This is a genomic window from Paenibacillus sp. ALE2 (assembly GCF_054113385.1).
This window is the reverse complement of record NZ_CM134213.1, coordinates 115,343-173,013: the sequence shown is the minus strand read 5'-3', so window position 1 is coordinate 173,013 and position 57,671 is coordinate 115,343. Positions and strand designations below refer to the sequence as shown.

The 57,671-nt window shown below is 47.7% G+C and carries 51 protein-coding genes, 1 pseudogene and 1 riboswitch (2 of these 53 running past the window's edge); of the genes and pseudogenes, 47 read left to right on the top strand and 5 right to left on the bottom strand.

Going from position 1 to position 57,671, the window contains the following annotated elements:
* From gltB to ACXHJ1_RS00750, 20 genes are all read left to right on the top strand, one after another.
* Positions 1 to 109, top strand: the end of a protein-coding gene (gltB, locus tag ACXHJ1_RS00845) for a glutamate synthase large subunit (RefSeq protein WP_044785745.1). 4,490 nt of this gene lie to the left of the window's left edge; the window shows 109 of its 4,599 coding nt (coding positions 4,491–4,599); the start codon falls outside the window, past its left edge; the stop codon is at positions 107 to 109.
* A 322-nt stretch (positions 110 to 431) separates the two neighbouring features.
* Positions 432 to 2,069 carry a sensor histidine kinase gene (locus tag ACXHJ1_RS00840; RefSeq protein WP_013369810.1) on the top strand — a complete coding sequence of 546 codons (1,638 nt, stop codon included), beginning with the start codon at positions 432 to 434 and terminating at the stop codon, positions 2,067 to 2,069.
* Between the two features lie 116 nt (positions 2,070 to 2,185).
* On the top strand, positions 2,186 to 2,830 hold the full coding sequence (locus tag ACXHJ1_RS00835) for a response regulator (protein WP_107734037.1): 645 nt from the start codon (positions 2,186 to 2,188) through the stop codon (positions 2,828 to 2,830).
* Between the two features lie 277 nt (positions 2,831 to 3,107).
* Positions 3,108 to 3,851, top strand: a complete 744-nt coding sequence (locus ACXHJ1_RS00830) for a YveK family protein (protein ID WP_013369812.1) — start codon at positions 3,108 to 3,110, stop codon at positions 3,849 to 3,851.
* Positions 3,835 to 4,473 carry a CpsD/CapB family tyrosine-protein kinase gene (locus ACXHJ1_RS00825; protein ID WP_016821260.1) on the top strand — a complete coding sequence of 213 codons (639 nt, stop codon included), beginning with the start codon at positions 3,835 to 3,837 and terminating at the stop codon, positions 4,471 to 4,473. The genes ACXHJ1_RS00830 and ACXHJ1_RS00825 overlap by 17 nt, the downstream gene beginning before the upstream one ends.
* A gap of 42 nt (positions 4,474 to 4,515) precedes the next feature.
* A complete protein-coding gene (gene galU / locus ACXHJ1_RS00820) occupies positions 4,516 to 5,406 on the top strand; it encodes a UTP--glucose-1-phosphate uridylyltransferase GalU (protein ID WP_025364257.1) in 891 nt (296 codons plus the stop codon).
* Between the two features lie 16 nt (positions 5,407 to 5,422).
* Complete coding sequence (locus ACXHJ1_RS00815; RefSeq protein ID WP_013369815.1) at positions 5,423 to 6,121, top strand: sugar transferase; 699 nt, start codon at positions 5,423 to 5,425, stop codon at positions 6,119 to 6,121.
* Entirely contained in the window at positions 6,121 to 7,056 is a 936-nt protein-coding gene (locus ACXHJ1_RS00810) for a glycosyltransferase (protein WP_019686405.1), read from the top strand. The genes ACXHJ1_RS00815 and ACXHJ1_RS00810 overlap by 1 nt, the downstream gene beginning before the upstream one ends.
* A 10-nt stretch (positions 7,057 to 7,066) precedes the next feature.
* Entirely contained in the window at positions 7,067 to 8,404 is a 1,338-nt protein-coding gene (locus tag ACXHJ1_RS00805) for an O-antigen ligase family protein (protein WP_457905414.1), read from the top strand.
* A gap of 4 nt (positions 8,405 to 8,408) precedes the next feature.
* Positions 8,409 to 9,179, top strand: a complete 771-nt coding sequence (locus ACXHJ1_RS00800) for a WecB/TagA/CpsF family glycosyltransferase (protein ID WP_014599532.1) — start codon at positions 8,409 to 8,411, stop codon at positions 9,177 to 9,179.
* A gap of 5 nt (positions 9,180 to 9,184) precedes the next feature.
* The gene (locus ACXHJ1_RS00795) at positions 9,185 to 10,627 is read left to right on the top strand and encodes an O-antigen ligase family protein (protein ID WP_025364259.1); all 1,443 of its coding nucleotides are present in this window, start codon (positions 9,185 to 9,187) and stop codon (positions 10,625 to 10,627) included.
* Between the two features lie 5 nt (positions 10,628 to 10,632).
* Positions 10,633 to 12,012, top strand: coding sequence for a lipopolysaccharide biosynthesis protein (locus ACXHJ1_RS00790; protein ID WP_016821254.1), 1,380 nt, complete (start codon positions 10,633 to 10,635; stop codon positions 12,010 to 12,012).
* Positions 12,013 to 12,034: 22 nt separating this feature from the next.
* Positions 12,035 to 12,874 (top strand): glycosyltransferase family 2 protein, encoded by an 840-nt coding sequence (locus ACXHJ1_RS00785; RefSeq protein WP_016821253.1) that lies wholly within the window; start codon positions 12,035 to 12,037, stop codon positions 12,872 to 12,874.
* A complete protein-coding gene (locus ACXHJ1_RS00780) occupies positions 12,861 to 14,048 on the top strand; it encodes a glycosyltransferase family 4 protein (RefSeq protein WP_044785747.1) in 1,188 nt (395 codons plus the stop codon). The genes ACXHJ1_RS00785 and ACXHJ1_RS00780 overlap by 14 nt, the downstream gene beginning before the upstream one ends.
* Positions 14,045 to 15,193 carry a glycosyltransferase family 4 protein gene (locus tag ACXHJ1_RS00775; protein WP_016821251.1) on the top strand — a complete coding sequence of 383 codons (1,149 nt, stop codon included), beginning with the start codon at positions 14,045 to 14,047 and terminating at the stop codon, positions 15,191 to 15,193. The genes ACXHJ1_RS00780 and ACXHJ1_RS00775 overlap by 4 nt, the downstream gene beginning before the upstream one ends.
* 28 nt (positions 15,194 to 15,221) lie before the next feature.
* Positions 15,222 to 16,322: a glycosyltransferase gene (locus ACXHJ1_RS00770; protein WP_025364260.1), complete on the top strand. Its 1,101-nt coding sequence runs from the start codon at positions 15,222 to 15,224 to the stop codon at positions 16,320 to 16,322.
* A 5-nt stretch (positions 16,323 to 16,327) separates the two neighbouring features.
* The gene (locus ACXHJ1_RS00765; RefSeq protein ID WP_016821249.1) at positions 16,328 to 17,656 is read left to right on the top strand and encodes a UDP-glucose dehydrogenase family protein; all 1,329 of its coding nucleotides are present in this window, start codon (positions 16,328 to 16,330) and stop codon (positions 17,654 to 17,656) included.
* Positions 17,657 to 18,357: 701 nt separating this feature from the next.
* On the top strand, positions 18,358 to 19,734 hold the full coding sequence (locus ACXHJ1_RS00760) for a sugar phosphate nucleotidyltransferase (protein ID WP_016821248.1): 1,377 nt from the start codon (positions 18,358 to 18,360) through the stop codon (positions 19,732 to 19,734).
* 155 nt (positions 19,735 to 19,889) lie between these two features.
* Positions 19,890 to 19,971, top strand: a riboswitch (cyclic di-GMP riboswitch).
* A 13-nt stretch (positions 19,972 to 19,984) separates the two neighbouring features.
* Positions 19,985 to 21,586: a glycosyl hydrolase gene (locus ACXHJ1_RS00755; RefSeq protein ID WP_457905413.1), complete on the top strand. Its 1,602-nt coding sequence runs from the start codon at positions 19,985 to 19,987 to the stop codon at positions 21,584 to 21,586.
* A 48-nt stretch (positions 21,587 to 21,634) separates the two neighbouring features.
* The gene (locus tag ACXHJ1_RS00750; RefSeq protein ID WP_457905412.1) at positions 21,635 to 23,929 is read left to right on the top strand and encodes a hypothetical protein; all 2,295 of its coding nucleotides are present in this window, start codon (positions 21,635 to 21,637) and stop codon (positions 23,927 to 23,929) included.
* A 547-nt stretch (positions 23,930 to 24,476) separates the two neighbouring features.
* Here ACXHJ1_RS00750 and ACXHJ1_RS00745 read toward each other — a convergent pair.
* Complete coding sequence (locus ACXHJ1_RS00745) at positions 24,477 to 24,845, bottom strand: helix-turn-helix domain-containing protein (RefSeq protein WP_016821244.1); 369 nt, start codon at positions 24,843 to 24,845, stop codon at positions 24,477 to 24,479.
* A gap of 328 nt (positions 24,846 to 25,173) precedes the next feature.
* Here ACXHJ1_RS00745 and ACXHJ1_RS00740 point away from each other — a divergent pair, with 328 nt between their 5' ends.
* From ACXHJ1_RS00740 to ACXHJ1_RS00665, 16 genes and pseudogenes are all read left to right on the top strand, one after another.
* The gene (locus tag ACXHJ1_RS00740) at positions 25,174 to 25,923 is read left to right on the top strand and encodes a YveK family protein (RefSeq protein ID WP_016821243.1); all 750 of its coding nucleotides are present in this window, start codon (positions 25,174 to 25,176) and stop codon (positions 25,921 to 25,923) included.
* Positions 25,904 to 26,581, top strand: coding sequence for a CpsD/CapB family tyrosine-protein kinase (locus tag ACXHJ1_RS00735; RefSeq protein WP_016821242.1), 678 nt, complete (start codon positions 25,904 to 25,906; stop codon positions 26,579 to 26,581). The genes ACXHJ1_RS00740 and ACXHJ1_RS00735 overlap by 20 nt, the downstream gene beginning before the upstream one ends.
* A gap of 84 nt (positions 26,582 to 26,665) precedes the next feature.
* A pseudogene (locus ACXHJ1_RS00730) lies at positions 26,666 to 27,362 on the top strand (sugar transferase).
* A gap of 34 nt (positions 27,363 to 27,396) precedes the next feature.
* Positions 27,397 to 28,335 (top strand): GDP-L-fucose synthase family protein, encoded by a 939-nt coding sequence (locus tag ACXHJ1_RS00725; protein WP_457905411.1) that lies wholly within the window; start codon positions 27,397 to 27,399, stop codon positions 28,333 to 28,335.
* Positions 28,336 to 28,355: 20 nt separating this feature from the next.
* On the top strand, positions 28,356 to 29,345 hold the full coding sequence (gene gmd / locus ACXHJ1_RS00720) for a GDP-mannose 4,6-dehydratase (RefSeq protein ID WP_025364263.1): 990 nt from the start codon (positions 28,356 to 28,358) through the stop codon (positions 29,343 to 29,345).
* Between the two features lie 122 nt (positions 29,346 to 29,467).
* On the top strand, positions 29,468 to 30,811 hold the full coding sequence (locus tag ACXHJ1_RS00715) for a flippase (protein WP_457905410.1): 1,344 nt from the start codon (positions 29,468 to 29,470) through the stop codon (positions 30,809 to 30,811).
* The gene (locus tag ACXHJ1_RS00710) at positions 30,798 to 32,066 is read left to right on the top strand and encodes a hypothetical protein (protein ID WP_457905409.1); all 1,269 of its coding nucleotides are present in this window, start codon (positions 30,798 to 30,800) and stop codon (positions 32,064 to 32,066) included. The genes ACXHJ1_RS00715 and ACXHJ1_RS00710 overlap by 14 nt, the downstream gene beginning before the upstream one ends.
* Before the next feature lie 737 nt (positions 32,067 to 32,803).
* A complete protein-coding gene (locus ACXHJ1_RS00705; RefSeq protein ID WP_457906149.1) occupies positions 32,804 to 34,018 on the top strand; it encodes a glycosyltransferase family 4 protein in 1,215 nt (404 codons plus the stop codon).
* Entirely contained in the window at positions 34,015 to 35,256 is a 1,242-nt protein-coding gene (locus ACXHJ1_RS00700; RefSeq protein WP_457905408.1) for a glycosyltransferase family 4 protein, read from the top strand. Before ACXHJ1_RS00705 ends, ACXHJ1_RS00700 begins: the two co-directional genes overlap by 4 nt.
* Entirely contained in the window at positions 35,231 to 36,043 is an 813-nt protein-coding gene (locus ACXHJ1_RS00695) for a WecB/TagA/CpsF family glycosyltransferase (RefSeq protein ID WP_019686417.1), read from the top strand. The genes ACXHJ1_RS00700 and ACXHJ1_RS00695 overlap by 26 nt, the downstream gene beginning before the upstream one ends.
* 52 nt (positions 36,044 to 36,095) lie before the next feature.
* Entirely contained in the window at positions 36,096 to 37,436 is a 1,341-nt protein-coding gene (locus ACXHJ1_RS00690; RefSeq protein WP_457905407.1) for a UDP-glucose dehydrogenase family protein, read from the top strand.
* 13 nt (positions 37,437 to 37,449) lie between these two features.
* A complete protein-coding gene (locus tag ACXHJ1_RS00685) occupies positions 37,450 to 38,427 on the top strand; it encodes an LCP family glycopolymer transferase (RefSeq protein ID WP_016821232.1) in 978 nt (325 codons plus the stop codon).
* Between the two features lie 118 nt (positions 38,428 to 38,545).
* A complete protein-coding gene (locus ACXHJ1_RS00680) occupies positions 38,546 to 39,043 on the top strand; it encodes a hypothetical protein (protein ID WP_016821231.1) in 498 nt (165 codons plus the stop codon).
* 115 nt (positions 39,044 to 39,158) lie between these two features.
* On the top strand, positions 39,159 to 40,079 hold the full coding sequence (locus tag ACXHJ1_RS00675) for an ABC transporter ATP-binding protein (RefSeq protein ID WP_031463077.1): 921 nt from the start codon (positions 39,159 to 39,161) through the stop codon (positions 40,077 to 40,079).
* The gene (locus ACXHJ1_RS00670) at positions 40,072 to 40,854 is read left to right on the top strand and encodes an ABC transporter permease (RefSeq protein ID WP_107734026.1); all 783 of its coding nucleotides are present in this window, start codon (positions 40,072 to 40,074) and stop codon (positions 40,852 to 40,854) included. Before ACXHJ1_RS00675 ends, ACXHJ1_RS00670 begins: the two co-directional genes overlap by 8 nt.
* A 260-nt stretch (positions 40,855 to 41,114) precedes the next feature.
* A complete protein-coding gene (locus ACXHJ1_RS00665) occupies positions 41,115 to 42,200 on the top strand; it encodes an AI-2E family transporter (protein ID WP_025364270.1) in 1,086 nt (361 codons plus the stop codon).
* Between the two features lie 39 nt (positions 42,201 to 42,239).
* On the opposite strand, the gene ACXHJ1_RS00660 is transcribed toward ACXHJ1_RS00665, so the two are convergent.
* On the bottom strand, positions 42,240 to 42,701 hold the full coding sequence (locus tag ACXHJ1_RS00660) for a bactofilin family protein (protein WP_107734024.1): 462 nt from the start codon (positions 42,699 to 42,701) through the stop codon (positions 42,240 to 42,242).
* A gap of 45 nt (positions 42,702 to 42,746) precedes the next feature.
* Positions 42,747 to 43,778 carry a M23 family metallopeptidase gene (locus tag ACXHJ1_RS00655; protein ID WP_017426474.1) on the bottom strand — a complete coding sequence of 344 codons (1,032 nt, stop codon included), beginning with the start codon at positions 43,776 to 43,778 and terminating at the stop codon, positions 42,747 to 42,749.
* Positions 43,779 to 43,900: 122 nt separating this feature from the next.
* On the opposite strand from ACXHJ1_RS00655, the gene cls reads away from it, so the two are divergent.
* Both cls and ACXHJ1_RS00645 read left to right on the top strand, forming a co-directional pair.
* Positions 43,901 to 45,331 carry a cardiolipin synthase gene (gene cls, locus ACXHJ1_RS00650; RefSeq protein WP_017426475.1) on the top strand — a complete coding sequence of 477 codons (1,431 nt, stop codon included), beginning with the start codon at positions 43,901 to 43,903 and terminating at the stop codon, positions 45,329 to 45,331.
* Positions 45,332 to 45,525: 194 nt separating this feature from the next.
* Positions 45,526 to 46,470, top strand: a complete 945-nt coding sequence (locus ACXHJ1_RS00645; protein ID WP_013369852.1) for a YitT family protein — start codon at positions 45,526 to 45,528, stop codon at positions 46,468 to 46,470.
* Between the two features lie 68 nt (positions 46,471 to 46,538).
* Here the strand turns inward: ACXHJ1_RS00645 and ligD are convergent, their stop codons facing one another.
* Positions 46,539 to 47,441, bottom strand: a complete 903-nt coding sequence (gene ligD / locus ACXHJ1_RS00640) for a non-homologous end-joining DNA ligase (protein WP_016821225.1) — start codon at positions 47,439 to 47,441, stop codon at positions 46,539 to 46,541.
* A gap of 212 nt (positions 47,442 to 47,653) precedes the next feature.
* Between ligD and ACXHJ1_RS00635 the strand changes: the two genes are divergently transcribed.
* From ACXHJ1_RS00635 to ACXHJ1_RS00600, 8 genes are all read left to right on the top strand, one after another.
* Positions 47,654 to 48,940, top strand: coding sequence for a sulfotransferase family protein (locus ACXHJ1_RS00635; protein WP_457905406.1), 1,287 nt, complete (start codon positions 47,654 to 47,656; stop codon positions 48,938 to 48,940).
* Positions 48,915 to 50,840, top strand: coding sequence for an asparagine synthase-related protein (locus ACXHJ1_RS00630; protein WP_457905405.1), 1,926 nt, complete (start codon positions 48,915 to 48,917; stop codon positions 50,838 to 50,840). The genes ACXHJ1_RS00635 and ACXHJ1_RS00630 overlap by 26 nt, the downstream gene beginning before the upstream one ends.
* A gap of 53 nt (positions 50,841 to 50,893) precedes the next feature.
* Positions 50,894 to 51,022: a paeninodin family lasso peptide gene (locus ACXHJ1_RS00625; RefSeq protein WP_013369856.1), complete on the top strand. Its 129-nt coding sequence runs from the start codon at positions 50,894 to 50,896 to the stop codon at positions 51,020 to 51,022.
* A 128-nt stretch (positions 51,023 to 51,150) separates the two neighbouring features.
* Positions 51,151 to 52,206 (top strand): serine kinase, encoded by a 1,056-nt coding sequence (locus tag ACXHJ1_RS00620; RefSeq protein WP_457905404.1) that lies wholly within the window; start codon positions 51,151 to 51,153, stop codon positions 52,204 to 52,206.
* On the top strand, positions 52,193 to 52,495 hold the full coding sequence (locus ACXHJ1_RS00615; protein WP_016821221.1) for a lasso peptide biosynthesis PqqD family chaperone: 303 nt from the start codon (positions 52,193 to 52,195) through the stop codon (positions 52,493 to 52,495). Before ACXHJ1_RS00620 ends, ACXHJ1_RS00615 begins: the two co-directional genes overlap by 14 nt.
* 1 nt (position 52,496) lies before the next feature.
* Complete coding sequence (locus tag ACXHJ1_RS00610; RefSeq protein ID WP_016821220.1) at positions 52,497 to 52,982, top strand: lasso peptide biosynthesis B2 protein; 486 nt, start codon at positions 52,497 to 52,499, stop codon at positions 52,980 to 52,982.
* Positions 52,983 to 53,039: 57 nt separating this feature from the next.
* A complete protein-coding gene (locus ACXHJ1_RS00605; protein ID WP_457905403.1) occupies positions 53,040 to 54,566 on the top strand; it encodes a nucleotidyltransferase family protein in 1,527 nt (508 codons plus the stop codon).
* 20 nt (positions 54,567 to 54,586) lie between these two features.
* Entirely contained in the window at positions 54,587 to 56,524 is a 1,938-nt protein-coding gene (locus ACXHJ1_RS00600; protein WP_457906148.1) for an ABC transporter ATP-binding protein, read from the top strand.
* Between the two features lie 19 nt (positions 56,525 to 56,543).
* Here ACXHJ1_RS00600 and ku read toward each other — a convergent pair whose 3' ends face one another.
* Entirely contained in the window at positions 56,544 to 57,458 is a 915-nt protein-coding gene (gene ku / locus ACXHJ1_RS00595) for a non-homologous end joining protein Ku (protein ID WP_457905402.1), read from the bottom strand.
* Positions 57,459 to 57,666: 208 nt separating this feature from the next.
* Here ku and ACXHJ1_RS00590 point away from each other — a divergent pair, with 208 nt between their 5' ends.
* Positions 57,667 to 57,671, top strand: partial view of a hypothetical protein gene (locus ACXHJ1_RS00590; protein ID WP_019686436.1) — the 5' portion only. Its footprint extends 235 nt past the window's final position; 5 of the gene's 240 nt are visible here — the first part of the coding sequence; it begins with the start codon at positions 57,667 to 57,669; the stop codon falls past the right edge of the window.

The following is a 57,671-nucleotide window of genomic DNA, read 5'->3' as shown; positions in this document are numbered from 1 at the left end:
TATGGTCGAACAGATCCAAAAAGAAGAGGCGACCGGTTTGAGCGGGGATGAAGCTCTACTGGCAGCATTTGAAGCCAATATGCGTGAGTTGGCGCGTACAGGGGGCTAAAAAGCAGACCGCCAAATTCACTAAAAAGGACTTGCTGAATACCGCTGTTATAGTCACGGCGGTGCCAGCAAGTCCTTTTTTTAGGCTGATAAAAATGTGATTTATTACCTTGACAAACGTCATAAATTCTGACATTACCCCCAAAATGTTTTCCTGAAACGGTAAATATGTTATAAAAAGTACCAAATTTTTTGGAATGTAACCGTTTACGTAAGAGTTTATGTCTTGTTATTTATTTTTGGATTGGTTATGATTTTTTTAGAGTACGCAAACAAACCTAATATGCCCATCGTCCCTTCAAAACACAGAATAGGGTGACAGGATGAAGTTGAAGAAGTCAGCAGAAGACAAAATGATTTTTTTATACCGTTATGTATCATTATCTTTAACATCACTTGTTTTTCTGTTCGAAACATCTAGATTAATGGTATGGCAAAAGCTATTACTGATTGTTTTTCTATTTTTATCCGTTACAGCATTTACTTGGATTTACCGTAAATACAGACTTCATGATATGGTATTGAAATGCAGTATTGCACTAGAAACCGCAGGGATCATTTTGCTGTTATTCCCGACCGGAGGGATCAATAGCCCGTTCAAATGGTATGTGATTACCCCCATGCTGGTAGCTTGTGCTCATCTATCTATGAGGTACAGCTGGACGCTCCTACTTTCTTATATCGGTTTGGTGCTCACATTTTGTTATATCTTTTTTACACCAGGTCAATATTTTTTGTGGGATCTTATATTGCAGAACATTAATCTGTTTCTGGTATTGATCGTAACCACTATGGCAATGCAGGTTATTCGCGTCATGAAGGACGAACTGAAGGTGGCTAAAGAACAAGCCAATGAGACGATGGATCATATCAAGTCGATTTACCACATCATGGAGACGACCAGCCATAATGAGGCATTAAATCTAGGTCAGGTCATCTCGGATTACACTGTCAAGTTAACCAAGCAGAGCCGTGCATTTTTCTGGCTGGATAGTCAGGAGGAAGATGCGCCGGCAAGCAGCCAGACAGGCTGGACGGTAGAGGAAGAGGAACAGCTATTCGAGGAACTGGAGAATTACCGGGAGGAGTTCAGGGAAGAGCGCGAACCATTTTTCAGACATCTACCGGAATGGGGCGACTTTCTCATGATCACCGTACCGATGACGACCCGCTTTGTAGCGACGATTGGCCTCAAGCTGGGACCGGATCAAAGTTTGACAGGAAGACGCTGGCTTGTGCAACAACTGATATTCTTAGCTGAGCTGAGTGCTGTGTTTTTGGAACGCTATGAGCTGGAGCGTATTGAGAATCAGTTGATTGTGACGAATGAGCAGAACCGGATTGCAAATGAAATGCATGACAATGTTTCACAAAGTCTTTTTGGTATTGTGTATGCAACGCATTCTCTCCGGCAGACTTGGTGCCATCAGCCTAAGGAGCAGGTGGAGGAACAAATTGATCTAATTCAGCAATCGGCCAATCAAGCGGTTAGAGAGCTGAAGGGGGCAATTCATAGTCTAAGCTCGAAAAAAAGCGGAGGATCAACTTGGTTGGGGACGGTGAAAAGTCATCTGCATACACTCTCCAAGCTGAACCATGTACAAATTGATTTTGACATTCATGGTGATCATTATTCACTTCCGTATTTGTACCAAAAGGCTTTGTTCCGCATCATTTCCGAAGCGGCGGGGAACGCAATCCGTCATGGATTGGCCAAGCGAATTGATGTGAAGTTAAAATTGACGCCCCAAGTGATTAGACTGTCTATTCATGACGACGGAGTAGGGTTTGAGACGGCGAGAATGGTAGCAGGAGGTGAGGCGGTCAGTGCAGGCGGGGGCCTGGGCATGATGAATATGGAATATTTAGCTCAATCGATGGGAGGCGAATTTGATATTTCAAGTCGAATCGGAGAGGGAACACAGATCCGATTGTCCATTCCGGTAAATGCTTATGAATGAGGATTTTACAAAATCCTTAAATACATTGCGTGAACATTCTGCAATACAAAATCTGCGGTAACAATCGGATACATAGGGATTATGCAAATCCTGAACTGTAGACAGGAGGCCGAATCATGAAAATTGTCATTGTCGATGATCATCCTTTAGTACGGAAAGGACTCGCTGCGGTTATATCCATGCAGCCCAATGTTCAGTTCGCGGGAGAGGCCCAGAATCAACAGGAAGCACTTGCGGTGATCGAGGAAACGGATCCGGATTTGGTGCTGTTGGATTTGAAATTAGCTGATGAATCAGGTCTGGATATTATCAAGATAGCGCGCGGACGCGGGTTCAAAAGCAAATTTATTTTGCTGACCTCTTCTGCAACACGTGAAGATTTTCTGAAAGCGGAGGAAGCCTCTGTGGACGGTTACGTGCTTAAGGAGGCTTTGCCTGAGGAACTAATTTACGCGATTCATCTTGTCAACAAAGGACGCAAATATTATGATCCGGCTATTCTCGAAAATAAGCTGCGTGAAGATGCTGGCAATCTCACGGACGACCTGACACCCAAGGAAAAGGAAGTGCTGGTCGAGCTGGGACAAGGGGCTTGCAATCGTGAAATAGCATCCCGGTTATTTATCAGTGAGTTCACCGTCAAAAAGCATGTCAGTCAGATCTTGGCCAAGCTGCGACTGGCAGATCGTACGCAGGCAGCATTATATGCCAATGCGATTGGTCTAGCGAAGTACGAGCCAACCAATATGATGATGCGCTAACCCCATAAGCTACGCAGTAGTTTCAATATGCGAGTGGTATAGAGAAATCCTCAAAATCACCAACTTTGGTGGTTTTGAGGATTTTTTCTTGTGTATTTACCATAATCGACAAAGTATGGTACAAAAGTATACCATGCCGTGTCCAAAAGTATACATCTCCCTTCCTCTGTAGTGAGGGAGAAAGTGCCGTTCGGTTCCATGTCGTTAATACAACGGATTGTTACAATTAGATCATACTTAAAATAAGAAGAGAAATTGTATGGGAGGGAGGATTTTTGTGGAGAAAACCATTTTGGATTATCTAGTCCTGATCAAAAAAAGATTGTGGCTGATTGCGATTTTTGTCATTCTCTCATGTGTAACGACTTACATTGTGAGCGACAATGTCGTAAAGCCAGTCTACTCCGCTTCAAGCCAACTGCTGGTTAATCATATTTCCGCCAAGCAGGGGAGTAACAATCTGAATGACGTCAACACAAGTCTTAATTTGGTGGAAAGCTACAAGCAAATTCTCACTTCACCTAAAATTATGGACGCTGTGGTAGCGACTCATCCTGAGTTCAATTTGACGTCGCAAAAGTTGGCAGAGAAGCTGCAAATTAAATCCTCGGATAAAAGTCAGGTAATCGGCTTGACGTTTGAGGCAGGGAATTATCCCCAGGCCGCAGCGGTTGTAAACGCAGTAACCCAGAAATTCGTGCAGACGGTTCCGGGATTGATGGAATTAAATAATGTGAAAATTTTAAATGAAGCGGACCCGCAAGCCAATCCTGACCCGATTAATGGGAATCCGCTCATGAATATTGCGATTAGTTTTCTCGTATCGCTGATGATTGCGTTGGGCACGATTGTGTTCCTGGAAAGCATTAACGGCACGCTGCGCACGGAAAAAGAAGCGGATGCAGACATCGGCATTCCAGTAATTGCATCGATTCCCGTCATTCGCAAGAAGGACATCGATGGAGTGGCCGGAAATTCCAAAGAACGGGTAGGGGAGCGTAAATATGCTGCGATTGAATGACATGTTGATTACAGAAAGTAATCCATCATCGTATATCTCGGAATCATTTCGATCCCTCCGTACATACATCCGGCAGCAGGTGGTCGGGCAAAAGGACCGTGGGACGGTTCTTTTGTTAACCTCGCCGGAAAGCGGAGCGGGGAAAACAACAATGATCGCCAACATCGGAGTTTCCTTTGCTCAAGAAGGCAAGAAGGTGGCTCTGGTGGATTGCAATCTGCATAAACCAGCGCTGCACGAGATATTCGGAATGGAGAATACCGGAGGTCTATCGGCTTATTTGCGCGGTGGGGCTTCTTCCAAATCTATCGTTAGGCATGGTGGACTGGAACTATCGGTTGTTCCTGGTGGGGACAGTCTGTATAACGCAGCAGATCTGCTCGGTAGCGAACGTATGGCAGAGCTGTTGGAAGAACTCAAACGTGAATATGACATCATATTACTCGATTCGGCGCCAGCGCTGAATTATACGGATGCTCGCCTGATTGCAGGCTTGACGGATGGCGTGATTCTCGTTGCCAAACATGGCCGGACCAAACGGGAAGATCTACGCAAAACAAAGCAACTCATGGAGCAGGCTAGCGCAACGCTGGTTGGAATTGTGATGAATCAGGTGAAGTAAGCAACACCAAAATTCGATGAAGCAAGGAGAATGAGTGCGATGATGAAAAAAGTGAAAAAGGCCATTATTCCAGCAGCAGGATTGGGAACGCGCTTCCTCCCTGCCACCAAAGCAATGCCTAAGGAAATGCTCCCGATTATCAATAAGCCTACGATTCAATATATCGTGGAAGAAGCGATTGCTTCTGGTATCGAGGACATCATTATCGTTACGGGTAAAGGTAAACGTGCCATTGAGGACCACTTTGACAACGCATTTGAGCTGGAATCCAAACTGCTCGAGGACGGTAAGCTGAAGCTTCTGGAGGAAGTACAGCGTTCTTCAGGCGTGGAAATTCATTACATTCGCCAGAAAGAACCCAAAGGTCTTGGACATGCGGTATGGTGCGCAAGACGCTTTATCGGGGACGAGCCATTTGGTGTGCTGCTGGGCGACGATATCGTAACAGGTCAAAAACCTTGCCTGCGCCAGCTGATGGATCAATATGAGGAAACGCAAAACTCTGTGATCGGTGTGCAGCGGGTACCACAGGAATTCACGAACCGGTATGGCATCATTGAACCGGACCAACAGGACGGACGATTGTACCGAGTGAATAATTTTATTGAAAAACCGGCTCCAGGCACAGCCCCATCCGATTTGGCTATTATGGGTCGCTATGTGTTCTCGCCGAAAATTTTCAAATATCTTGATCTTCAGGAAAAAGGAGCTGGCGGCGAAATTCAGTTGACGGATGCGATCCAAAAGCTGAATCAGAGTGAACGTGTGTACGCCTACGACTTTGAAGGCACGCGTTATGACGTAGGTGAACGTCTTGGATATATTTTAACCACTCTTGAATTTGCACTTGCCAGCGATGATTTGAAGTATCCGGTTATGGAGGCCATGAATGAATGGCTGAAAAAAACCGAGAAAGCAACCACAGCGGGTTGAGAGGAGGTACGTCAGCATGAGCATGGAAAATTTACCGGAGGATGGCGAGGCTGTCATGTCAGGTAAAGCGTTTTACATGCCATACGGAAATACACAAATTCAGGATAAAACGTCCTACCTGGTCACAAAACGCCTCCTTGATATGCTGCTGTCTTTTGTGGGCTTAATCGTATTGCTTCCATTGTTTGCAGTGGTGGCCATTCTGATTAAGCTCGAAGACCCAAAGGGAAGTGTGTTTTTCAAGCAAACTCGGGTGGGCAAGAATGAGAAGTTATTCGATATGTATAAATTCCGTTCAATGGTGTCCAATGCCGAGGAACTGAAAAAGGACCTGATGGAGCTGAATGAAGTGAGCGGCGCCATGTTCAAAATTAAAAACGATCCTCGGATCACGAAAATTGGCAGTTTTCTGCGCAAGACGAGTATTGATGAGATTCCGCAGCTGTGGAATGTGTTGGTTGGAGACATGACTTTAGTCGGTCCGCGTCCGCCGTTGCCCAGCGAGGTTGAGCAATACTCCGATTATGACAAGCAGCGCCTGATTGTAACACCGGGATGTACGGGTTACTGGCAGGTGAGCGCACGTAACAGTGTAGGCTTCGAAGAAATGGTGCAAATGGATTTGAAGTATATTCATGTTCGCAATACGTGGCTCGATCTGAAAATTATCATGAAAACAGGCGTTAAAATGCTGTTCTCCAAGGATGCTTACTGATGGATGCATTTAAGCGATGTCCCGCAGTGTCCGTCGTTATTTGCACCTATAACCGGGCGGACCTGTTGGAGAAAACGTTAATGTCTCTACTGAAGCTGGAAGACCTTGCACTGGCTGAGATCATTGTGGTCGATAACCGATCCACCGATCATACAGCAGCGACGATCAAAAGATTCACCGTTGCGCATGGTCAGCATATTCATCTTCGGTATCATTATGAGCGCGAACAAGGACTGTCTGCCGCTCGTAATGCTGGCATTACGTTATCAAAAGCAGACGTCATTGCTTTTCTGGATGATGATGCAATTCCGTGTGTTACATGGCTGCAAACGATTATGTCGGCCTTTGGGAACAATCCCGAGCTAACGGCTATGGGTGGGAAGATTGATCCTAAGTTTGAGACGGAACGCCCGAACTGGTTGACAGGGCCGCTTGAACTGCCCTACACGATTATTGATCTGGGGAAATCCGTTCGGGAATATCCGGCGGGCCTGAATCCATTTGGGGCGAATATGGCTATGCGCAAAACGGCTTTCGCCGCCGTCATGTTCCCGCTTCACTTGGGCAGAAAGGGAGATATCCTCCTATCTGGTGAAGAATCGTGGGTATTTGAGCAAATCCGTAAAAATGGTGGAACGATTATGTATCATCCGCACATGGCTGTAGAACATTTTGTTCCGGCTTCACGCTTAACGAGAGAATGGATCTTGAATCGCTACTATTGTCAGGGCATGTCTAATGCTGCTCAGGCTACAGGTCTGCGCGGCAACGCGGTGCTGATGGCAAAAGTGGCAGCCAAAGTGTTATACATCACGGTGGATTCCCTGCTGGCACGTACTGAGGGCAGGAAGCTGTTGAACCGGTGCAGGCTTGAAAATATCCGCGGAACGCTGGATACACTGCGCAACCGGAAAAGCGAGTCAGCTGCGGGGTGAAAGATTGAACATGAGTAACTATCCTTGGACTTCCAGATTAAACACGATACAGCATGTTTTTATTTTTCTACTAGGCGCTCTTGCTGTAGGAATTGCAGCTACCTATCAACCTGTGGTCAGTATTGCGGCGGTATGCTTACTGCTTTTGTTGGCTGTCTCTATCCATCATCCTGAGCGCATTAGCTATGCGGTTTTGCTAAGCACAGCAGTCTCAGTCGATTCTCTGTATCAGGGTGGCGTGTTCGGCATTGAGATATTGTCATTGTACAAATTGGGCATTTTGGCTCTGCTAGTGCCATGCATGCTTGTATATGGCATTCGTCTCAAGTTCAGCTATCCAGTCTGGGCATTGGTGATCATGCTGGGGATTACATTTGGATTTTCAGCATGGCTGCCTTTGTTAACGACCTCGATTGCCGTCAAGGCGTTCGTGGGACTATCACTGCCCTTCTTTTTTTTACTGATCCAGTGGAAAAAGGATGTGGCGGAAAAGCATATTCGACTGATTAGCCTGTTGCCGATTATTAGTGTGGTCATTGGATTAGGCTTGCAGGTTTTAGGATTGCACTCATTTACGGATGTGGAATTTACGGGCGCAGTCAGAGTACAAGGAGCGAATATACCGCCGCATTTGGCAATGCTCTCCTTTCTCGGAATTGCCGTCTCTCTGATTGAGGTCAAGCGCAAACCTAGGCAAGCTGCCTTTTATTACACGGTGTTGGCCCTGAACTTTCTAATCCTGATCGCCACCGGTACACGTGGGCCGATTCTGGCATTGTTATTAATGTTTGCTGTGTATCTGTTTGATATTGCCCGTCAGTACCTCAAGGGAAAAGTCAATTATTTGCTACCGCTGGCCGGATCGTTTTTGGTTGCTCTGGGGGCGGTGGCCCTACAATGGAACAATTTAAAAAAACGCTCCTTCGAACGGGAGACCGACACAGGCATTGACCTATCGGGACGCTCGGAGGCATGGGAATATTTTTTGAACAGAGTACATGATTACCCTTGGTCAGGCAGAGGCCTTGGCGCGGTAACGGTTGCGAACGACGGGACGTTATTCAATGGTTTTGTTGTACCGCATAACGAGTATATACGATTTTATTTTGATACCGGATATATCGGTTGCGGGCTATTAATGCTTTCATTACTGATCGTGTTCGCTCTCATTTACCGGTCACTTGCCAAGTCTATCAAACCTTATTTTGCAACTTTAATTGCAGGTTTTTTGATCTACTCGTTTTCAGATAATACGTTGTCGACGGTTCAGATGATTATTCCGTTTTGCTGGTATTTGAACGCATTATACCAGACATCTACTCAAACCGATTTTCGCAAAGAGAAGTGATACGATGAGCAGAGTGAACATGTTCGATGTCAACTTTGATAATTACGATTTTAATGATCTACTCGAATTTATAGATACTTCTATTGAGCATCAGCGTCATTCCTACATTTTGACCTGTAATGTCGATCATGTGATCAAGCTTCGTAAGGATGATGAATTCCGCAAGGTATATTCGGATGCCGGAGCTGTAGTGGCCGATGGAATGCCTATCATTTGGGCGTCTAAGTTGCTGAAAAAGCCCCTCAAACAAAAAGTGTCAGGGTCCGATTTGTTCACCCGGCTGGGAGAGGCTTTTGAGGATCGGGGCTATCGCTTGTTTTTTCTGGGTGCAGCTGACGGTATTCCTGAGAAGGCTATGCTTAATCTCCAGGAATCCTATCCAAACATGAATGTGGTGGGCTGCTATTCTCCTTCTTATGGCTTTGAGAAAAACGAAGAGGAGAACAGATACATTATCCAGTTGCTTCAAGAGGCTCGCCCAGACATCGTTTTTGTAGGGGTAGGAGCACCGAAGCAGGAAAAATGGATTTACAGATATTATGAGACTTACCGCGCTCCAGTTTCGATTGGGGTGGGAGCGACCTTTGATTTCCTGTCGGGAAATGTAAAGAGAGCACCGGAGCTGATGCAGAAGACAGGATTTGAATGGTTTTGGAGGTTGTCTCAGGAGCCTAAACGATTGTGGAAAAGATATTTGATTGAGGATTCCCAGTTCCTCGTTCTGCTGTTTAAAGAGATGTTTAAGCGGAAGCGGATGAAGGGAGGCCAGGGGTGAGAAACATGAGTCGGTTGGCAGATCAGCAGATTTCCTTCTGGCTAGGAAGTCGGCGTGGAATCGGCATGATCGGCATGGGGGTGCTGGCTTGTATGCTACCACTCGCCATCGGATTTGTCAGCGCCAAGATGAATCCCACCACGAGCCAGCAGGGAGCCATATTGCTGGCGATCGTTTTTCCAGCCTTCCTGCTGGCGATCTTGCAATCACGGCTATTGATTTCTTACACATTGGTGGTGTGGGCAGTAGGCCCGGAAATCCGCCGCATTGCAGATTGGTTGGAGGGAACGTATCACTCGGTTTCCTTATTGAGCGTGGCGCCGCTGCTGGTAAGCAGCATGCTGATCATTCCTGTGCTGCGGGGTATTCATCTGGCGGAAAAGCCATTAACCCGGATTGCTGTATTTTTCGGCATAGAGTTGGCCTACGGAAGTGTGGTCGGGTTATTCAAAAATGGTATTGTTTTTGCTTATGATTTGGCCAATTATGTGGTTCCATTGCTTCTATTGCCTTATCTTGCGATTAAGCCTATGAAAGCCAAGGAGTTGGACCGACTGCTGTATTCATACGCCAACATTGCTGTTCTAGTAGCGATATACGGCATTATTCAGTACTTGACGGTGCCTCCTTGGGATGCATTTTGGATGAATCACGTGGAAATGAATTCCATTGGCGTGCCAGAACCGCTTCAAATTAGAGTGTTTTCTTCCATGAACTCGCCCGGCCCATGCGCTATTTTCCTGGCAATGGCACTTGTACCAATGCTGATGGAGAAACGGTGGCGAGGGACATTGGGATGGATTGGAGTCCTGCTAACAGTCGTTTGTCTCTTGGTCACGCTCGTACGTTCAGCCTGGCTGATTGCATTCGTCATGTTGCTGGCTTACATTCTCAGTTCATCCTCCAAAGGAAAGTGGAAGACCCTGTTTCAACTTGCTATCGTCGGTCTTCTTCTCTATATCATCGTTCCAAAACTTCCGGGGGCAGAAGGTTTGGTGGCTCGCATGCAGACGTTGACAGATATTCAACAGGATCATTCATACAATGAACGTTTGGATCTACTGCATACAATGCTTCCGGCGATTACTAACAATCCGGTCGGGCAGGGGATCGGGAGTGTAGGTATCGGAACCAAGCTTGATAACGGCGGCGATCTCGGTGAACTTGGGATTATGGATAATGGATATATTGCCATTTTCCTCACCTTCGGTATTTGCGGAGCATTCTTTTTCTTCGGTGGTCTGTTCGTTATCATCAAGCGCCTTCTCGTCCGTATTGCCGAACGGAATTCCAGTCAGCCTTATATCAGACTGGCGTTGGCTACATGGGCCGGAGCTGTAGCCAGTCTCATATCGGATAATGGTTTCCCCGGTATGCGCGGCTATTTGATCTGGATGATGATCGGAATAGGACTATGGGCAAAAGATGTCATCGCGGAAAGAAGGTAAAGGCTGTGCAAAACTTACAAGCATTATCCGCACCTGTCCGGACGCTATGGTCCACGGTGATTCGGTTTGCCAAAAGCAAGGATAACAGCTCTGCAGCAGTAAAAACGATGATATTCAGTATGCTGATTCTCGTCGTGAATATGCTGACTGGTGTGCTGACGGCACGATTCTTGGGTCCTACTGGACGCGGAGAACAGACAGCGATGGTGAACTGGTCCCAATTTCTTGCCTTCTGCATGAGCTTCGGTGTTCCATCTGCATTGATTTACAATGCCAAAAGGAAACCTGAGGAAACGGGTAAGCTGTATGGTCTGGCCTTGCTGCTGGCTACGGTATTCGGGGGAATGGCGACACTCGTCGGAGTATTTCTAATTCCTTATTGGCTGCGCTCTTTTTCTTCATCGGTCATACTTTTCGCGCAGTGTTCTATGATGATGTGTCCGCTCATAGCGATTTCACAGATCAATAATGCATTGCTTCAAGTTCGCTCGGAATATAAACAATACAATTTATTCCGGTACCTGGTACCACTAAGTACACTGCTGGGTCTGGCGATTCTGATCCTGACGGGGACAATGAATCCGTACACCTCAGCATTGGCTTACTTACTGCCAGGCTTGCCGATCTATATCGGTGTCACGATACGAATGATTCGGCTGTACAAACCAAAGGTGAAGAACAGCTGGACGCAATTTAAAAATCTCTTTACCTACGGTATGGGTTCATACGGGAATGATCTCATGGGGCAGGTTTCCACTTACATTGACCAGATTTTGATTGCAGGTCTGCTCAGACCTGCTGATCTCGGTTTATATGCGGTAGCGGTCAGCCTGGCCCGGATGGTGAATGTATTTTCAACCTCGATCATTGTCGTGTTGTTTCCCAAAGCCTCTGGTCTGGATAAGGAAGAGGCAGTGGCCATAACATTCCGGGCATTTAGAGTGACTTCAACGGCAACCTTTTTGGCTGCGGTGATGTTAATGCTGGTTGCTCCGTTCGTATTTACATTGTTATATGGTCAAGAGTTTAAACAAGCGCTTACGGTATTCCGGTTTCTGGTGCTTGAGGTTGCTATCAGTGGAGGTACCATGGTGCTGGCACAACAATTTATGGCGCTGGGTAAGCCCAAACTGGTTACCATTCTACAGGGTGTCGGATTGGCGCTCGTCATTCCATTGCTGTCCATACTCGTGCCGAGATATGGATTGACGGGTGCAGGGATAGCAATGCTGTCTTCGGGGATTTTACGGTTCGTTTTCATTTTATGTAATGTTAAGTTCGTTCTAAAAATGAAAATTCCAAGACTGCTTATTTCCAAACAAGATTTTCAATGGCTCCGATCAACGATGTCACACTACATCCGGAAAAAGCCAGTTAACGGTTAGATAAAGAAGGAGGCACCCGCTAATGAACCACATGTCTAGCGTTCCCGCGGACAACCGGATATCCGTAGTTATTATCGCTCAGGATGATGGCACTCGAATTACAGCCGCCATTAAATCCTGTCAGCCCTTTGCGGACGATATCGTCGTCATTGACGGAGGGAGCAAAGACAATACGATTCAGGTAGCTGAATCATTGGGCTGTCGGGTGTTTTCCAACCCATGGCCTGGTTATGCCAAACAGCGCATGTTTGGTGTTGATAAAGCGGAATTTGATTGGATTTTCCTGATTGATACAGACGAAGTAGTGGATGCAGAGTTGCTTGGTGACTTGTTGAAAGTAAAGGAAACGCTCCACGATCCGGCCAAAGCCTATTCTGTATTTCGCATTGGCGATTTTCTCGGCAAATGGATGAACAAAGGCGAGTATTTGGTTCGTTTGTACAATCGGCGAATTTATGGCATTACGAATAGTCTTGTTCATGAAATGCCGGATGTAGCCTCTTCCCAGATCATCAATCTGGAGGGCGTGTTATGGCACTATGGCTTCCGCAGCATCAGCGATCATATGACCCGTTTTAACAAATATACGGATCTGGAAGCAGAGACGGCATTTAACAAAGGAAGATCCTTTCGGATTACCAGACTGTTGTGGAGGCCGCCTGCCCGCTTTGTACAGAAGTATTTTGTTCAAGGCTTATACCGCAAGGGGTTGGCGGGTTTTGCCGTAGCCGTTTTCTGGGTGATGTATGAGTTTCTCGTCTGCTTCAAGCATTATGAGTTAACCAAGCGGCGAAAAAAGATTGAAGTTGTGGATGGCGGACAAACCGAGCAGAAAGGAGAAACCAGCTATGTCGTACAATAACGGATTTCGTATTGCGGCAACCGGGCTGAGCTGGCCGTCCTTGCAGCCAGGAGGTCTCAACACATATTTCAAATCCATCTGTGAGCAGCTTACGCTAGAGCGCAATACGCTGGATGCTTTAATCTGTAGTGATGAGCAGCCTCAGGCGCCTGAACGTATTCGTATTCATTCAATTGGTAGCAAGCAGCAATCCATCTGGAAGCGTCGAGAGCTGATGCAAAAATATGCAGCAGAACTGTTCGACAAGCAACCGATAGATGTGCTGTATTCCCACTTTGCTCCCTATAGTGTCGGACCGGCACTGGAGGCGAAAAAAAGAGGAATCCCGGTCGTTACCACCTTCCACGGACCGTGGACGGAGGAAATGAAGATTGAAGGACAGGGAATTAAGCATTTTCTTAAAACGACGTTGGCCAAATCCATTGAAATGAAAGCTTATGGTTTGGCGGATAAATTTATAGTGCTAAGCGAGACTTTTCGGGATATTTTACACGAGCACTATAAAGTTCCACTTAGTAAAATTCATATTATTCCTGGTGCGGCGAATGTAGAAAGGTTCCATCCGGCAGAGGATCAGGAGGCCGTACGGAAGCGGCTGAATTTGCCGCAAAATGCGACGATTGTGCTAACCGTTCGTCGTCTTGTTAATCGCATGGGTCTGGTACAGCTACTCGAAGCATGGCGACGAGTAACTGAGCGTCACCCTGATCATCTGCTGCTAATCGGTGGGAAGGGCCCTCTGATGGAGGAATTGGCTTCCAAGGTGGCGGAATACAATCTTCATAATCACGTAAGATTGCTTGGTTATGTGTCGGATGAGGAGCTGCCCCTGTACCATCAAGCCTCGAACTTGTTCGTTGTACCAACACAGGCACTAGAGGGTTTCGGTCTGATTACAGTCGAGGCGATGGCCTCGGGACTACCGGTGCTGGCCACTCCTGTAGGCGGCAACAAGGAAATCTTAAGAGGATTCCGTCCTGAGCTTTTGTTCCAGGGGACGGACAGTGAAGCCATTGCTGCTGGGCTGCTGCGTGTGCTGGATCATCGTGAACTTCTACCGAATGCACGGGAATGCCGGGACCATGTCCTGAGCAGATACACATGGGGACATGTAGCAGAGCAGGTAGAAGAGGTGTTCCGACAGGTCCTTGACAGAAAGGCGGCGGCGAAATGATGAGAGTAGCTTATATTGACCATACGGCAAGATGGAGCGGCGGCGAAGTCGCTTTGTATAACATCCTGACGAATATTGGGGAACATATCGACCCGCTCGTTATTTTGGCGGAGGAGGGCGATTTGGCGGATCGGCTTCGGCAGCGTGATATTGATGTGCGCATCGTTCCACTAGATGATTCGATTCGCAATCGAGGACGAAATGCTGTTAATCTGGGTGCGCCTGCAGCAGCCTTTCGGTTGCTGGCTTACGGCAGAAAACTCGCGCCGTTGCTGCGTGAGGAAAAAGTCGTGTGTGTGCACACAAACTCACTCAAGTCTGCACTGTATGGTGCAGTAGCCGCCAAATCGGCGAAGCTGCCGTTGATCTGGCATATCCGTGACCACATCGGTCCGCCGTATCTGAAGCCGATTGTAGCTAAAGGGATTCGGCTCATGTCCCGCTTTTTGCCTAACGGTGTGATTGCCAATTCCAAATCCACGCTGAGTGCATTGGAATTACCCCCGGACAAAAAGACGCTCGTCGTCTACTCCGCTTTTGCCAAAGCAATTACGGCTCGTGATTCGGCTGCGCATTTGCGTGGCGATGACTCGTTTAACGTCGTATTGGTCGGCAGATTGGCGGAATGGAAGGGACAACATATTTTATTGGAAGCAGCACGTTCTTTTTTACCAGATCAGCGAGTGAAATTCTGGCTGGCTGGAGATGCGTTGTTCGGAGAAGAGGAATACAAACAACGATTGGAATCCACGATGCGCGAATATGGGTTGACCAACGTCAATCTGATGGGACACGTCGATGACATTCAGGGACTGATGCAGCGCTGTGACCTGCTAATTCATACTTCCATTACACCGGAGCCATTCGGTCAAGTCATTATTGAGGGCATGGCTGCAGGTTTGCCAGTGATCGCTTCAAACGAAGGTGGTCCCAAGGAAACGGTGGTACCTAATGAAACCGGGCTGCTCATTGAACCGGGAGACCCGGCCAAGCTGGAAGAAGCCATCCGCTGGATGCTGGAGCATCCACAGGAACGTCAGCAGATGGGTGAGAGAGGGATGGAACGGGTCAAGAAGCATTTTGTCATCGAGAACACTGTTAAGGATATAGTTCATTACTATAAGGGTTTGTTGGCAGGAGTCTGACCGACATTCGCGTTAAAGGATGATTCAGATGAAAATAGCGATAGCACATGATTACTTAATCCAAATGGGCGGAGCGGAAAGGGTAGTAGAGGTATTCCATGATATGTATCCGGAGGCTCCCATCTTCACAACGGTGTTCAGCGACGAGCGCCTGTCGCGCAACTTGAAGGATGCGGACATTAGAGCCACTTGGCTACAAAACGTCCCAGGAGTGAAGACCAATTTCAAAGGAGTGCTGCCGCTGTATCCCATCGCTATCCGTGATTTTGATTTTAGGGATTTCGACATTGTTTTAAGCTCCAGCAGCGCATTTATGAAAAGCATCCAGGTACCCAAACATACGTTTCACATTTGTTACTGTCACACACCGATGCGGTTTGCCTGGGATTACGATACATATATGGCCCGGCAGTCCAAATCCAACCTGCTCAAAAATATGCTAAAGCTGTACATGAACAGGCTGAAAACATGGGATGCCAAAACTTCTCGCAACGTAGACCAGTTTATCGCCAATTCTTCCGTCGTCAAACGGAGAATTTTGCACTATTACCAACGGGAGGCAGATGTTATTTTCCCTCCTATCAATACATCCCGTTTCAAACGTGCTACAAGCATCGGTGACTATTATTTGATCGTATCCCGATTGGTGTCTTACAAGCGCATTGATCTCGCGATCGAGGCATTCAAACGTAACGGTCTCAAGCTGCGCATCGTTGGCGAAGGACCAGATCGTAAACGACTCGAAGCCATGGCTGGCCCGAACATTGAGTTCCTCGGCAGGCTTGAGGACGAAGAGGTTAACAAGCTGATGGCCGAATGCCGGGCGCTTGTCTTTCCGGGGGAAGAGGACTTCGGTATTACGCCTTTGGAGGCGAATGCGGCTGGACGGCCAGTTATCGCTTTTCAGGGCGGGGGAGCGCTGGATACGATTGTTCCTCATGTGAACGGCGTATTTTTCCGCAAGCATCAAGTAGACGATGTGCTGGAGGCCGTCGCAAAGGTCGAGCAACATGCATGGAATGTGGACGATATCATTACCCATGCCCGCAAATTTGATGAAGATAACTTCAAGGATCAATTGAAAAAGTATGTAGAACAAGCCTATGTGAACTTTCTAAAAGGAGGATGAACGGAATGAAGCTGGCTGTAATCGGTACTGGATACGTTGGACTCGTCTCGGGTGTGTGTTTTGCGCAAAAAGGTAATGAGGTGATTTGTGTCGATCTGGAGCAGTACAAAATCGACATGTTGAACCGGGCAGAATCTCCGATCTATGAACCGGGTATTGAGGAATTGATCGCGTTGAATCTGGAAGCTGGCCGTTTGGAGTTCACCTCGGATTTGGCCGATGCGGTACGTCGCTCGGATATTGTCATTTTAGCGGTAGGTACTCCTTCACTGGCTAACGGCGAGGCGAATTTGTCTTACATTGAACAGGCGGCCGCTGATGTCGGCAAAGCCATGAACGGGTACAAGATTATTATGACCAAGAGTACCGTACCTGTCGGAACGAACGAAAAGATTAAGGATGTAGTGGCTCGTCATACGAGCCTGTCATTTGATATTGTATCTGCGCCGGAATTCCTGAGAGAAGGTTCGGCCATCAATGATACGCTTCATCCCGATCGCATCATTATTGGTTTGGACAATACAGGTTTGCGTGAAACAATGGTCACTCTGCATCAGGTATTCACGGATAAAATCTATGTGACCGATATCCGCAGTGCTGAAATGATCAAATATGCCTCCAATGCGTTCTTGGCAACTAAAATTTCGTTTATTAACGAGATTGCTAATATTTGCGAAAAGGTTGGCGCGGACGTTACCTGTGTGGCTGAAGGTATGGGCATGGACAAACGGATCGGTTCCTCTTTCCTGCAAGCAGGGATCGGATACGGGGGCTCTTGCTTTCCGAAAGATACGAATGCGCTCATCCAAATTGCGGGTAATGTAGACTATGAATTTAAGTTGTTAAAATCGGTGGTCGAGGTGAACACTGACCAGCGTTTTATGATTGTATCCAAGCTGCGTGAATCGCTGGGTCAGCTAAACGGCGTATCGATTGGCATTTGGGGCCTCGCCTTCAAGCCTAATACAGATGACATCCGCGAAGCTCCAGCACTGGAAATCGTAGAAACGCTCATTCAGGCAGGTGCTATTGTCAAGCTGTATGATCCCATTGCGATGGATAAATTCAAGGAGCGCGTGGATCACCCGAATATTATATGGTGCTCCTCCCCGCAGCAAGCCGCCGAAAGAAGCGATGCTGTGTGCCTGCTGACGGATTGGGAAGAGTTCAAAGAAGTTGATCTCGTGCAACTGGGCTCTATTCTACACAAGCCAGTTCTGATTGACGGTCGTAACGTATTCACCGAGGAACAGATTCAAGGCTCTGGACTGGAATACTACTCCGTGGGTCGTCCGCGGATGAGTGGATGGAACAGAGATAAAGTGGAAGTTTAAAAAGTAACAGATTAAAAAGTGACTGTGGGCGGTGGGGGAGACGCTATGCGTTCCATTTGATCTTCCGATCGCTGTTGCAGTGGAATTCTCTGGATATATAAAACATTCCAAGGTTAGAATCCCACTGCAAAGGCGAACGCTAGCGCTTCTCCAGATTCAAATGGGCCGTTTCGCTGCTTTTATCGCACAGAGTCACGGTTTTTAATCTCCCATCTTAGGGGATGGGAGTAGTAAGGGCGTATCGGAAGGAGCGGCACAGTTGAAGCCGCTCCTTCCGATTAAGGCGCCATGCGCTGTACCGCGGCGCCCCTGTGGAGCAAAGCTGCCATTGCGGTAGTCGAAGGCAATCTTGGTAAGGCGTTACGAAGCGTCGATTGCTAGAAGCTTGCAAGCAAGGCAGGCAAACGCAGAACTCCCGAACGTTTTTTACAGGCTGACCGGACTTAATAATGTCCGGTCGTGCCTTTTGCACCACAAGGTATGATCGATATGATGCATTTTTGAGTAGCGTAGGAATAGATTTGAATCTGGAGAAGCGATAGCGTTCGCCTTTGAACCGGGATTTAGACCTTTATACGATTTTATACAATCGAATGAATCCCAGTCCAACAGCGATCGTAAGATCAAATCCAGCCCGTAGCGGGCTACTCAACCTTGCCTCATCCGATCGCCCACACATTATAGAGAGGAAGTGGAGAATTATGAAGCTCGTACTTTTGTCTGGTGGTTCCGGTAAAAGATTATGGCCGTTATCCAACGATTCCCGTTCCAAACAATTTTTGAAGGTACTGGAGAGCCCGGAAGGGATTTCGGAATCCATGGTGCAGCGGGTATGGAGACAATTGGGAGACAACGGATTATCCGAATCCTCGTTTATTGCGACAGGGAGAGCGCAGGTCGAAATGATCCAGAGTCAGGTCGGACCGAATACACGCATCATAGTTGAGCCGGAACGCAGAGATACCTTTCCTGCGATTGCGCTGACAGCGACTTATCTATATTCCATTGCGGGTGTTTCGCCTGATGAAATTATAGCTATATTGCCTGTAGATCCTTATGTAGAGGATGCTTTCTTTGCTTCCGTTGCCCAACTGGAACATACACTTCAGGAGAGTGAAGGCAAGCTTGCATTAATCGGGGTTGTCCCTTCCTATCCTTCAGAGAAATACGGTTATATTATTCCAAAAAATGATGCCACTCAAGGTAGCACAGGCTACCGCGAAGTGAGCCATTTTCAAGAGAAACCCGACCGGGAGCAGGCGGAGCGTCTGATTGAACGCAATGCTCTATGGAACTGCGGGGTTTTTGCATTCAAATTAAGCTATTTGCTGGATATCCTGGCATCCAAGGGCCTGCCGCTGAATTATGAAGAAATGCAAAAGCAATATGCGTCTCTGGAGAAAATCAGCTTTGACTACGAAGTAGTCGAGAAGGAAAAAGACATTGTGGTGCTTCCGTACGATGGTTTTTGGAAGGATTTGGGCACCTGGAATACGCTCACAGAAGAAATGTCTAATCAGCAAGTGGGCAGAGGTGTAGTAACGGAGGATTGTGTTAATACAAGCCTTATTAATGAGCTGGACATTCCGGTAGCGATCATTGGAACGAATGATCTGATTGTAGCCGCTAGCCCAGATGGTATTCTTGTGACCAATAAGGCAGAAAGCCCACGCATCAAGGAAGTGCTCAAGGCTCATGATCAGCGTCCAATGTATGAAGAACGCCGTTGGGGGCAGTATCGAGTTGTAGACTATGTAAAGTATGACGAGGGTAATGAGGTACTGACCAAACGAATCCGCGTACACAAAGGTAAAAATATCAGCTACCAGCTTCACTTTAAACGAAGCGAAATCTGGACCATTATTAGCGGCGAAGCGGAAATTATTTTGAATGAGAAGCTGCACAAAGTGAAGGCCGGTGACGTAGTCCGTATCCCTGAAGGAACCAAGCATAGCATTTTGGCTGTAACCGATGTGGATTTTATAGAGGTGCAGACTGGCTCTGAGTTGGTTGAAGAGGATATTGTACGCTTTTGCATGGATTGGAATGAAATTGCCCGTCATCAATTTATCTCATAATCGTTTTCGTAAAAACGAAATAAAGAAGATTTGATGAAAATTTATAGCCCAAACTGTCGAAATTGGGCGAAAACCTGTAAATTCATGAACATGACCTATTAAATTTTGGTAAAAAAAAGTCGATACTTAGGTTAAGAAGGAATCCAAACTCCTTCCAACGATAAACGCAGCCCTGTCGAAAGGCAGGTACGCAAAGCTAAAGGGCCTTCCCGTAAGGATGGCAGCCTGGCTACCGAAAGGAAGAGCAAAAGTGAGATTCAATTTTATTCCTCTGTATCGACTGATACGTCATGTACTCCCCGTAGTTATAATTTTTTCTTTGTTTCCCGTCGGATTTGGTGATTCTCTGTCTGTGGTGAATGCCGCTTCATTACAACCTGTTAATTCGGACGCTTGTACTCAGGCCCGTGAATTATACAATTATTTACTCAGCATCTCTGGAAAGAAAACAGTCACTGGTCAGCATGATTATTTGGAAAGTCCAGATGAATTAAGCAACAAGGTCCAAAAAATCAGCCAGGCGTATGTGGGTCTGCACGGCTATGAGATGGGAGCCATCTCTGGTCAATCTGACGCTACAGAAGCAGCACAACGTAAAAATGTCGTCGATAGCGCTATTCGTTGGAGCAGAGCAGGTGGCATTGTGACGATGACTTTTCATGAAGCGCTGCCGGGTAGACCGCTGACTTGGGCCAATGTGCAGGCCAAAGTAAGTCAGGCGGAGTTCAATAAATATGTCACGCCAGGCACTGCGCAGTATAACCTCCTCATTGCCGATCTGGATAAGGTCGCTGTATCGTTAAAGCAGCTTCGTGATGCAGGGGTTCCGGTATTGTGGAGACCTTACCACGAAATGAATGGTGACTGGTTCTGGTGGGGAAACAAAAACAATTTCAATCAGCTATGGAATATCATGTACGACCGTTTTGTTAACACGCATCAATTGAACAATCTGCTGTGGGTGTGGAGTCCCAATGCTCCCAATTCCTACACTGTCCCGTATACCCCAAAATATCCGGGGGATGACAAAGTGGATATTTTGGCAGTAGACATCTACAACAATGATTTTAAGCAAAGTCACTATGAAGGACTGCTCGAGTTGGCACGGAATAAGCCGATTGCCATTGGCGAGCACGGTGAGATACCTAGTTCTGAGGTGTTGCAGGCTCAGCCAAAATGGGTGTATTCCATGACTTGGGGCAAGATGCTGACCGAGAATAACACAACCACTCAAATACAGGATTATATGAACGATGCGAAGAGTTTGACACGGGATGATGTGAAAAATGGGCTGGAGGCCATCCAACAACCTGGAACAGATGTACCGACCTTACCGGATGAGGGACAAAGTGAGCCTCTCCCAGCTCCACCAGTAGTGATTGCTCCTCCAGCTCCGACTCCTCCTTCCGTTCCTGATGAAGTATATGTGAACGGGCTGCGGGGCGAATATTTCAACAATATGAATGTGAGCGGCAGTCCTGTTTTGATCCGTACAGACAGCAAGCTGGACTACAACTGGCGCGCCATTGCTGCTGATCCAAAGGTAAATGCCGACCAGTTCTCGGTTCGCTGGACGGGTAAAATCAAGCCACAATACTGCGAGACCTATACGTTCACAACCATATCCGATGATGGTATTCGTGTATGGGTAGACGGCAAGTTAGTGATCGATAGTTGGTTCAAACAAAGCTGGACAGAGCGAAAAGGCAGTATTGCTTTGGAAGCAGGTAAAATGGTAGATCTAAAAGTAGAATACTATGATGAAAAAGGCGATGCGATGGCACGTCTGATGTGGGAAAGTCAGCATGAAGCGAAAGCGGTGGTTCCCGGAAACGCTTTGTTTCTTCCTTGATAGATACTCTTTCCCGGTCAAAAATTTTGAGGAGAGAGGGTGTATCATATGATGAAAAAATGGTTGACCCATAGGTATACGGTCGTATTATCCGGATTACTAGGGGTCGCAGTTCTAGCCATGATCGCTTGGTTTATATACACGCCTTCAAAAAGTGTAGAATTGCAGACAGATAAGGTAGCGGCGGCCAGTCCAGTATGGAAGCTGGGTCAGAGGGATGACTCCTCAGCGGAATTTAAAGGAGTGGTCGGTAGGGATAATATCGATATTTCTGCAGCATCAGCTTCTTCCGAATCATCTGCTAAAGCAGCATTTTCGGCGTTGTCGGAGGCAGAGAGTACAACAGTTCCGGTATTGCTCAGCAGTGGAGATATTCCTCCCGGTTTGAATGCATCCACGAATCCAGAACTAACACTTCAATATAAGCTGAATCAGGTTCCTCCCAATGGTATGATATTCCGTGTTCGGATCTTGGATGCGGGCAAAGCTGTGCCGCAGATGGCTGTCTTCTCAAATCATCAGCTGTCCGGAATCATTCAGATTGCCGGGGTATCCGGTACTGGGAGTACCTATAATTTCAAAAACAACTACGAGCTGTATATCCCCAAAGAACAATTGCAAAGCGGTGTTAACGTACTCAAGCTAAAGACAGCGCGCTGCCTATACTGCTCCTCTGCGGAAGATAAAAATGTGTGGTGGACTTGGGATGACTTGAGCTTGGAGACGTTAGCTTCCCCTGCGGTCGAACCGGTACATGGGAAATATATACTGACTGGTACGAATGTGAATAATAAAGAATTTTATTATGATCAGGGTGCAGTTAAGCATCTACCATACGTTCTCAAATGGCTGGGAATTGCCTATAGCGGCAACGTCATGAGGGTAACCTGTGCCAGTAATGTAGGTAAGGCATGCACAGACGTGGATGATTACTATCAAACGTTAAAGCAGTATAATATGCAATCGTCTGCATTGTATCTATACACAGGTGATATTAAGCTGCAAAAAGATGGTACTCTGCCAGAGACGGCCAAGCAAAAGTTGCGTGATTATGTAAAAAAATACGGTTCATACCTTCAATATTATGAAGTAGATAACGAACCTGGATTGTTTAATCGCTCCAAGGCGGTAGACCTGGCTGTGGCTAAATGGTTGAATACGGAAGGCAAGCAATTGGCACCGCATCTCAAAACCGTAGCGCCGGGCTGGGCCTACTGGCCGACATACTCTACCAAGGCGTGCAAAAATCAAACCGGAGGCACGCAAAAATGCGGTGATCCGGATGGATGGGAACGAGACCCAGCGCAGCGTAAACAGCTGGAGGAAGTCACCGACCTAACCAACGGACACGCCTACGGTGAATCGTATAATGAAGAGGGCGGGGGCAGCTTCGTTCAGAATTTAAAAACCTTCGGTGGTTCGAGCAACGGACTGGCGAAAAAGATGCTAAACACGGAGTTCGGTACTAACGATACGCATCGAGACAATCCTGATTACGGGGCTAGTCAGCCACAAGCAGCTGCATTCGATCGGATTATGCGATCGCAAATCGGGTTTGCCGATATGTTTATCCAGCACGCTGCTTTTTATAAGGATTACACACTATTTAAAACGGGTTTTGATCTGCAAAGTCACAATCCGGCTAACACGGAAATTTATCCGTTTGGGCAAGGACAGGACACTCGCGTTAAGATTATGAGACGCTTGAGTCTAGCCTATGCCACGCATGGTAAACCGCTGACTTATACAATGTTGAATCCAGAGGAGACCAAGGACAAGATGGTCTATGTTCGCGCGGTGGATACGTCCAAACTTAAACCGCTGGCAGGTAGCGGCGCTACCTCGAACAAATTGCTGGTGAACCTAGTGAATTTCGAATCCACTACGCAGACCGTTCGTGTACGGGTGACGATGCCGAAAGCTGGCTTGTACACGGGGGAACGTTTTGGGGCGGGTTCCACCTACAGCCAGGCGCAGCGTTCCATATCAGGGCTGAAGGCCTCTCCTGCCCTTGATTTTGAAGAAAAGCTGGGCCCTGGCGAATCGGTACAATATATTTTGGAATTAAAAAGTACAGATCAAACTACGGCCTCTGCCCCAACAGAGGTAAAAGCAGCCTCTATTCAGGATGGGGTGGTAAAGATTAATTGGCTTCAAGCAGAAGGCATATCTTCCTATGATGTGCTGCGTGCTGACCGGACAGACGGTGCCTATCAGGTGATTGCCTCGCAAGTAGAAGGAAGCACGTATACGGACCGCACTGTAAAAGCTGGAAGTCATTACGTCTACAAAGTCCGAGCGACCGGAGGTACTCAGGTTTCTCAGGCAGCCGAGGTCGCTTAGTTACACCGGAATGCATGTAGGACCTTACCTAATGAATATCTAACACCATTCCGAAAGAAAGCAAAAAAGAACCTATCAGGAGAAAATAGGACCTGACAGGTTCTTTTTTATTTGTAAATCGTTCTGAATTGCCAATACTTTACGTATAATGGAGAAAAAAATAAGAAAATCCTTTAATATTCTCGTCATAAGACGACAACATTGCAGGTATGTATTCATATATAATAGTTTTGTTCATGACTATACATACATGGTTTGTAGGGAATCTCTTTCTTTCCGGCGACCAAGACTAATAAAGTGAGGTTAGTGCTGAATGAACAAGGAAACAGAATTAGGGGGGAATGGCCCTCTTCTTCGAGACAACGCACGGAAAGCAGGCAAAGCAGCCATCCACTTGGACATCCGGAACATTTTGCTCCAATGTGGTATCACGACACCAGAATGGCTGGAGGGCGACGCTGATAGAACTAAGTGCCAGAAGGACAAGCGCGTGTAATTTTCAGTTGCTGGTCCTACTTAAGCCAAACATCAAGCAGCGGCGCTTTCTTTATTCCATCATTCGTTCCATTCGAACAAACGCGATAAAACGTTTGGCTTCTTCCTCAGACAAGGTGCGTCCGTCAATCGTCAGGTTAAAACGTTGCAGGATATCCTCGTCTGACAGTTCAAGCTGATCCACAAATTCCCTCACATCTGAATCCAATATTGCTGTCGGGTGGCTCGTACGTCCCACCAAATAATCGATGGTTACCTCGAAAATATCAGCGAGCTTGGTCAGGGTCTCAAAGTCTGGCTTGCGTCTATTTTTTTCATAGTGAGAAAGAGCCGCCCGCGTAATTCCGAGGGATTGCGCTAATTCCTCTTGTTTTAATCCCTTATGTTCTCGTAATTCAGCGATGCGGGTTCCATAATTCATCTGTTTTTCCTCCTGAAGGCAAGGTTAAGAAAGGTAAGAAAAGCAATTTTGCGCTTGACAAGATACAATTTGTATCATAAATTAATTATGTAAGTTACATAACGTATCATTATTTCATAGTTTTCACTTATATCTTCATTTATATACCCTTAAGAGGCCAACGATGATTGAGCATTGTGTGCTTATTCGCTGGCTAGACCTTCTATGCGCTATTATACAACATTTTACTATAGATTAGAGGGTCATGCATCGTTCTTTTCCCCGTCATGCAGAGGATCAGTACAAGCGTTATTCATCGAAAACAAGTCAAGCAGGGAGGACTGGTCTTGTGCAGTTGAAAGAGTACATCCGTTTGATCCGCAAAAGAATGTGGTTGATTGGTAGCATTGTACTGCTGGTGTGTACTGTAGTAGGCATAAAAAATGTATATTTTACCCCGCAGGTTTATGAAGCTACCGCCAAGCTCATTATTAATCAGACGCCACGACCGGACCGTGCAGGTGTCGTCGATTACAGTGTGGTGCAAACCAATATAGCTCTAACGAACTCCTATAAGCAAATTATGATCTCCTCGGCGATTATGGATCAGGTGGTCGCCAGCTTCCCCGATCTTAAGGTTACTCCGTCAGCTTTGGCGCAAAAATTAAGAGTAAACACCGCAGGTGATTCACAGGTCATGGATGTTACAGTCCGCGACTTATCGTATACGAAGGCTGTGAAAACCGTCAATGCGGTAGCCAAAGTATTCAAACGGCAAATCCCCTCTATCATGAAAATGGACAATGTCACCATCCTAAGCGAAGCCAGTCTGAATGACCCAGCAGTTCCCGTGAACAATAATCCCGCCATACAAATTTTTATTGCTTTTACCATTTCTTTATTACTGGGCATAGGCTTGGCGTTTTTGCTGGAGGTATTGGATGATACATTTAAAAATGAGGAGGATATTGAAAAAGAACTCGGTCTGCCTACCCTATCCCTGATTACAAAAATGAAAAAAGAAGATAGACGCTCTGACAGCTCTACTACAACTCCTAAACAGGTAGGTGAGGGACAATATGCCGCGATTAATCAATAATCAGCTCGTTACATCCTTGCATGCTCAGTCTTCCGTGTCGGAGGAGTACCGCATGCTTCGCACTAACATCCAGTTTTCTTCTATAGACGAGCCGATTGAGGTGATGATGGTGGCGTCCGCTCAGGCGGGTGAAGGCAGAACAGTCACGATTAGCAATTTGGCTGTAACCTATGCGCAAGAGGGAAAAAAGGTGCTGGTTATGGATATGGATCTGCGTCGGTCCTCCTTGCATCATATGTTTGGTTTGCGCAATCATACAGGGCTGACACGGGTACTTGCCAATCAACAGACATGGCAGGATGTGGTTCAGGAAACCGGAATTGATCATCTGCATGCAATCACAGCTGGACCGAATCCACCCAATCCGTCCGAGATGCTCAGTTCCCGTAGAATGAAGGCTCTACTAGTTGAGCTAAAAGAACATTATGACGTGATTCTGATGGATACGCCACCCCTGCTGCCTTTTCCAGATGGCCTCATTGTAAGTGCCATGTGTGATGGTGTCATTTTGGTAGTACAGGCAGGGAAGGTCAAAAAGGATGTCGTTAAGAAGGCGAAGGCAAATTTAGAAAGAGTTAAGGCGCGCATTCTGGGTGTAGTGCTCAATAACGTGAAGCGCCGCGCCGAGCGTGGTATGGAGGAACGCAATCTGACATGAATAAATCGGGGAAAATAAAAGTATATAAAATTCTTTTAACAATGAATAAATAATATTTATCAATGAGGAGTGAGGTGATGAGACGTGTCTTCTTCCCGCTCGAACGAGGCCAAAGTGCTGGGCGCGTCAGTAGATGTATATTCGGTCGCTCATGGGCTTGAACGACGACAAGGATGGAGCGTATATCCGTTCGTGAAGCGAAGTATGGACATTATCCTGTCTTTTATTGGAATCATCGTACTGTGCCCGGTATTTCTGCTCGTCATTTTGTTGATCAAGCTGGGACCCCAAAGGAAGTGCATTATTTTATCAAATACGTATCGGTAAACATGAGCGACCGTTTCGCATGATCAAATTTCGTTCCATGGTGTCTGATGCCGAAGCCAGATTGTCTGCATTGCTGGTGGAAAATGAAATTGAGGGTGCGATGTTCAAAATGCGGGACGATCCCCGAATTACCCGTGTGGGTCGCTTTCTTCGCAGAACGAGCATCGACGAACTACCGCAACTCTTCAATGTACTGCGTGGGCATATGAGCCTTGTAGGACCCAGACCCCCATTGCCAAGAGAAGTCCATGATTACACCATGAGGGATAAGCTGCGTCTGACGGTTACACCGGGCTGCACCGGACTATGGCAGATCAGCGGTCGCAATCATCTAAGCTTTGACCAGATGGTAGAACTGGATTTGGAGTACATATCTAGACGCAGTTTCCGCACGGATATGATCATCATGCTGAAAACATTTCGTGTGCTGCTGGGCTCCAAGGATGCTTATTAAAGTCAATTTTAATAAAGAGGGGTAGGAGAGAAGGATGGAGCTTCATTCCAACATCTATGTGGCAGGACACAATGGGCTGGTGGGTTCCGCTATTGTTCGAGCGCTTCAGAAAGCGGGATATCGTCATATTACTACTCGCACAAGCCGTGAGCTGGATCTGCGCAATAAAGAGGCCGTAGATCATTTTTTTGATACAGAGCCCGTGGATTATGTATTTCTGGCAGCAGCCAAGGTGGGCGGGATTTTGGCAAATAACGAATATCCGGCCGATTTTATCCGTGACAATCTACTTATACAAACAAATGTGATTGATGCGGCATACCGGAAGAATGTAAGCAAGCTGTTATTCCTCGGTTCTACCTGTATCTATCCGAAATTTGCTCCACAGCCGTTGCGAGAAGAATATCTGCTTACGGGTGAGCTTGAGCCTACTAACGAGGCCTATGCGATTGCTAAAATTGCCGGGATTACAATGTGTCAGTCCTACAACCGTCAGTATGGAACCCGTTTTATTTCGGTGATGCCTACGAATTTATATGGTCCGGGCGACAATTTTGATCTCCAAACCTCTCATGTGCTGCCTGCGCTGATCCGCAAGTTTCATGAGGCAAAGCTGAATCAATCTCCGACTGTAGAAGTATGGGGCTCCGGTACGCCTCGGCGAGAATTTCTTCATTCGGATGATTTGGCTGATGCCTGTCTATTTCTGATGAATAACTATGAGGGGAATGAGATTGTAAATATCGGTGTGGGTGAGGATATTTCCATCCGTGAGCTGGCTGAACGAGTCAAAAATGTAGTCGGCTATGAGGGCGAAATTACTTTTAATACATCCGTTCCTGACGGAACGCCGCGTAAGTTGGTAGATGTATCCCGGATTTCCGGGCTAGGCTGGTCGGCGCGTATTTCACTAGAAGAAGGATTAAGGTCTGTATACCAGGCGTTTCAAGGTCTGGATCTGGTTGAACAATAAATAACGGTGGGGGAATTGGAATGAAAAAAGCGCTGATCACTGGGATTACCGGACAAGACGGGTCTTATCTGGCTGAGTTGCTGCTGTCCAAGGATTATGAGGTGTACGGGGTGCGCAGACGAACCAGCACACCGAACTTTGAAAATGTAGCGCATATCCAGAATGACATTCACTGGCTTTCCGGTGATATGACCGATCTGGCTTCGCTGATCGAAGCCGTCCGTCAGTCCGACCCGGATGAGGTCTATAACTTGGCTGCTCAATCCTTTGTAGCGGCCTCATGGCCGCAGCCCTTGGCTACAGGGCAAATCACAGCATTATCTGTTACCAATATGCTGGAGGCGGTTCGAATTGCCAAGCCGGATGCACGCTTTTATCAGGCTTCAAGCAGCGAGATGTTCGGTAAGGTACTGGAGACGCCGCAGACAGAAACGACCCCATTTTACCCACGTAGTCCTTATGGTGTAGCCAAGGTGTACGGCCATTGGATTACAGTCAACTACCGCGAAAGCTTTGATATGTTTGCTTGCTCCGGTATTTTGTTCAATCACGAATCACCTCGCCGAGGGCTGGAGTTTGTAACACGCAAAGTGTCGGATGCAGTAGCTCGTATCAAGCTGGGATTGCAGCAGGAGCTGCGCATGGGGAATTTGGATTCACTGCGAGACTGGGGTTTTGCAGGGGATTATGTAAAGGCGATGTGGCTGATGCTTCAGCAGGATCGACCAGATGATTACGTGATTTCTACAGGAGAAATGCATTCTGTGCGTGAACTGCTGCAAATTGCTTTTTCTCATGTAGGTTTAAATTACGAAGATTATGTGGTGATTGATCCGCAATTTGTTCGACCGGCAGAGGTAGATCTATTGCTTGGCGATTGTGCCAAGGCGAAAGAAAAGCTGGGCTGGCGATTGGAAGTCGGCTTCGACCAGCTCGTTCGTATGATGGTGGATGCAGACTTGGAGCGTGTAAAAAGGCAGGCTGCAGTTGAAGCTTCTGTCGTCGTGTAAGAGGTGGAGAGGCCGCCCGCCTGGCCGGGGGGTCTCTTCGTTGTACATGATTTCAGCTGTATGACAGATCAACAGATCATAAAGCAATGTTTAAGGTCATTTTTCAAGATGGAGTAGAACCTATGACATTAGTCAAGAAACGTGCCAAACCGCGCAGAAGCTTGCTGGTGAATACATCCTGGCTGTTCGGTGACAAAATGATTCGCATGGTGTTCGGGCTGGCAGTCAGCATCATCATGGCGAGAGTGTTGGGACCAGAGGAACTGGGAAAATGGAATTATGCGGAATCCTTTTTCGGGATGTTCCTGATTTTCACGACCCTTGGCTTTGATTCTATATTAGTACGCGATCTTGTCAAACACCCCAAGGATGAGCACGAGCTATTGGGTACGGCAGTTCTGCTGAAGTTGTTAGGTACTCTGGTAGCGATTGTACTGTCTTATTCCTTTATTTCACTGCTCAGACCGGAAGACAGTTCAGTACGGCTAATCAATCTGATCCTGGCTACGGCCTCGGTATTTCAGTTGTTTGATATTATCGACTACTGGTTCCGTGCACAGATGTTGTCCAAATATACGGTCGTTGCCAAGAATACGGCCTTTATCCTCGGTTCCACTGTCAAAATTATTCTATTATTGTCCGGTACTCCGATATGGACGGTGGCATTGTGTGCTCATGGTGAGTTTCTGCTGGGGAGTCTGCTGTTGCTGTATTTCTTCCATAAAGAAGGACAGCGTGTGAACAAGTGGACGTTCCGCTTCACCACTGCTCGGCGAATCATGAATCATAGCTGGCCGCTTATTTTGTCATCCTCCGCTGTATATGTACAGGCACGGATTGATCAGGTCATTATCGGTGAGCTGCTGGGGAATGCTGCGGTCGGGCAATACTCTGTTGCACTCCGGCTCATCGAAGTGCTGGGCTTTATTCCGGTCGTGCTAACGACAGCTTATGCCCCGGTGGTGACACGTTCCAAGCAGACAGGAAGCGATGAATACAGAAGGACGTTGTCTAATGTGTATCGTCTGATGTTTATATGCTTTCTTGTGACTTCGGTTCCCTTATTTTTTCTATCCCAATGGGTAGTAGTTGTGCTGTATGGGAGAGAGTTCACTGAAGCAGGCTCGCTGTTGTCACTGTTTGCGATTCGTCTATTTTTCACCAATTTTAGTGTCGCCAAAAGCTTGTTTATCACCAATGAAAATTTGTTCAAATACACGCTATTGACCTCGGTGGTAGGTGCGGTTACGAATATCGCCTTCAACTACGCGCTGATCCCATGGCTTGGTGTCCGAGGGTCCTTAGTGGCGACGATCTTGTCCTTTACGATATCTGTATTTTTATTGGATTTGTTGTTCAAGGAAGTCAAAGCCAATTTGGGCTGGATGATGAAGTCAATCCTGACCTTCTGGCATGTTCATATTACAGTACCGAAAGTTGGAGAGAACAATCATGATACCGATTAAACCATTTGTTCGGCATGAGGAACAGTGCCCGCATTGTGGAGACACGTTACGTGCTGGAGAGGTGCTGTGGCAGGGAATCCACGTATGTGTCAGTACTAAGTGTGAGGGTTGCGGACGTGAATATCTCGAGGACATGAGGGTTGGTCATGCGACGTATTCACCTTATCGTGTAGAAATGCCTGACTATATCCTGACCGGTAATGCGAAGTCAAGAAAATGGCTCGGAGAGCCTCTGCGGCAATCGTTGATGAATCCTTCCTATGATTTGGCAGTCGGTATGACCGTGCATAAAAAGAAAGCTTCTTCACGGGTGATCATTGTCAACACTATAGATTATTTATATGGTCATGCGTTGCTTAAGCTGCTTAATGTTCAGCGTGAATATGAGCAATCGCCGGAACTGGGGATCATCGTTATTGTGCAAAAGTCGCTGGAGTGGATGGTGCCGGTATATGTGTCAGAAATTTGGACGGTCGATGTCCCGTTCAACAAGGCGCGAAACTTTTATCCTCTGCTACATCATCGGATGATTGAGGAATTGATGCGCTTTGATGAGGTGTATGTCAGTCCGGCATATTCACATCCCAGCCAATTTGAGATTGAACAATTTACAGGGGTCTCCCGTTATGACGAGGAACGTGAGCGGAAGCCACGCATTACCTTTGTATGGAGGGAAGACCGCTTGTGGAGCGGCAGCCATCATATTGCCAGAGCAGTGCAAAAATTTCCGAAGCTCAAACGTGGCCTGAAACCGCTAATTTATCATCAACGCAGCAAAATCATTGGACTGTTCCGCAGACTGAGAGAAAGCTTCCCTGATCATTGCTTTACAGTTGCGGGACTTGGGCGCACGGGAAGCTTCCCAGCATGGATTGCTGACGAGCGCGTCTCACGCTTCGATCGGGATAGTGAAAAGCGGGTATGCGAGGTATACGCAGCCAGCCGATTAGTCATTGGTATTCATGGCTCCAATATGCTGCTGCCTTCTGCACATGCAGGTATGACGATTGATTTGATGCCTAAGGACCGATGGGGCAATTATGCCCAGGACATTTTATTTCACGAAACGGATCATCGGCTTACAGCCTACAAATATCGCTTTGTACCGATGGAATCGAGCGTGAGCTTGGTGGCGGATATGGCAGCGGCCCAGCTTAAAGGGGCAGACCATTTTAATATGCAGATGATGGAGGAAAGGCAGCGGCAGGGGGAACATTCAAGTTGGAGGGGAAAGGCCGCTACGGGAAGGATTTGATCTTCCGATCGCTGTTGACGAGGGATTCCCTAGATTAAATAAGCTCTGTAAGCGGGCGGAATCCCACGGGGATTATGCTTTCGAAGCGAGCTTTCCTTCGGAAAGCTTTGAGGCGAACGCTGACGCTTCTCCAGATTCAAATCCTTACCCTCCGCTACCCGCTACCCACCGTCGCCAAAAAAGATTTTCCCCCAGCCATAAGGTGGGGGAGGTAAGAGCCGCCTGGCAATAGCTTCGCCCTATCGCCGCGAACTTCACGCCGGGCAGTGTGCCGGTGTATTAATGCTCTGTATAGTCCTATCTCAAGGTGAGAGAGCTTGATGAATAGTACTCACAGCAAGCAACAATCAAGTCTAGTTAGGGCATCTTGGTCAGCCTAGCAGTAGTATAGCCATGCTTGCTTGTGAGCGTGCCATAACGTGCCAAGCTTACAAGCTGTTTGACGAAGTCAACGCCCTGCATGCATTCGCACGCGTATATCCGCAGCGATGGCACTTCATGCCCAGCATTCCCTTTTTTAAGATGGGGTGACTTTATGGAAACGGCGGTCAGCAGCGGAGTGGATGGAATCGTTCTGAAGAAGCGATAGCGTTCGCCTTTATCCCCGGATTTTACCCTTATATAAATCAGATGAAATCCGGGGATAACAGCGATCGGAAGAATGATCCATCCGCGTAGCGGACTCTAACCCCCGCCTCCCATAGCTCACCCAATATGAAATGGCAGGAGTACTGATGATGATTCCAAAAATATTGTATCTTCGCAACTTTGCCAGCAAGGTGAATGGAGCCTCATACAATTTGCAGGAAGTCGGCTTGGGCAAAGCGCTCGTCCGTAAAGGTTACGATTGCGATATTGTTTACTACAACGATCGTAAGGAGACCCATCTGGAACAAGTCTATCGTCACGCAGGCTGCACCTTGCGCATTATCTGGCTGCACGGTTTCAAGTTTTTAAGCAACAGCATCTACAGAGATGTTCTCAAAGATTCTTTTCTGGCAGCTTATGATCTGGTTATTACTACAGAATACAACCAGATCATGACCTACCTGCTTTCCCGCAAATGTCCCGATAAGCTGGCGCTGTATCACGGTCCATACCGGGATAATACGCATGCGCTGATCCGCAAACTGTACGATGTTATGCTGCTGCCTAAGGTGACAAAGTCTCTACGCCGAACCTATGTCAAATCCGATCTTGCCAAGCGCTATCTGGAGAATAAAGGCTTTGACAACGTGATAACGATTGGGGTCGGACTGGACCGCAGCAATGTAGAGAAAGGATTCAACAGTGACGACCAAAGCGGAGAGCGTGAGGAAAACCGTGAGGTTGCGAATGAACTGCGTCGGATCGGTAATCGCCCGGTGTTGCTGTATGTCGGTGTGCTGGAGGAACGGAGAAATATACGTTTTATGCTGAATACGTTCAAAAGAGTACTCCAAAAGCATCCCGGCTGCCTTTTGTTAATGGTTGGGGATGGACGAAAGATAGATACGGATCGTTATTGGGCTTATGCTGAGCAACTGGGGTTGACGGATAGTATTATACATTTTCCAAGAGTGGAGCAACGTCATCTGTGGCAGATTTACGGAGCAGCGGATGTGATGCTGTTTCCGACCCAATACGATATTTTTGGCATGGTGCTGCTGGAAAGCATGCTGTTCCGCGTCCCGATTATTTCTTCGGTGAACGGTGGCTCGGTTACCTTGATTGAGGACGGAGTGAGCGGAGTGATGTTGAGAAGCTTTTCGGAGGAGGAATGGGCTGGTCGTATAGACAAGTTGCTGGATGATGCTGAGCTTAGACAGAGTCTAGCCGAGAAAGCGTTTCTTACGATCGAGCGTATGTCGTGGGATCGGATTGCAGATGAAATCGTAAGCCAGCAGCGGATCAAACCCATAAGCTCCAATCACGCAATGCAATCAACACAGGAAAGTGGGGCGGCCACGTGAGTCAACAGGTTACCAGACGAATGACCCCGCCTGTAAGCAAAGTACTGATCATCCATAACTTTTATCAGCAAAGTGGGGGAGAAGACAAGGTTGTCGAGCAGGAATCGGCTATGCTGCGTTCCAGAGGAATAGAGACGGAGCATTACTATGTGCATAACGACAGCATTCAAAGCAAAGGATTGGCCAACATGGCCAAGCTGGCGGTAGAGGCAGCCTGGTCCTTCCCAGAATTCAAAAGGATCAAAGAGCTGCTTTTGCGGGTGAAACCGGATGTGGTACATGTGCATAATTTTTTCCCGGTCATATCCCCATCGGTCTATCATGCCTGTGAACGGCTGGGGGTTCCGGTTGTCCAGACACTGCATAATTACAGGCTGATTTGTCCGGCGGCAACCTTTATGCGAGGGAATGAAGTTTGCGAAAAATGCCTGCACGGCACGCTGCTGCACTCCATCCGTCATGGATGTTACCGAGGCTCACAGCTGCAGACGATTCCGGTGGCGGCGATGATTAAGTTCAACGAGCTGATCGGCACATGGCAGCACAAGGTAAGTCGCTATATTGCGCTGACGGAGTTTGCACGGGACAAATTTGCCGAAAGCGGCATTCCGCTGGATCGCATCGCAGTAAAACCGAATTTTATCCATCATCAAACAGCCAAAGCCAAGTATGACCCCAATGATCGTTATTTGTTGTTCGTGGGCCGGATTTCAGCTGAAAAAGGGGTTCGCAATCTGTTGCAAGCCTGGTCACAGCTGGAAGATCGAGGTGGATTGAGACTGGTCATCATTGGCGATGGTCCGCAAAAGGCTGAACTGGCTGCTGCTTATTCGCAGGAAGACATTCGGTTTCTCGGCAAGCAGGATGGAGACACGGTGCTGGATTGTATGAGCCGAGCCATGTATGTGATGGTGCCTTCCATTTGGTATGAAGGTTTTCCGATGACGATTGTAGAGTCCTATTCCGTGGGAACGCCGGTATTGTGCAGCCGAATCGGCGCATTGGAGGAAATCGTGGAGGACGGAGTGACGGGTTTCCATTTTCAACATGATGATCTGGAAAATATAAAGACCGTGATTCGCCGTGCAGTAGCCTATGAGAACTATGCAGCTATGAGACAGAAGGTGGCGGAAAACTATGCAGCACACTATACGGAAGAAGTGAATGTGAAGCAACTGCTGGCGATATATAGCGAGGCCATGGAGGAATGTGATGATGAAGCAGCTGCCCCAGTATAGAGTCGGAAGGATTGCGAGCACAGATGTTGCAGCGCTGACGTTTCAGGAGACGGTACATACGCTGGAACAATGGGCAGTCGGACGAAAGGACAGCTATGTATGTATTTGCAACACCCATTCCATTGTCACGGCCGGGAATCATCCCGAGTTCCACGAAGCGCTCACTCAGGCTGATTTGTGTACTCCAGATGGTATGCCACTGGTTTGGGCCCTTAAGCTGTATGGGTTCGAGCGTCAGGATCGAGTAGATGGTCCCAGTTTGATGCTCAAGTTGTGCGAACGTGCGCCACAAACGGAGGTGAGCGTATATTTTTACGGCAGTACGCCGGATACGCTGGATAGCTTAAAAGACAGGGTAGGACAGGATTACCCTGGAATTCGTATCGCGGGCAGCTTTTCACCGCCATTTCGTGAACTTCAGCCAGAGGAGGAGAAGCGGATCATTGAGGAAATCAATGCTTCAGGTGCGCATCTCATATTCGTCAGTCTGGGCTGTCCGAAGCAGGAAATCTGGATGCATCGCAACAAGGATCGTATCCGTGGCGTGATGGTTGGAGTAGGGGCTGCCTTTGACTATATTACAGGCAAGGTTCGCAGACCGCCGCTAATGATACAAAGGTTGGGACTGGAGTGGCTGTACCGTCTGCTCTGTGAGCCAAAGCGTTTATGGAAGAGGTATGCCTATAACAATCCAATGTATATCTATCGTTTTCTCAAATCCTATCGGCATAATAAAAGGCTCACGCTCTATCATAATCGGCATACAGGGAGAGGCGTAGAGAAGTGAAGCAGGGCAAAAGTACAGTGAAATGAGACAGCATGTAAAAGGGGGAATTGGTTTGAAACTATGTGTTATAGGTGCCGGGTATGTCGGACTGGTGTCAGGGGTCTGTTTTGCCGCGCTTGGCAATAACGTCGTCTGTATCGATCAGAATGAAGACAAAATTCGTCAGCTGCGTGCAGGTGGAGTACCGATTTATGAACCAGGCTTAAAGGCTCTAATTAAAGATAATGTCGAGCAGGGCCGGCTAAGCTTCACAACAGATACCGCAGCTTCAGTGCAGGTAGCTGAAATTGTTATTTTGGCGGTGGGTACGCCTTCATTGCCGAGCGGTGAAGCCAACTTGTCTTATATTGAAGAAGCAGCGTGCGAGGTGGCAGCTGCCATGAATGGCTACAAGATCATAGTTACCAAAAGCACGGTGCCTGTCGGAACGAACGAGCGTATTCAAAATTGGATCGCTAGCCGCACGAACTATCCTTTTGGTGTCGCTTCGGTTCCTGAATTTTTACGAGAAGGCTCGGCGGTCATGGACACCCTACAGCCTGATCGAATCGTCATTGGAGCTTCCGATCCGCATGTATCCGCAGTGCTAACTACTCTGCATGAGCCGCTGACAACGAATATTTTAACCACGGATATCCATTCGGCCGAGATGATTAAGTATGCGTCGAATGCTTTTTTGGCGACCAAAATTTCGTTCATTAATGAGATTGCGAATATTTGTGAAAAGGTGGGTGCAGACGTTACACGCGTGGCACACGGTATGGGACTGGATCAGCGGATCGGTTCCTCCTTTTTGTCTGCTGGTATCGGCTATGGTGGTTCGTGTTTTCCCAAGGATACGCAGGCTTTAATTCAAATTGCAGGCAACGTGGATTATGAATTTAAGCTGCTGAAATCCGTGGTAGAGGTGAATCAGGGACAACGTTTTAACGTGATTCGCAAGCTGAAAGAGGCACTGGGTGAGCTGGAAGGGGCTACGATTGGCATATGGGGGCTGGCCTTTAAACCAAATACAGATGACGTAAGAGATGCCCCGGCGCTGGATATCATACAGTCGCTGCTGGAGGCAGGTGCGCACATTCGTGCATATGACCCGATCGCTACCGCTAACTTCCGCCGATTGCTGGACAGCCCGGAAATAAAGTGGGCCGATAGCGCACGAGAAGCAGCAGAAGGATGCGATGCGTTGTGTCTCTTGACGGAATGGGAGGAGTTTGGTGAGGTCGGACTGGGTGAGCTGAACGAGTTGATGAAGTATCCCATTATGATTGACGGGCGCAATGTGTACAGCGAAGAACAAATCAGACAATCTGCCTTTGCATACTATTCTGTCGGCAGGCCACAGATGAACAATCTGGATATAGATCGTCATCAGTCTGTAGTGAATCCGTAAAGGGAGGCTGCGTATGAAACGATGGCTGAAGGTGACATTGGGGGCTGTGGCGTTATTGGTTGTAGGAGGTGCCGCCTATACCGTCTATGTGTATCATTCCTTTAAAACAGCGGCAAATGCGATGTATCATCCGCGCAGCATCGTGCAGCCCGGAGCGGTCTCTACCCTTGCTACGGGCGGAGCAGGGCGCTCCGTAGGTACAGACACTGGATCAAGTACACCCAATCCGGCAGCCATCTCTCAGTTCAAGCCGTTCACCGTGCTGGTGCTGGGTGTTGATCGGCGACCGCACGATCCAGGACGATCGGATACGATGATCGTTCTATCTGTGAATCCCGCCAATGGTTCGATGTTGATGTTCAACATTCCGCGTGATACGCGAACAGAGTTGGTCGGTAGAGGGCGTGAGGACAAAATCAATCACGCGTTTGCTTTTGGGGGCGTGGATATGTCGATCCGTACGGTAGAGCATTTTTTGAATCACCCGATAGATTACTATGTACAAATGAATATGGAAGGGTTTGCGAAAATGGTGGACCTTGTGGGAGGAGTGGAGGTCTACAATCCACTTGATTTTCAGTATGAGGGGCATCATTTTGCGCAGGGGAATTTGAACTTGAACGGAACTGAAGCATTGGCCTATGCCCGTATGCGATTTGATGATCCGCGTGGGGATCTCGGAAGAAACGCCCGCCAGCGAGAGCTGCTCAAGCAAATTCTTGCCCAGTCCATCAGCAAGGAAGGGCTATTGCGAGTAAAACCGATACTGGAGGCAGCGGGGGAGCAGATTCGCACAGACATTAGCTTTGACGATATGAAGACCTTCCTGACCCGGATCGGCCCGTCTCTTAAGCAGACGGATACCGTTGAGATAAAGGGACATGGGAGCAAAATTAACGGTGTGTATTATTACATCGTAGATGAGCAGGAACGCCAACGTATCCATGGAGTGCTGGAGAAGCATTTGCTCACCACTCCCGCATCACCTTAGGCATCCCTTATATAGGCGAATGTCCTTTAGAGAGACCCTGTTATTCTCTTCTAAACTCCTCTTGTCCCACATACATCTGTAGAGTATTCGGTACAGTCCGACAGAGGGAGGGACAGGTGTGCTGCTTAGAAGGAGAGCGGCTTCGGCGTTCGTCCGTAAGCTACTGTATTTTGCAATCATATGTGGATTGCTATGGTTGCTGTGGATGGGTCTGCGTGGGGTGATGTCTACAGGGGAAGGGGATCAAGCCGTAGAAGCGCTGAACGAGTTCTACACGATGGAGCAATCGGGGAATTTTGGCGGCTCATGGGAGCTTTTTCATTCACAAATGAAGAAGAAATTCGAGAAGTCCACGTATGTGCAGCAGCGTGCGCACGTTTTTATGCAGGATATGGGGACGGATACGTTTACCTTTGAACTGGGGGAGCCGCAGGCTGAATATGACATTCGTACCGATTCGAATGGGGAAGATTTAGGGAAGGTCTACCGCATTACGGTCACTCAGCACTACAAGACCCGATTCGGTACTTTTGATATCGTACAGCCTTGTTATGTGACGCAGGAAGATGAGGAGTGGAGAGTGCTTTGGATATACAAGGAGAAGGAACAGACGTGATAAGGTGCTCCCAAAGGTGTTTCTGACAGGATAAATATGGTACAATACTTCCAAAACCGGAAATGTACAGTAAAATGGATGACAGCTTCACTCCGGGTGGAAGGAGTTTCATAGCATGCAGCAAGCGACAGGGCAGGTTCCCGTCATACGGATGGAGGGTGTGAGTAAAATCATTTCCTCAAAAGCGATCGTGGACAATCTGACACTGGAGGTTCCGGCAGGACAGGTATTTGGTTTCCTCGGACCGAACGGTGCAGGAAAAACGACCACCATTCGTATGATGGTTGGCCTGATTTCGATCAGCAAGGGTGATATTCATATATGCGGAGACAGCATCAATACCGATTTCGAAAAGGCTGTTTCCCATGTCGGTGCGATTGTTGAGAACCCGGAGATGTACAAGTTTTTGACAGGCTATCAAAATTTGCAGCATTTTGCGCGCATGTCGCCTGGGGTGACCCAAGAACGTATAGATGAAGCGATTCGTCTGGTGGGACTCGGAAACCGAATTCATGATAAAGTCAAAACCTACTCGCTCGGGATGCGTCAGCGACTCGGGGTAGCTCAGGCGATTTTACATCGACCGAAGCTGCTTGTGCTGGATGAGCCGACCAATGGCTTGGACCCGCAGGGTATTCGTGAACTGCGGGATTATTTGCGTCAATTGACCCGTACCGAAGGAATTACCGTGTTTGTATCAAGCCATTTGTTGTCCGAAATGGAGCTGATGTGCGACCGCGTGGCCATTATTCAGAGCGGACGATTGGTTGATATTAAGCAGTTGAAGAATACAGAGGGAGAAGTGCAGACGGCGGAAATTGCTTTTGAAGTCAATGATGCTGAGCAAGCCTATACGCTTGCTGGAGCCGGGCGCGTCGAAGGCAATCAACTACTGCTTCACCTGGAGCGGGAACAGATTGCAGAGATGAACAGCCTGCTGGCTGCAAATGGAGTCAAGGTGTATGCGATTCGCCCGGTTGCCCGTACGTTGGAAGATCAATTTTTGGAAGTGACGGGAGGCGGGTCCATTGGCTGATTTCTTCAAGCTGGTACATAATGAAAATCTTAAAATCTACTTGCGTGTGCGCACATGGATCATGCTGGGGCTGCTGGCGGTCATCACCGCTGTGATTCCGATGCTGATTTCTCTAGTTTCTGATCAGGTTAGTGTGTGGGATGGCATCGCATTGACAACGTTGTTTACATTTTTCCTCAATACGACGTTTACAGTCATTGTAGCTGCTGATTCGGTGGCTGGCGAATTTACATGGGGAACGATTAAGTTGCTGCTCATTCGCCCTTGGACTCGCAGCAAAATTCTGTTGTCCAAGTATATATCGGTGATTTTGTTCAGCTTGCTCGGAACAATCGTTTTGGTCTTGATGGTTACGCTGTCCTCCTGGCTGATGTTATCGAAGGACGCACCAGCGGGCTCTGTTCCGCTGTTCAGTGATCCGATATCTTACGTAACGCTGAACTTCTTGTATAGCTATATCGCCTTATTCGTGACCATGGCTTTTGCATTTATGTTATCCGCGGTGTTTCGTTCGAGCGCCTTGGCGATTGGTTTGTCCTTGTTTATGATGTTCACCAAAACGATTTATAACTCTATTGGCTTGTTCAGCACAGATCGTTTTGAATGGACCAAATACGTACTCTTTACGCATATGGATCTGAAAAAATATCTAGATATGCCGCCGGGTACAGTAAGTTCCAATCTAACCTTTTCGCTCGCCGTGCTGGCCGCTTATTATGTGGTTTTTATCGCGATTGCCTGGGTGGTTTTCGTAAAACGCGATGTCTCCACCTAAACACGTATCTCTTAGCATGTGTGATTGAATGACACGAGGATTTTGGCAAAATGCTGAGATCACAAAAAGGAAGTCCAATGCCTAGCCATTTGGACTTCCTTTTTTGCTATATTGGCACTGTTTTATTCAGTATCTATGTCATTTTTGCTACATATTCTGTAAGTGTGGGTATATTGTAATCTATTTTCAGCAAGAATCAATCAATAGGGTCGGTTTGCGTTTAAAGAAGTAGAGAGAAACAGAACAGGGGGGCGTATGATATGCTGCAAAATAATCGTTTTTTTCGTCTGACTTCAGGAATCGTCATGCTATTGCTCATTATTTACTTGGGCACCAAAGTAAGCTTTATATTCAGTCCTCTTGTATCCTTGGTCAGCTTGCTGGTTGTACCGTTGATGCTATCTTTTTTCCTCTATTATTTATTGAGACCGATCGTAGATGTCATGGAACGGAGAAAAATCAAACGATCAATTTCCATATTGCTGATTTATTTGGTTATTGGCGTGTTACTGTTCCTCTTCTCATGGGGAGTGTGGCCTACGCTCCGTGATCAGGTAACCAATTTATTTGAGAACGCGCCGAAGCTTATTAAAAGTCTGGTTGATCAATTGAGCCAATGGCGGCATAATCAATCCTTGAGACAAGTACTGCCTCCGGGTGAAGACCCGCTGTCACAACTGTCAGATACGTTAAACGAAGCTTTTTCAACGCTGTCAGATTACTCGGTAAAGCTGGTATCGTTCGTATCCTACTTTTTTATCGTATTGGCTACCTTTCCCATATTGCTCTATTACATGTTGAAGGAAGGAAGCAAGTTTGGTCCCAAAATGCTTAACTTCTTTCCTAAAAAGTATCATAAGGACGCGCTGGAGGTTATGGAGGATATTGATAGTGCGCTCAGCAGCTTTATCGTCAGTCGAGTGCTGATCAATGTCGCGTTGGGCTTGATGATGTTCCTTGGATTTTTGATTATTGGTTTGCCATATGCCTTGCTGCTTGCCGTTATTTCGATTTTCCTTAATTTTATTCCCTATGTGGGGGCAGTAGCTGCTTCTATACCTGTGGTTATCATTGGATTTCTCGAATCGCCTTCCATGGCGCTCTGGTCGCTGGTGGTGGTGATCGTTGCACAGCAAATTCAGGATAATTGGCTGTCGCCGATTGTCTTTGGCAAGCAGCTGGACATTCATCCGTTGACTGTCGTCATTTTATTGCTAGTTGGTGGCGACCTGCTCGGGATCTTGGGTATCATTTTGGTTATTCCATTATATATGTGCGGCAAAATCGTCATACGCAAGGTGTACCATTTATTTTTGGAACGCAGAGTGGAGGATATTATGGAGTGATTGGAGGATGTACTGGATATATAGGAGTATAAGCCGGCCCTATCCCGCTTCAGGTTGTAGGGAGGCTTGGCTGTCCTCTATGTCTTGGCTGAAACTGGATTGATTTTCATCCTCTGATTTCTCTATAGCAGCTGGCGACTCTGCATCCATAGTTTGGTTCATTTGACTTGTGCCGTTCAGTACGCCGCCTTCAGAAATGACCAATGTAGGGGTCGCCGTATTTCCGTACAGTTCGCCTGTCGATGTAATGGTCAGCCGTCCTTCTGTGGTGATGCTGCCGAATACCTTGCCGGCAAGAATGACGTCCCGTGCAATAATGTCCGAACGTACAACTGCTGATTCTCCAATGACGACAGTGCGAGTGCTGTAGATATCGCCCTGAAAATGACCGTCAATGCGAATGTTGGCCTCTGCCTCAATCGTACCTTCAAAGCTGGTGCCGTTCGCGAGCAGTGTATCCGTCGCCGGGGTGGAGAGCTTTTTTTTGGATTCCTTGAACATGATCGTTTTCCTCCAATCCTTTATTGTCGGTATTTTGCAAAAACCTTATTGTACATACAGCAATGGATCGACAGGTTGGTTATGCTTGACGATCTGAAAATGAAGATGAGGTCCTGTGCTTCTCCCGGTACTTCCCAGCAGGCCAATGGTCTGTCCTTTGTGAACACGGTCCCCCGGAGCCACCTGCATACCGCTTAGGTGCATATACCAGCTTTGGAGTCCGTCAGGATGCTGAATGATGATGCACTTGCCGCGTGCTCCGCTGGAAGCGGCCTCCAGCACAGTGCCTGCCCCTGCTGCATAGACAGGATCACCGGATTGACCGGCAATGTCCACGCCTGAGTGAAAAGCGGATTTCCCTGTAAATGGGTCGCTGCGATAGCCGAAACTGGAGGTCATGCGCCGCGAACCAACAGGCCAAATGGAGGGCCTGCCTTGTTCAGCAAGTGCCAGTCTTCGGGTCTGGAGCAGCTGCGCGGCTTGTTGGCGCTCCAGGTTCTGCTGTACGGCGTTTGCCTGTTGAATAGAGCGCGGAACCGTGCGCTCCACTGTGTCCAGCAGAGCTTCGATTTCCTGAAAATCATCCATGGCCTGGCGGGCTAGAAGAGCTGTATTTTCATGCACTGCGATCAATTCACCCCCGGTATGGCCGGAAGCATCCCAGGAGAGGGGGGTGATGGTTGATTTATTACTGCTGGCGCTGGAGGAATTTCCGTGTTTACGAATGAATTGCTGCATTTGTTGTTCCAGCTCAGTTACACGCTGGAGACGTTCGCGAATACTGGTGGCTTGATTCGTCAGCTCCATGACTTCCTGCCGCAGTCGCCCAATGGCTGCGTCTTTGTCTGCTACCGTGACCTCCATCTGCAAACTCTGGACAGCAAGATTGGTTTCCATTTGGGAAATAATATGGGAAGAACGGATTTGCAGCCCGATCACGAGCGTAGAGATTGATGCGATCACAAGGGTCGGGACGAGAATGACAGCGGCTGCGGAGCATTGTAGCTGCTTGGGCGGTTGCTGTGCATCCCGAATGACAAGCAGGGTCATCCGGCGATTTAGGCTTCCTTTTTTCATAATCGCTCCTTTCCGGACATCGCTCCTATAGTGCTTGGTTACTATCTATTCAGCTTAAGAGGCAAACATGTCAAAAAAATTGGAGCTTTGTATAAAACGTAGATATATAAGGAGGCTTAGACATGCTGTGGTTGCTGTTGGTTTTAATTATTTTTATTTTTCAGACCGGGACGATTCTGCTCTTTGAATTTCGCAAGCCGTCCAAAGCGGTAGCCTGGCTCTTTATTTTGTTTTGCTTCCCGCTTATTGGTTTTGTGGTGTACTATTTTGTTGCTCAGGATTACCAGAAGCGTAAAGTGGTTCGTAAAGCAGGATCGCAGCTATTTCGTGAATTCCGTGAACATCTGTGGGCGCAAACCAAGGTGATTGAAAATGTAGAGCAAATGCACAATCCCCATTTCAAGCACCAGGAGCGTCTGTTTAACCAGTTGATTCGTATGTCGGAAAACCCGTTGACTGGCTGCAACCGTACACGTGTGCTGACGAACGGGGAAGAGACTTTCGACGCCATGCTGAAAGCGATGGAACAGGCACAACATCATATCCATGTGGAGTTTTACATATTTCGGGCAGACGAAATCGGAAAAAAATTTCAGGAAGTCATGATCCGTAAGGCACGCGAGGGAGTTAAGGTACGATTCATTGTGGACGGCGTAGGGAGCTACCATTTACCCTATTCGTTTATTCGCACTTGTAATGAGGCTGGGATCGAATTTCATTATTTTCTACCGCCGTTTTTCGCCACGCTGGACCGCCGGATTAACTATCGCAATCACCGGAAAATCGTGGTAGTGGATGGCACGATCGGATTTGTGGGGGGAATCAATGTAGGCGACGATTATCTCGGAAAGTACCCCAAAGTGGGATTTTGGAGGGATACGCATTTGCAGATTGAAGGAGATGGCGTTTATTTTCTGCAAAATGTGTTTCTTAGCGATTGGAAGCTGGCTTCGGGGGAGAGGCTAATGGACGTGAATTTATTTCCTCCACATACCTGCACAGGGGATGAGGAAGTACAGATTTTGAGCAGTGGGCCCGATCAGGTATGGGATACGATTCAGGAATTGTGTTTTGGAGCGCTTACGGTTGCCAAAAAGCGGATTTGGATAACGACGCCGTATTTTATTCCCGATCCGGGGATTTATGAGGCACTGAAGCTGGCGGCCGTCAGCGGCATAGATGTGAAAATTATTATTCCCTACCAATCAGATTCGAAACTGGTCCACCTGGCGTCACTGTCCTATGTGCAAGAACTGCTGGAGGCAGGAGTGGAGTTCTACCAATATCGAAAAGGATTTATTCACGCTAAAGTGGTGATTGTGGACGATTTGCTCGGCTCGGTTGGGACCGCCAATATGGACATGCGTAGCTTTTTCTATAATTTTGAGTTGACCGCTGTACTTTTTGCAACTTCGGCGTTGGAACGGCTATCGGCAGATTTTGTAGAGGACATTTCCAACTCTTCCAAAATAGATTTGAACGTGTTCCGCAGACGCCCTCGATCTCAAAAAATAGCTGAAATTCTAACTCGCATGCTCTCTCCCCTCCTTTAGAGGCGGTTTTCGCCGTTTTTATCAATATAATCCCGCTTTATTGTGATTTATGTGCTCTTTGCTAACTTTTTTGCGCAAAATCACAGTTTTATGATATACTAATCACATAACTAAGCGCCGTAAAGGAGAGGGGACTGCGGAGAGCAGCCCCTTTTTCGGTCCAATATACCATACTGTAACGGGGGGATTTATATATGAGTGTAGTGAGCAAGGAAGTCCAAAATCTGTCTGAGATCACAGATGTAACCGGAGAGTTGACCAAGATCAGCAAAATTCCAGCTAATCCAAAGAACAAAGTAAAACGCTTATTGCAGCGTGCAGCCATGATCGTGGTTGGTGCAGCGCTGATGGCCGTGGGATTGGAAATATTTCTGGTTCCTAACGGCGTTATTGACGGCGGCGTTACAGGTATTTCCATTATGGCCTCCAAGATTACTGGTTATCCGCTCGGTATTTTCCTGACCCTGTTGAACCTTCCATTTTTACTTATCGGCTACAAACAAATCGGTAAAACCTTCGCTTTATCCACATTATTCGGCATCGTCGTTATGTCCATCGGAACTGCGTTACTTCACAATGTAAGTGCATTGACGCCTGGGGAACCGCTGCTTGGCGCTATCTTCGGGGGTGTCATTCTCGGCGTGGGAGTGGGTCTTGTGATTCGGTCCGGCGGCTCGCTGGATGGGACAGAGATCGTGGCTATTCTCGTCAGCGAAAAAACTCCTTTTTCGGTCGGTGAGATCGTATTGTTCGTTAATATTTTCATTCTGGGAAGTGCGGGTTTTGTATTCGGTTGGCCGAATGCCCTGTATTCCATGATTGCTTATTATATTGCTATGAAAATGATTGATATTACAATTGAGGGTCTGGATCAGTCCAAATCGGTCTGGATTATTAGTGATAAATACCGTGATATCGGAGATGCTCTGACGGATCGTCTTGGACGAGGTGTAACTTACCTGGAAGGTGAAGGCGGCTTTACAGGTGAGAGCAAAAAAGTGATTTTCGTCGTCATTACCCGACTGGAGGAAGCGAAACTCAAGAGCATCGTTGAGGATTGGGACCCGCACGCCTTCATTGCAATTGGTAATATTCACGATGTGAAGGGCGGACGTTTTAAGAAAAAAGGAATACACTAGCGCAAGGGGACAATTTCTCAGCCTATGGCTGCGGGGTTCGTCCCCTTTTTTGTGCTTCAAAGCATGGATCAGGTTGGGTGTGTTTTGGAGCGCATATGTTTGAGGAGGTCCTCTACGGGCTGGGGAGGCACCTTGTCGATCAAGTCGCCTACCTGGTTTAACCGTTCCTCAATATTTAGCAGATGGTAATCAAGTGGTGACACATCTTGCCGTACCTCTTCCCAGGTTAGCGGAGTCGAGACCGTAGCACCGGGACGTGCCCGTGGAGTATAAGGAGCGGCTAGGGTTTTTCCCTGATAATGCTGCAAGTAATCAAAATAGATGGCTGTTCCACGATCCTTCTTTAACCGTTCCAGTGTGAACAGATGCGGGTGCTTTTCCGTCACAAATTGTCCAACCAACAGTCCGATGCTGCGTAGCTCGTCAAAGGTGATGCCTGTACGGATCGGGACGATAATTTGTACACCAGTGGCCCCGGAGGTTTTGGGGACAGAGTCCAACCCAAGCGAAGCCAATACTTCGCCTACAATGGAGGCGGCCTCCATAATACGTGGCTCGACTTCTCTGGATGGATCCAGATCAATCATCCATTCACAGGGCAGTTGGCTTCCTGTTCTGTGCAGAGAGGGATGAAATTCCAACGCAGCTTGATTACCGAGCCAGAGTAGTTGGGGCAGCTTGCCAAGCACGATATACTCAATGCCATCATGCAGAGCGGTTTCAATATAGTCTGGCCGAGGATGTGGGGCATTTTTCTGATAAAAAAAATCTCCATGGATACCATGTGGCCAACGGATGACAGTCAATAGACGCTGATGACAATATTTGAGCAGGTAGGGGGCCAATACCGCAAGCTTGCGAAGATATAGCGCCTTAGTTACACCTGCTTCGGGCCACAGCGGTTTATCCGGGTTTGTGATCGCAATTTCATGACCTTCAATCGTAATCGTACCTTTAACAGCTCGTCCCATAGTGCTATGCTCCTTTGGTTAACATGCAGCAAGATCATTATTTACAGACAACTGGCAGCATTTCTACATCTACATAAGGTTTAACATGAGCGTGCAGCACAGAATTTATCCATCAAAGGGATTGACAAGATACATTATGTATCATAAATTATAATAAAAATACGATATGTATCTATTAAAACGTCTTGAGCAGAGGTAGAGGAGGAGTGTGCTTGATTGAAAAGCAGGGCGGAAAGCTAGTATTTCTGTTGAGTGTCCCTCGAAGTGGAAGCTCGCTGCTAACTGCCATTTTGCAAAACCATTCCCGTCTGTTTGCCACGCAGGAAATGTGGTTTCTGCTCAGTTTATATGATCTTCCTCAGTCACATGCACGGCCATATGGAGGAACAGGAATACTCCGGCAATTTTTTAAAGGTATGGTCCCTCCACATGTATTGGAGCAGGCCGCTCGTTCGTATGCACTTGAAATATATAATGGCCTGCTTCAAGGGACGACCGCTGATATGCTTATCGACAAATCACCGCGTTACTATACAGTGCTTGAATTTGTAGACCGTTTGTTCCCGGCTGCCCGTCGAGTGTGGCTTATCCGCAATCCTTTGTCCATCGTGGCCTCGTTTAAAAAGGTCAATCAGCTCCGAAATGGGAACTTTCACCTGCTGAAGGAACTGGGAAGTCCGCATTTTAATATGAAGATGACAGATATTACGGTTGGTTTGTTCCGGTACGCTCATTATTTTGCCACACCTCATCCACTTGCATACCCGCTGATGTATGAACAGCTCGTAGCCAATCCAAGGATGGAGACTGAGAAGCTGTGTCATTTTCTGGAGATCCATTATGAGCCGGGGATGGAAAGGTACGGGAACTTCGCGGATACGCCCCAATCCAATCTTTTTTATAGCATGGGAGCGGGTGATCCGTTTGTTATGGAGCATGAACAGGCGCATCAGAATTCGGTACATAGTTGGCAACATCTGTTGAGTACAATGGAAGTTGAACTGTATTGCAGAAGTATTGGAGCTCGCTTGTTTAGGCAGCTTGGTTACGGAGAAGCGCTGGAACAGGCTGAGCAGATGACTGGAGTCCGCTTTGAGGATGACCCGGATGTAGAGCTGTTGAGTCGGCGTACACACCAGTTCCTCCAACAAAGTGGCTTTGAATGGAAGACAGCTTATCGGATGCTGGAAGAACAGGATGCAGATAACAAAGGATTCATGACAAATGCAACCTGTCATGCTGCACCTCACAACCCGGCAAGGATGGATATGGCACAGATCGTGAGTGATCGACGAATTCAATCACTGGAAAACAGACTGGCACATAGCTTTGAGGAACGGAACCGGCTGATCGCGCAGCTCCAAAGCTATCAGCGCCCAAGCCAAGGATTCCGGTCCCATTTATTGGCCCGTAAGTTCGGGCGCTGGGCGTCTGAAGTATTATCAAGTATCGGAAAAGAAAAGGGGGGAGAACGTGAGTGCAATTGCCGGAATCTATAGATTTGGGCATGAGTCTGTATATGCTGAAGAAGGCGAAAAAATGATGCAAACTCTGCAAAAATATCCCGCTGACCGCGTGTGCGCTTGGTGTGAAGGTTCCATTTTTTTGGGATGTCATGCCCAGCATGTGACCCCAGAATCTGTTCATGAGCGTCTTCCCTTTTATGATGAGCTAAGAGATTTGGCCATCACGGCCGATGCGATCATTGACAACCGTTCTGAGCTGTTTGAACGACTAGCAGTTGAGCAGGGGCGGCGGATAGATATCACGGACAGCGAGCTGATTTTACTGGCATACGACAAATGGGGTGTTGATGCAGCAGGTTATCTGATAGGTGATTTTGCCTTTGTCATTTGGGATGCCAAGAAACATCGGTTATATGGTGCTAGAGATATGACAGGCAATCGTACGCTGTACACCTACCAACATGACGGAGGATTTGCGTTTAGCACGGTAGTCGCTCCGCTATTGGTTCTTTCCTCTCTGCGAAAAGAACTGCATGAACCATGGCTGGCCGAATTCTTATCTATCCGTGCAATGCAGGAATCCGTCGATATCGGGACAACCGCCTACAAGCATATCAACCAGCTGCCTCCTGCACATTGGTTCACTATGGAAGAGGGAAAGCAATCGCTCTGTAAATATGCATGTCTGGATGAGGTAGAGCCGTTGCGGCTCAAAACAGGCGGCGAATACATAGAAGCTTTCCGCGAGGTATTCTCCCAGGCGGTAACTGCCCGATTACGGACGCATCGCGCTGTAGGGGCTGCCCTGAGTGGGGGATTGGATTCCGGAGCGGTTGCCAGCTTTGCCGCACCAGCGCTGCACTTACAACACAAGCCGCTACATGCCTACAGCTATGTACCTGTTCAAGATTTTACAGATTGGACACCGCCTACATTGCTGGCGAATGAACGCAGTTATATTCAGTCCACGGCTCGCTATGTGGGCAACATTCGTGAAAATTATATGGATTTTGAGGGGAAAAGTCCGTTTTCTGAAATTGATATTTGGCTGGAGTTGATGGAGGCTCCCTACAAATATTTTGAAAACTCCTTCTGGATTAGAGGTTTTTATGAGAAAGCACAGGAACATAATGTCGGAGTTCTGTTGACTGGGGCACGGGGCAATTTTACCGTATCGTGGGGGCCTGCACTGGACTATTATGCCCGTCAGTTTCGCCGTTTGCATTGGCTGCAATCTTGGCAGGGAGTGAGGCAGTATAGCAAGCTTACAGGCAGTCGTATGTCTCATTTACTGCCCGTGATGTTGAAAAAAGCCACTTTACTTGACGCTCGCACATGGTGGGGACGTGGCAAGCAAAGTCCGATTCCTTCACTGATTCACCCGGAGTTTGCCAAGCGGATGAATGTAGAAGATATTCCCGTATTGAGTGGAACTGGCTGGAGAAAAAATGCCGATCAGACAAGAAAAGAGAAGTTTTCAAATTTGGCGATTGCCAACAAAAATGGTGTCATGGCGACCAAACTTTCACTCCGTTATGGCCTGTGGGAACGTGATCCGACCGGGGACAGCCGTGTCATTCGCTTTTGCTTATCGGTACCTTTTGAACAATATGTACAAAATGGCCGGGACCGTGCCCTCATTCGTAAAGCTATGCGTGATCATCTCCCCGATGATGTTCGGTTGAACCAGCGAGTACGCGGCGTACAGCCTGCGGATTGGCTACATCGTATGCTTCCTTGCTGGGACACGTTTATGGGAGAGCTGCAAGTGATGTGTCATGATTTACGAGCTGCCGAATATCTCAATATGGACTACATTAAGGCGGCTATGGCGAAATACCGACATCCCCGTCCGGACCAGGCATCCGATCCGAATATACGACTATTCATGCACAGCCTGATCGTGTACCGTTTTCTCTGTGGTTTGAACTGATTTGGATCTAACCGATCAGACGGCGTGCCATTCGTGGGAGGGGAGGTGATGAGATGAGTAAAAAAGAATGGCAGGAACCGACGATTGAGGTGCTGGATATTAACCAGACTATGGCGGGTAAAGGCTGGAAACAGATTGATTGGGTGTCAGACCATGATGCCGATCTGTATAATCCGAGCTAACGGAAGATAATTATACATGAGCCGATGTTGGGCTGAGATCCAGATAGCTTACTGATCACGAGCCGTCTTTATTTCATTCGGGTTAGGTTGGACCGGAAGAAATAAAGACGGAATTTTAAGAACAGGGAGTGAGTCCTATCGCGCATGACAGGAGTGCCCATAACAGTTGGGTGAAATATACAGCCTTTGGACTCAGGATTGCCAGTGAGCTGACTCTGCCTGAGCTGATCCCAGCAGAAGCGGGATTGGTAGAGGATGTGGTCATCCGGCAGGTTGATTTGTCAGCATGGAGGGACCAACTGGAGCAGGCCAATTTTGTAATGCAGGGTGAACGCTTTATGTTCCTAATACCGGACACGGCCATTTATGCCATCAGGGGAGGCAAGGAAATCGAGGTAAGTATGTTGCCTGGGGCTGATCCTGACACCGTGCGGTTGTTTGTACTGGGCACATGCATGGGTGTTCTACTGTTGCAAAAACGGGTTTTACCTATTCACGGAAGTGCGGTCGTCATCGGAGGTCGGGTCTATGCATTTGTAGGTGAATCCGGCACGGGAAAATCGACGCTGGCTGCTGCCTTTAGACAGGCTGGCTATCAGATGATCAGTGATGATGTGATTGCTATAAACGTGACAGCTTCCGCAGCCATCGTATATCCGGCATATCCGCAGCAGAAGCTGGGACTGGAAAGCTTGCTTCAATTGGAGGCATTACGGGAGAACAAGCATGTACGGCAAAGAAAGCATGTTCTTTCCCTAACTGACGGTAATCCTGTAAGGGCACAATACCAAGATTTGCGTAGGATTGCAGGTGAGCTCAATAAATATGCCGTGCCTGCTGTGGACGAATTTTATAACGATCCGCTTCCCCTGAGCGGTGTATTCGAGCTTGTGAGCGATTCTCCCAACCGTGAGTCGATGCGTGAAGGAGAGCCAGTGGTGGTTACGGAACAGCCCTTGAACAAACTGGAGTGCTTGCATACATTACTACAGCATACATATCGTAGGGCGATCATTTCGCGAATGGGTTTGGGTGAATGGTATTTTGATACAGCGGCCCGGATGGCTCGGAAAGTGGAAGGCTGGCGGCTGCTGAGGGATAGCTCCTTCTTTACGGCGTCCGAGGTTGTACAACGCGTACTTGAACTCATTCATAAGGAGGAAAAGAGTTATGGCAGCCATTAATCCAGCTAAGGATCATTATCGCATCACGTATGGTGAAGAAGTCTATGTAAGTGATATGGACGGAGAAAAAGTGATGATGAGTATTCATACGGGAAAGTATTATAATTTAGGCTTCACAGGAGGACGGATCTGGGAACTAGCTGAATCCAGTCCTTCACTTGGAGATATTGTAACTGTCCTGACGAATGAATATGAAGTGGACGAGGAACAGTGCAGACAGCAGGTACATACCTTTGTAGCTGAATTGGAGCGGGAAGGATTGCTGAGGCTCCTACGGGAGTTGGACTAACATGCGGATACAACGGCTTCTTCTCTTGTCTCCAGAGGTCGGGAGATTGTTGCCGGAAGCCTGGCTGGAGCTGGGATGCGCGAGATTTCGCCAGCGTCGTTCTTTTGGAGATTACTCAGGGGCTTGGGGGACATGTATGGAAGAAACTTCTTGGCAGTGCGAGATCGGGCAGGAGAAGTCTATCCGTCACATTTCACAAGCTGTGGATGTAGCCAGCCGTTATACTCCTTGGCGCAGTAGCTGTCTTGTACAAGCCGCTGCCGCTATGACGTTGCTGGTACGCAGAAAACTGGACTGTACACTGTATCTGGGCACAGCCAAAAATGCTGCGGGACAATTGGCAGCACATGCATGGGTACGGAGTGGGCCGATCTATGTTACGGGAGAACGGGAGATGGGAGCGTTTACCGTGGTGGGAATATTCGGGAGACGTGCTGGGACAGCTACAAATACGAGGACAGCGGATAAAGGCAGTTCTCTGTTTTAGTTTTAGTGCGATATAAAAGGAACAAAGAACGTTCAAAGAATCGAAGGAGAAGAATCCATGACCACCAAGTCTATTTTGGAACTTGCGAATTGGAATGAGGATCAAGAATTAACGTTGTTACTCTCTCTACTTCGTAAAGACGTCAATCTATGGCAGAATACGATGACTGCTTCCCAGTTGCAGGAGATCGATTGGTCCCGCTTGCTGCGTCTGACAGAACACCATCGTGTGATACCTACGGTGTATCTCCAGCTGAAAACGTTGAATCACCCGTTCATTCCCGCAGAATTGCTGCGAAACCTTCAGGTGCAATATCATCGAAACACGCTGCGCATGCTCCATCTTCAAGCAGAAGCCGAGCGTCTGACCAGGCTGCTCACAGCTCATGGAATTCGTGTGCTGATGTTGAAGGGTCCTGCTCTGGCGCAGCAATTGTACGGGGATGTTTCCCTGCGTACCTCTAAAGACATTGATTTACTTATTGCCCCGGATGACATGGATGAAGCGGAGCACTGGATGAAGGAAGCTGGGTATGCGTCCAAAAGCGGAGAAGTGCGCGTCCTTGGCAGCTGGAAGTGGAAGGATCATCATGCCTCCTTCTTACATCCGCAAAAGAGGGTCGAAGTCGAGTTGCACTGGCGGCTTCACCCGGATGGGGGGCGGGAGCCCTCTTTTGATGAGCTTTGGGGCTGCCGGCAAATGGGTAAAGCCCCAGCAGTTCGAGCCAGTCAGGTGGCACCAGCGACTTCTGCCGACAGCAGGAATGTGACGACATCCTGCATGTATACGCTTGGCAGCGAGCATCAATTTCTGTACCTCAGCGCACACGGAGCGCGTCACGGCTGGTTCAGGCTGCGCTGGTTGGTTGACATTGACAGGCTTGCGGTACGCGCTGTCGATTGGGGGGCGCTACTGCCGCTAATGCGCCGTTACGGGGGCCTGCCTGCGGGCGGGCAGGCTTGGGCACTGGCCGCTGCGCTGTTGGGTACGCCGATCCCGGAGCCGATGGGTCCGATATCGGCTACCCGGCAGGCGCACAGGCTTGCGCTGAGCGCGCTGGCTTTTATGCAGGCCAGCGTCCCTGCGCCGTACCCGGTTGCCAATGGGGCGGGTACAGGCAGACTCGTTCAGCCAGAGCTATTGCCTAACGTAGCTTTGACCGAGTCAATGAATACCGCCCCTTCGGATGGCGGTATTTCAGCTAACGGAACCTCGGGCGAAGCTGTTCTGTACGCCGTCAGTAGTGCTGCTGGCATATCGAAAGATGCCAGCAGCATCCTTGGTGACCCGGTGAATACAGTGAACACTGCTGTAAGTAGCCTTGCCAAGCCTGTAGGTGCTGCTACAGTCGCCTCCAGTCCAGCCATTGCTGGAGCTACAACAACAGCGTTTACTCCTCAACCGGTTAGCCGCGCTTACCTGCTTTCCTTAAAGGAGCCAAGACACAGACTATGGTATCTCATCAGCCGTTTGTTTCCTTCTACGAGGGATTCAGTCATTTGCCCACTGCCTCGCCAGCTGCATTTTTTATATATTCCTTTACGTCCATTTCTTTGGCTAAAACGTCGATTTTCAAAGCACTAACCCGATAAGGAGTGTACATGATGACTCACCTGCGATTATATATGACCAAGCTGTATAGCGTGAACGGCGGGGCGTTATTTCTTAATATTGGATGTATGATGATCGTCAGCCTACTGGAGGGTGTCGGCATTTATATGCTTGTTCCTATGCTGGCGGCCATCGGCGTATTTGGCGGTCATTCAGAGATGCCATTTCTGTCGGATGGATTTGATTATTTTTTGCCGTACATTCCTAAAAGCTGGCTGTTGCCGGGGATGCTAATGTTTTTCGTCATGCTGCTTACCGGGCAGGCTTGGCTTCAGCGTTACCAGTCCATTCTTAACTCACGGATTCAGCAGCGTTTTATGCGTTCCCTTCGAATAGACGTATACACTTCCTTTATGAAGGCGCAGTGGGCTTTTTATTTGCGTCAGCGTAAATCTGATTTTAGCCACGTGATGACGACCGAGCTGGCGCGTGTCAGTCAGGGAACGAATTTGCTTCTTCAACTGACCACGGCCGTCATGTTTACGCTAATCCAGATTGCGCTGGCTTTTTGGCTATCCCCTTCTTTAACCGGGCTGGTGTTTCTGAGTGGCTTGGTGTTGTTTATCGTGTTCCGTCGCTCCATCCGAAATGCCAAACAATTAGGTGACCGTACCACTGAGCTGTCACAGATTTATTTTGCCGGAATTACGGATCATATGAACGGGATGAAAGATATTAAAAGCAATCTGCTGGAAGTAGCGAATATTCATTGGTTTCGCTCCCTGACGCAGCGCATGGAGGATAATACGACTCAGTTTGTCCGGCAAAATGCGACCACACAGTTTTTTCATCGCATAGCGGCAGCTGTTTTTGTCGTTAGTGTCCTATTTGTGTCGCTCCAGTGGCTGCATGTTACACCTGAAAAACTGATCGTGCTCATCCTTATATTTTCGCGCTTATGGCCCAGGTTTGCCCTTATTCAAGCGAGCCTGGAATATATTATGTCTATGATCTCTGCTTTTGAGAGTGTAACCAAAGTGCAACGGGAATGCGAGGCTTTCTCAGATCCTTCTTTAATTGGGCTTACATCCTCTGAGAATCATGTCCCATTCGATTCATCGGTATATCATTTGTCATCTACATCTACATCTACATCTACATCTACATCTACATCTACATCTACATCTACATCTACATCTACATCTACATCTACATCTACATCTGCACGGCAACCCCTATCCTTTCGTAATGGAATAGAATGCTGCCATTTGGATTATTGCTACGAGGGTGCGGCAGAGCCTGCCCTACGTCATATTAATTTGTTGATACCCGCCCGGGGAATGACTGCCATTGTAGGGAAATCAGGAGCAGGCAAAAGCACAATGGTTGATGTTCTAATGGGTTTTTTACGCCCAACGGGGGGACAGATTAAAATCGATGGTCATGTGCTGGACGACAAATTGCTGCCGCTGTGGCGGCAGTCATTCGGCTATGTGTCACAGGACCCGTTTTTGTTCCATGCGACCGTCCGTGAAAATTTGAAGCTGGCCGATAAGAATGCTAGTGAACAACAGCTATGGGAGGCGTTACATTTTGCAGCTGCAGACAACTTTGTATCCAGACTGCCAGAAGGGCTGGACACAGTCATTGGTGATCGCGGGATTCGTCTGTCCGGGGGAGAGCGTCAACGGCTGGTATTAGCGCGGGCTATTTTGCATCATCCTCCTGTACTCATCCTGGATGAAGCGACAAGTGCGCTGGATGGTGAGCACGAGGCTGCAATTCAGGCAGCATTGGAACGGATGAAAGGTCAAATGACGTTGATCGTGATCGCTCACCGTCTGTCAACGATCAGACATGCAGATCAAATTGTTGTTCTGGATCAAGGCGAGGTCATACAGCAGGGGAACTACCACCAACTGGTAGAAGAGGAGCGGGGGGCGTTCAGTCAGCTACTTTCGTATCAAAGCACTGTCAGCGCCGCCCCTTAGTCAGCCTTTTCTATAAAGCTCAAGTTTCTTTTCGTTTAGCAGGGCTCCTTTTCTTTTTGACTGGAGCAGGAGAGATGGCGTCGCCTGCCACAGCTTGTTGTGCTGTCACGGCTGCTGGTTTACGCGCAGGACGTTTTTTCGCAGCAGGACCAGGATCGGTAACGACAGGCTTCACTGCCTCAATACTGGCTTGGAGGGCAGCCATTAAATCAACCACATTGGTCTGAGGCTGTGTTGGGGCAATTCGCACCTCTTCGCCAGCTACTTTATGCTGGATAAGATCCAGTAGACGCTCGCGGTACTGATCCGTATACTTTGCTGCATCAAAAGGGGTAGATAGCTGTTCAATCAACATTTTTGCCATGGTCAGCTCTTTCTCTTTAACCTCCTCCTGTCCAGGTAAGTTGGGAACTTGAGAGATGGGACGGATTTCGTCCGGGTAAAACATGGTCTCCACCGCCAAGCATTCATCCAGCACGCGAATGGCTGCCAGACTGCTTTTCGAGCGGATGGAGATTTGGGCAATCCCGATTTTTCCGGTATCCTTCATTGCATTCATGAGCAGCTTATACGCATTGGAGCCGGCCTGATCCGGGGACAAATAATACGTTTTCTGAAAGTAGATCGGATCAATTTCCTGTAAATCCACAAAGTCCAAAATCACGATATTTTTATCGGCTTGTCCGCTAACTTGCTCCAGTTCCTCCTTGTCGAACATGACAAATTTTCCTTTTTCATATTCGTATCCTTTTCCAATTTCCTCCCATTCAACCTCCTTATCACAAACAGGGCACTTCCGTACATAGCTCAGTGGACTCCCACATTCCTTGTGAATATAACGCATGGAAATATCCTTGTCCTCAGTAGCTGAAAACATTTTAACTGGCACATGAACCAGCCCAAAGCTGATCGCGCCTTTCCAGACTGTATGCATACCGCCAGTCCTCCTTTTTTACCCGCATATTTCATATTTCGATTCCGGACACCCGGGCTGTGAGCATTTCCTTTTTCACTTAGTATGCTTCGCACAAAGGATTGTATGAGGTGCAAATGTAGGCTGCGAATTGCTTTCACTTGCGCATGGTTTCGGTTTTATTGGTGAATGTTAAGTCATATCCGATTCAAAAGGAGGTACACCATTGATGCC

What these genes read in the sequence shown, in the direction of transcription:
- ACXHJ1_RS00785 (WP_016821253.1), top strand. Translation starts at nt 12,035, where the DNA reads ATGAACCACATGTCTAGCGTTCCCGCGGACAACCGGATATCCGTAGTT.
- ACXHJ1_RS00770 (WP_025364260.1), top strand. Translation starts at nt 15,222, where the DNA reads ATGAAAATAGCGATAGCACATGATTACTTAATCCAAATGGGCGGAGCG.
- ligD (WP_016821225.1), bottom strand. Translation starts at nt 47,441, where the DNA reads ATGGGACGAGCTGTTAAAGGTACGATTACGATTGAAGGTCATGAAATT.
- ACXHJ1_RS00605 (WP_457905403.1), top strand. Translation starts at nt 53,040, where the DNA reads ATGACCACCAAGTCTATTTTGGAACTTGCGAATTGGAATGAGGATCAA.
- ACXHJ1_RS00775 (WP_016821251.1), top strand. Translation starts at nt 14,045, where the DNA reads ATGATGAGAGTAGCTTATATTGACCATACGGCAAGATGGAGCGGCGGC.
- ACXHJ1_RS00610 (WP_016821220.1), top strand. Translation starts at nt 52,497, where the DNA reads ATGCGGATACAACGGCTTCTTCTCTTGTCTCCAGAGGTCGGGAGATTG.
- ACXHJ1_RS00800 (WP_014599532.1), top strand. Translation starts at nt 8,409, where the DNA reads ATGAGCAGAGTGAACATGTTCGATGTCAACTTTGATAATTACGATTTT.
- ku (WP_457905402.1), bottom strand. Translation starts at nt 57,458, where the DNA reads ATGCATACAGTCTGGAAAGGCGCGATCAGCTTTGGGCTGGTTCATGTG.
- ACXHJ1_RS00760 (WP_016821248.1), top strand. Translation starts at nt 18,358, where the DNA reads ATGAAGCTCGTACTTTTGTCTGGTGGTTCCGGTAAAAGATTATGGCCG.
- ACXHJ1_RS00765 (WP_016821249.1), top strand. Translation starts at nt 16,328, where the DNA reads ATGAAGCTGGCTGTAATCGGTACTGGATACGTTGGACTCGTCTCGGGT.
- ACXHJ1_RS00625 (WP_013369856.1), top strand. Translation starts at nt 50,894, where the DNA reads ATGAGTAAAAAAGAATGGCAGGAACCGACGATTGAGGTGCTGGATATT.
- ACXHJ1_RS00705 (WP_457906149.1), top strand. Translation starts at nt 32,804, where the DNA reads ATGATTCCAAAAATATTGTATCTTCGCAACTTTGCCAGCAAGGTGAAT.
- ACXHJ1_RS00615 (WP_016821221.1), top strand. Translation starts at nt 52,193, where the DNA reads ATGGCAGCCATTAATCCAGCTAAGGATCATTATCGCATCACGTATGGT.
- ACXHJ1_RS00840 (WP_013369810.1), top strand. Translation starts at nt 432, where the DNA reads ATGAAGTTGAAGAAGTCAGCAGAAGACAAAATGATTTTTTTATACCGT.
- ACXHJ1_RS00645 (WP_013369852.1), top strand. Translation starts at nt 45,526, where the DNA reads ATGAGTGTAGTGAGCAAGGAAGTCCAAAATCTGTCTGAGATCACAGAT.
- ACXHJ1_RS00695 (WP_019686417.1), top strand. Translation starts at nt 35,231, where the DNA reads ATGATGAAGCAGCTGCCCCAGTATAGAGTCGGAAGGATTGCGAGCACA.
- ACXHJ1_RS00725 (WP_457905411.1), top strand. Translation starts at nt 27,397, where the DNA reads ATGGAGCTTCATTCCAACATCTATGTGGCAGGACACAATGGGCTGGTG.
- ACXHJ1_RS00815 (WP_013369815.1), top strand. Translation starts at nt 5,423, where the DNA reads ATGAGCATGGAAAATTTACCGGAGGATGGCGAGGCTGTCATGTCAGGT.
- ACXHJ1_RS00715 (WP_457905410.1), top strand. Translation starts at nt 29,468, where the DNA reads ATGACATTAGTCAAGAAACGTGCCAAACCGCGCAGAAGCTTGCTGGTG.
- gmd (WP_025364263.1), top strand. Translation starts at nt 28,356, where the DNA reads ATGAAAAAAGCGCTGATCACTGGGATTACCGGACAAGACGGGTCTTAT.
- ACXHJ1_RS00810 (WP_019686405.1), top strand. Translation starts at nt 6,121, where the DNA reads ATGGATGCATTTAAGCGATGTCCCGCAGTGTCCGTCGTTATTTGCACC.
- ACXHJ1_RS00780 (WP_044785747.1), top strand. Translation starts at nt 12,861, where the DNA reads ATGTCGTACAATAACGGATTTCGTATTGCGGCAACCGGGCTGAGCTGG.
- ACXHJ1_RS00745 (WP_016821244.1), bottom strand. Translation starts at nt 24,845, where the DNA reads ATGAATTATGGAACCCGCATCGCTGAATTACGAGAACATAAGGGATTA.
- ACXHJ1_RS00795 (WP_025364259.1), top strand. Translation starts at nt 9,185, where the DNA reads ATGAGTCGGTTGGCAGATCAGCAGATTTCCTTCTGGCTAGGAAGTCGG.
- galU (WP_025364257.1), top strand. Translation starts at nt 4,516, where the DNA reads ATGAAAAAAGTGAAAAAGGCCATTATTCCAGCAGCAGGATTGGGAACG.
- ACXHJ1_RS00710 (WP_457905409.1), top strand. Translation starts at nt 30,798, where the DNA reads ATGATACCGATTAAACCATTTGTTCGGCATGAGGAACAGTGCCCGCAT.
- ACXHJ1_RS00655 (WP_017426474.1), bottom strand. Translation starts at nt 43,778, where the DNA reads ATGAAAAAAGGAAGCCTAAATCGCCGGATGACCCTGCTTGTCATTCGG.
- ACXHJ1_RS00665 (WP_025364270.1), top strand. Translation starts at nt 41,115, where the DNA reads ATGCTGCAAAATAATCGTTTTTTTCGTCTGACTTCAGGAATCGTCATG.
- ACXHJ1_RS00825 (WP_016821260.1), top strand. Translation starts at nt 3,835, where the DNA reads ATGCTGCGATTGAATGACATGTTGATTACAGAAAGTAATCCATCATCG.
- ACXHJ1_RS00660 (WP_107734024.1), bottom strand. Translation starts at nt 42,701, where the DNA reads ATGTTCAAGGAATCCAAAAAAAAGCTCTCCACCCCGGCGACGGATACA.
- ACXHJ1_RS00685 (WP_016821232.1), top strand. Translation starts at nt 37,450, where the DNA reads ATGAAACGATGGCTGAAGGTGACATTGGGGGCTGTGGCGTTATTGGTT.
- cls (WP_017426475.1), top strand. Translation starts at nt 43,901, where the DNA reads ATGCTGTGGTTGCTGTTGGTTTTAATTATTTTTATTTTTCAGACCGGG.
- ACXHJ1_RS00750 (WP_457905412.1), top strand. Translation starts at nt 21,635, where the DNA reads ATGATGAAAAAATGGTTGACCCATAGGTATACGGTCGTATTATCCGGA.
- ACXHJ1_RS00675 (WP_031463077.1), top strand. Translation starts at nt 39,159, where the DNA reads ATGCAGCAAGCGACAGGGCAGGTTCCCGTCATACGGATGGAGGGTGTG.
- ACXHJ1_RS00805 (WP_457905414.1), top strand. Translation starts at nt 7,067, where the DNA reads ATGAGTAACTATCCTTGGACTTCCAGATTAAACACGATACAGCATGTT.
- ACXHJ1_RS00835 (WP_107734037.1), top strand. Translation starts at nt 2,186, where the DNA reads ATGAAAATTGTCATTGTCGATGATCATCCTTTAGTACGGAAAGGACTC.
- ACXHJ1_RS00600 (WP_457906148.1), top strand. Translation starts at nt 54,587, where the DNA reads ATGACTCACCTGCGATTATATATGACCAAGCTGTATAGCGTGAACGGC.
- ACXHJ1_RS00735 (WP_016821242.1), top strand. Translation starts at nt 25,904, where the DNA reads ATGCCGCGATTAATCAATAATCAGCTCGTTACATCCTTGCATGCTCAG.